Here is a 57,671-nt window from a genome sequence, read left to right as displayed (position 1 = left end):
TCAGCTTCGACGAATTCTTACGCTCCGGTGTCGAAACTGGCGAGCCGGCTTCGACACCCCATTGAAGGCTCCGATGCTATGGAGCCACGAAGAAGGGATCAGACAATGAAGACCAGCCACGCCGGGACCGCCGTGCACACTGTCCTCGACAAATTCGCAGCAGCGCACGCCGCGCGAGACGCCGATGGACTCTTCGCGCTCTACTCCGACGACATCGTGGCGTATTCGCTTGCGCCGCCACTGCAACAGGGGCCCCTTACGCCCTACGGCACTGTCGACGGCATTCGGGCCTGGTTCGCGGGATTCGACGGCCCGGTGGAGATCACGCACCTCGACCCGGTCGTGCACGAAGACGGCGACCTCGCGTTGGCCTACACCCTCACCCAGATGACAGTAACGCGCGCCGGCCAGGGCGAATCGTTCTCGACCTGGTACCGCTCAACTTTTGGCCTGCGCCGCATCGACGAGTCGTGGCGCATCACGCACCGACACGACTCGGCGCCGTTCTATATGGACGGCTCGTATCGCGCGGCCACCGACCTGCAGCCCTGAGCCCGTACATCATGGCGTAAATCTGTCGTATGATAGCGACATGCCTACGACCGCAGCCTCGGCGGCGCGCGCAGACCTCGTTGCGCTCCTCAATGCAGTCAACGACGCAACCGTGCTGCTACAGCGCTCAAAGGCGGTTCCCGACGAGGTCGCCGAGCTTATCGATAGCTTCGAGCAGACGCTGGGCGCGGCGACGCCGTTGCGACTTGAGGCCGACCCTTATCTGACGACAGCCATGTGGGCCGCGGCGTTTCGCGCTCAGAAAGCACTCCGCCATGACAGCGACGACCAGCGCCGCGACGTGCGCATTGGGCTCGAGCAATTCCGCCATGCATTGCGCGATATCGTCGAAAATCAGCCCTACAGCGACGATGTGCCAGTCCGCGATGTCTTAACCAAGACCGCCGAGGTCCTCGCCACCCCCCAGAAGACCCTGGCAGACCTGCTCGGGGTCTCGGTTCGCCAGCTCCAGCGGTGGCTCGCTCTCGACGGAACAGAGCCTGCGGCTGACGACGCCGCCCGTATCCGCGCGGTCGGCCAAGTCGTCAACCAGCTCCGTCACTCATTTACCGGCCCCGGGGCAATTGCTTGGTTCTATCGGGAGCATCCGGTGCTTGGCCGGCGGCCGGTCGAACTACTCGATGACCCGTTGAACTACCCGCGTGTGCTCGACGCGGCGAGTGCGGCTCGCGCCATGACGGTATGAGCCTGACGGTCTTTCGCCATGCTTCCTATGACTCGCCATGGTGGGCACTGCCCAGTTCGCGGGCCGGCCGTTTTCACCGCGCCATGACCGACACGGTCCAATACCTCAGTCTTCATCCGCTGGGCCCCGCCGCCGAGATGCTTCGCCACAACCTTGGTCCAGCGGGCAACCCAGATGACGTCGTGCTGAATTTGTGGTCGGCGGTGGTCGACGTGGACGACGCGACGCGCGTCGACTTCGACGACTGTGAAAGGTACGGGCTGACGCCAGACGAACTTGTGGGCGACGACTACACCCCTACTCAAGCGTTGGCCGACGTCGTTCGAAACAGCGGAGCGAGCGCACTAATCGTGCCGTCGGCCGCGCTGCCGGGGACCCACAACCTGATCTTGTTTGGGGTCCGACTCCTCAATCCCTTTCTGAGCCAACCCCTTACACCGGAAGAGATCCCGACCGGGCAACTCACCGACGGAGCGCGTGCCCCGTCGGAGGTGGCACCACACGTCCGCTGGTTCGGCGCCCCGCACAAAGCGGTGGAGCAGTGGAAGAACACTGGGGCCTATGAACCATTCGCTGATCCCATCGCGACGCGCTGGTAACACCCTTATCGCGCCATTACTCGTCGCGCTCTAGAGGAGTCAGAAGCGTTCGCCGATGAGGTGCAAACACAAAGGCCACGACTTCTCTCGAGTCGTGACCTTCAGCGCCGCAGTTCGTAGAACCGCAAATGGTGGGCGAAGGGGGACTTGAACCCCCACGTCCCGAAGGACACTGGCACCTGAAGCCAGCGCGTCTGCCATTCCGCCACTCGCCCGAAACAACCGCAGGACCATATCACTGTAGTGGCAACGCGCCCCAGCCGCTCTAGGGGGCATCCTCCTGCCCACCGCCGGACCCCGGTTCTTAAAAGGACTGTGAACAGCAGCGTTGCGATTCTCAGGATTCTCACGGTGCCGAATCACCACAGTGTCCCGATACCATGCTTGGGTGATCCGACACGCGGGCGAGTCGTTTGCTTTGCGGTTGCGATATGCCCAGATAAATGGGTGCGAGCACTGAAAGATGGGTAGCCAAAGGGGGCTGGTTCAGCGCATCGAGCGCAAACTCGAAGCGACCGTGGGAGATGCGTTTGCCCGGATGTTCGGCGGATCAATCGTGCCCGCAGAGGTGGAAGCCCTATTGCGCCGCGAAGCGGCCGACGGCGTCCGGTCGCTTCAGGGAAATCGCCCGTTGGCGCCCAACGAATACATCATTACCCTCAGTGTGCACGACTTTGAGAAGGTGGGCGCCGACCCGGATCTCACGACGCACGCTTTCGCTAGGTACTTGGCGGACTATATCCATGAACAGGGGTGGCAAACGTATGGTGATGTGGTCGTCCGGTTCGAGTCGTCGTCGAACCTGCATACCGGCCAGTTCCGCGCCCGCGGTGCTGTCAACCCCGACGTCGAGCCCCGCCCGACGGTCACCGACTCCGCCCGACCACAATCAGATCAAGCGTTTGGCGCAGAACCAGGAGTACCACCAATGAGTGACAATTCGAGCTACCGCGGGGGTCAGGGGCAGGGGCGCCCCGGCGACGAGTACTACGACGACCGCTACGGGCGTCCGCAAGACGGCCCAGAGGCCCAGGGCGGCCACGACCCCCGTGGCGGATATCCGCCCGACCAAGGCGGCTATCCGCCCCAGCAGGGATATCCGCCGCCCCGCCCCGACCAGGGCGGCTACCCCCAGGGTGGCGGTTACCAAGACCAAGGCGGATACGGGCAAGGCGGCTACCCCGGTCAGGGTGGTTACGGCGGCCAGGGCGGCTATCCGGATCAAGGCGGTTACGGCGGCCAAGGCGGCTACCCGGATCAAGGCGGTTACGGCGGTCAGGGCGGCTACCAGGACCAGGGCGGCGGTTATCCACCCGCCCCGTCGTCGTATGAGCAGCAGCCACCCAGCCACGGCGGCGGACAAGGGTATGACCAGGGCTACCGTCAGGACGCGGGGGGCTATCCGCCGCAGCAGGGCGGTGGGCAGTCCGGCTACGGCGGCGGTTACGGCGACTACGGGCGTCATCAAGACGAGGGCGGCTATGCCTCGGCCCCTCCGGCGGCCTCGCCCGAGCAGCGTCCGTCCTACCCCGACCAAGGTGGCGGGTACGACCAGGGCTACCAGCAGGGCGGCTATGGCCAGCAGGACTACGGCCAACAGGACTACGGCCAACAGGACTACGGCCAACAGAGCTACGGCCAGCAGGACTACGGCCAGCAGAGCTACGGCCAACAGGACTACGGCCAACAGGATTACGGCCAGCAGAGCTACGGCCAGCAGGACTACGGCCAGGACGCCTTCACCCACTACGCCGATGCCGCCCCCGGAGCGGGGTACGCCCCGCCGGCCGGCGACTATGGCGAGCCCGCCAGGGGCGACTACGACTACGGTCAGTCAGGCGGCGCCGGTGATTACGGCCAGCCCGCCGGCGGCTACGGCGGCTACGGGCAGGGCGGCGGCTATGGGGCTCCCGCAACGTCGGTCACCCTGCAGCTGGACGACGGCAGCGGCCGGACCTACCAGCTGCGCGAGGGTTCCAACATCGTGGGCCGCGGACAAGACGCCCAGTTCCGGCTGCCCGACACAGGCGTGTCGCGCAGGCACCTGGAGATTCGTTGGGACGGGCAGGTGGCACTGCTGTCCGACCTCAATTCCACTAATGGCACCACCGTCAACAATGCACCGGTACAGGAGTGGCAGTTGGCCGATGCCGATGTGATCCGTTTGGGCCACTCGGAGATCATCGTCCGGATTCACTGAACCCACCGGGGCTCGGCCGCCGAGCTTCGCCCCGCGTCGTCCACCGTCCAGTATCGTGACGTTGCTGAACTGCTCGGTGTCACGGATGCGGGGGGTACGGCGCCAGGACGGAAAGGACGCCAGATGCAGGGATTAGTACTGCAGCTGACGCGCGCCGGATTTTTAATGTTGTTATGGGTGTTCATCTGGTCGGTGTTGCGGATCTTGAAGACCGACATCTACGCGCCGACCGGCGCTGTCATGGTGCGTCGCGGCCTGACATTGCGCAGCACGTTGCTGCCTTCGCGCCAGCACCGACACGCCGCGCGCTACCTGGTGGTGACCGAAGGGTCGCTGGCGGGCGCGCGCATCACGCTGAGTGGGCAGCCGGTGCTGATCGGGCGGGCTGACGACTCCACCGTGGTGCTGACCGACGACTACGCCTCGACACGGCACGCCCGGCTTTCGCAACGCGGCTCGGAATGGTACGTCGAGGATCTAGGATCGACCAACGGCACCTACCTCGACAGGGCGAAGGTGACGACTGCGGTACGAGTCCCAATCGGAACGCCGGTTCGGATCGGCAAGACAGCAATCGAGTTGCGCCCGTGACACTGGTCCTGCGATACGCCGCCCGCAGTGATCGCGGCCTGGTACGCGCCAATAACGAAGACTCCGTCTACGCGGGTGCACGGCTCCTGGCCCTAGCCGACGGCATGGGCGGCCACGCCGCCGGCGAGGTGGCCTCCCAGCTGGTGATTGCCGCGCTTGCGCACCTCGACGATGACGAGCCCGGGGGCGACCTGCTGGGCAAGCTCGATACGGCTGTCCGCACCGGCAACTCCGCGATCGCCGCACAGGTCGAGATGGAGCCCGATCTCGAGGGCATGGGCACCACGCTCACTGCCATCCTGTTCGCCGGCAACCGGCTGGGGCTGGTGCACATTGGTGACTCACGTGGCTACCTATTGCGCGACGGCGAGCTGACCCAGATCACCAAGGACGACACCTTCGTCCAAACCCTGGTCGACGAAGGCCGGATCACCGCTGAGGAGGCGCACAGCCATCCGCAACGCTCGCTGATCATGCGTGCATTGACCGGTCACGAGGTCGAGCCCACCCTCACGATGCGCGAAGCGCGCGCCGGGGACCGTTACCTGCTTTGCTCGGACGGACTGTCCGACCCGGTGAGCGACGAAACCATCCTCGAGGCGCTGCAAATTCCCGACGTCGCCGAAAGCGCCTACCGCCTCATCGAATTGGCGCTGCGCGGTGGTGGCCCGGACAACGTGACCGTGGTGGTCGCCGATGTCGTGGACTACGAATACGGCCAGACTCAGCCGATTCTCGCCGGCGCGGTTTCCGGCGAAGACGAACACGCAACCTTGCCGAACACGGCGGCCGGCCGCGCCTCCGCCATCGGACCGCGCAAAGACGTCGCCAAGCGGCCTGCCCCGCCCGTCGAACCGCCGAGCCGGTCTCGATGGTCGCGGTGGCGGCTGCCGCTGATCGTGGCACTCGTCGTGCTCGTGCTGATCGCTGGTCTCGTCATCGGGTGGTCGGTCATCCAGCAGCACTACTACGTCGCCGAATACGAGGGCAAGGTGTCCCTCATGCACGGGGTTCAGCAAGCCGGGCTGGGCTTTCTGCGAGACGCCGATTCAGTAGTCTGCGTCGACGCCAACAACAAATGGCATCTGATCCCGTACGCCCAATCCGGAGGTCCACACCCCGACTGCAAGCTGGTCACCCTTCAAGATTTGAGTCAGAGCGGACGGGCATCGGTTCAAGCGCTGCCGGGAGGTTCCCGGCAAGATGCCAACAATCAGCTGAAGAAATTGTTGGACGAGAACCTGCTGAAAGTCTGCCCGCCGCGCAGCACACCTGCAGAGCCGTCGGAGCCACAGCCGAGCGGTTCGGAAACCACCCCACCCGCCACGACAAGCACCACGCCTTCTACCGTCGGCCCAGCTCCCGGCCCCCGTTCCACAAGTCCAGCGACCACTACCACGTCGTCCAGCCCCCCCTCGTCACCGGTAAGCACATCTCCGGGACCGCCGCCTAAGTTGGGCGTCGACTGCCGGAACGCGGTATGACGACGCAAGTCCAGCCTCCGGTGACGGTGACGCCTCCGTTGCCGACTCGGCGCAACGCCGAACTGCTGCTGTTGTGCTTTGCCGCCGCGATCACCGTCGCCGCGCTGCTCATCGTGGAGGCCAACCAGGAGCGGGGCCTGCACTGGGATCTGGCCGGCTACGGGCTGGCGTTTCTGACCGTATTCGGTTGCGCGCATCTGGCCATCAGGCGCTCGGCTCCCTACACCGATCCGCTACTGCTGCCCACAGTCGCTTTGCTCAACGGCCTTGGTCTGGTGATGATCCACCGGCTCGACCTCGCCGACAAGTCGACCCACGCGCACCGTCATCCCGGAGCAACTCAGCAGATGCTGTGGACCCTGGTCGGTGTGGGCGCGTTCGCTCTCGTGGTGACCTTCCTGAAAGACCACCGACAGCTCGCGCGGTACGGCTACGTGTCCGGAGTGACCGGTCTGGTGATGTTGGCGATTCCCGCGCTGCTGCCCGCATCGCTGTCCGAGCAGTACGGCGCCAAGATCTGGATCCAATTTCCAGGGTTCTCGACACAGCCGGCCGAGTTCTCCAAGATTCTGCTGCTGATCTTTTTCTCTGCCGTGCTGGTAGCCAAGCGCGGCCTGTTCACCAGTGCCGGCAAGCACGTGATGGGCATGAACCTGCCGCGCCCACGAGACGTCGCACCGCTGCTGGCAGCTTGGGTGATCTCGATCGGCGTGATGGTTTTCGAGAAGGACCTCGGCACTTCGCTGCTGCTCTATGCGTCGTTTCTGGTGGTGGTATATCTGGCCACCCAACGCTTCAGCTGGGTCGTCATCGGGTTGGTGCTATTCGCCGCGGGAAGCGTTGTGGCGTACTACGTTCGCCGTCACGTCCGGGTTCGCGTGCAGATGTGGTGGGACCCTTTCTCCGATCCCGACGGCAGTGGCTATCAGATGGTGCAGTCTCTCTTCAGCTTTGCTACGGGCGGTATTTTCGGCACCGGGCTGGGCAACGGCCAGCCCGACACCGTGCCCGCCGCGTCGACCGATTTCATCACCGCCGCATTCGGCGAAGAGCTTGGGCTGGTCGGGTTGGCCAGCCTGTTGATGCTGTACACGATCGTCATCGTGCGCGGCATGCGCACCGCGATTGCCACCCGCGACAGCTTCGGCAAGCTGCTGGCCGCCGGCCTGGCGTCGACGCTGGCCATTCAGCTGTTCATCGTGGTCGGCGGCGTCACCCGGCTCATCCCGCTGACCGGGTTGACCACTCCGTGGCTGTCCTACGGCGGTTCGTCGCTGGTGGCCAACTACGTGTTGCTGGCCATTCTGGCGCGCATCTCGCACGGCGCCCGGCGACCATTGCGCACCCGCCCGCGCACCAAGACGACACCGGTCGCAAAGGCCACCACTGAGGTGATCCAGAAGGTATGAACACCTCTCTCCGCCGGATCTCGGTGACCGTGATGGCGTTGATCGTGCTGCTGTTGCTCAACGCCACGTATACGCAGGTGTTCACCGCCGACGGACTGCGTGCCGACCCCCGCAATCAGCGAGTTCTGCTTGACGAGTATTCGCGGCAGCGGGGGCAGATCACCGCGGGTGGCCAGTTGCTGGCTTTCTCGATGGCCACCGACAACCGCTTCCGCTTCCTGCGGAAATACCCCAGCCCCGAGATGTATGCGCCGGTCACCGGCTTCTACTCGCTGCGCTACTCCAGCACCGGCCTGGAACGGGCCGAGGACGCGCTGCTGAACGGATCCGACCAGCGGCTGTTCGGGCGCCGCCTCGCCGACTTCTTCACCGGTCGCGATCCGCGCGGCGGCAACGTCGAAACCACGCTGAACCCGCGGGTCCAGAAGGCGGCTTGGGACGCCATGCAGCAGGGTTGCGGCGGTTCGCCGTGCAAGGGCGCCGTCGTCGCCCTGGAACCGTCGACGGGCAAGATTCTGGCGCTGGTGTCGGCGCCGTCCTATGACCCCAACCGGCTGGCTTCACACGATCCCGACGAGCAGGCGCGGGCCTGGCAGCAATTTCGGGACAGTCCGGAGTCACCGATGACCAATCGCGCCATCTCCGAGACGTATCCGCCCGGGTCCACGTTCAAAGTGATCACCACCGCGGCCGCCCTGCAGGCCGGCATCAAAGATGACCAGCCGTTGACCGCGGCGGCCAAGGTCCAGTTGCCGGACAGCAAGGCGATGCTGGAGAACTACGGCGGCACCCCGTGCGGCAGCGGCGAGACCGTCCCGCTGAGCAAGGCATTCGCTTTGTCCTGTAACACCGCGTTCGTAGATTTAGGCCTCACCATCGGCCCCGACGCCCTGCGCAGCACGGCGCATTCGTTCGGACTGGACACCATACCGAGCGTGATCCCGCTGCAGGTCGTACAATCAACCGTCGGGCCAATTCCCGACCGCGCGGCGCTCGCAATGTCGAGCATCGGCCAGAAGGACGTCGCGCTGACCCCGCTGCAGAACGCGGAAATCGCCGCGGCCATTGCCAATGCCGGGGTGATGATGCAGCCGTATCTGGTCGATAGCCTCAAGGGGCCAGACCTGACCAAAATCAGCACAACCGCCCCATATCGGCAGCGGCAGGCGGTGTTGCCGCAGGTCGCCGCTAAGCTAACAGAGCTGATGGTCGGCGCCGAGAAGGCCGCACAACAGAAAGGGGCCGTTCCCGGCGTGCAGATCGCTTCCAAAACCGGTACCGCAGAGCACGGCACCGACCCCCGCCATACGCCACCGCACGCGTGGTACATCGCATTCGCGCCCGCGCAGAAACCGCAGGTTGCGTTAGCCGTGGTGGTGGAGGACGGCGGCGATCGCCAGTCCGCGACCGGCGGCGCGCTCGCCGCGCCGATCGGGCGAGCCGTGATCGCAGCCGCACTGCAGGGGGGACCATGAGCCCACGAGTTGGTGTGACCCTGTCCGGCAGGTACCGCCTGCAGCGCCTGATCGCCACGGGTGGCATGGGGCAAGTCTGGGAGGCGGTGGACAGCCGGCTGGGCCGGCGCGTCGCGGTCAAGGTACTCAAGCAGGAGTTTTCTCAGGACCCCGAGTTCATCGAGCGGTTCCGCGCCGAGGCACGGACAACCGCAATGCTCAACCATCCGGGGATCGCTCAGGTCCACGACTACGGCGAGAGCCAGATGAACGGCGAGGGCCGCACCGCGTACCTGGTGATGGAGCTGGTCAACGGTGAGCCGCTGAACTCGGTGATCAAGCGCACCGGCCGGCTGTCGTTGCGGCACGCGCTGGACATGCTCGAGCAGACCGGCCGGGCCCTGCAGGTCGCGCACGCCGCCGGTCTGGTCCACCGGGACGTCAAACCGGGCAACATCATGATCACGCCTACCGGGCAGGTGAAGATCACCGACTTCGGCATCGCCAAGGCCGTCGACGCCGCGCCGGTGACCCAGACCGGCATGGTAATGGGTACCGCTCAATACATCGCACCGGAACAGGCTCTGGGCCATGAGGCAACCCCTGCCAGTGACGTCTATGCGCTGGGAGTCGTTGGCTACGAGGTGGTTTCGGGTAAGCGACCATTCACCGGTGACGGCGCGCTGACGGTGGCGATGAAGCACATCAAGGAGCCCCCACCGCCGCTGCCGACCGAGCTGCCGGCCAATGTGCGGGAACTGATCGAGATCACCCTCGTCAAGAATCCCCAGATGCGCTACCGCAGCGGGGGACCGTTCGCCGACGCCGTCGCCGCGGTACGGGCCGGACGCCGCCCGCCGCGGCCCAGCCAGTCACCGCCGCCGGGCCGGGCCTCACCGGCTGCCATCCCGTCGGCCGCGCCGGCCAGGGTCGCTTCCACCACGAGCAGTCGCACTCCGGCCACCGGCCGGTCTCGCCCGTCGACAGGCGGTCGCCGCCCACCGGCACGGCGCACCTTCTCGTCTGGGCAACGCGCGCTGCTCTGGGCCGCCGGGGTGCTCGGAGCGCTGGCGATCATCATTGCGGTGCTCATCGTGATCAATTCCCGCGGTACAAACGAGTCGCCCACCCCAACCGTCACCGACACCGGAACTCCACCGGCAGGCAACACTCCCAGCGGTTTGGCGCCTGACCATCCGCCGCTGAATTGGACGGATCGTGCAGAAGCGGGTAATTCTGGACGTCATCCGGCCGAACTCGACTGGGTTGTCCGGTTGGTGCCGCAACCCAGGCCGTCGCCGGCCCCACACGAAACGCCGCAATGACTACCCCTCAGCACCTGTCCGACCGCTATGAACTGGGCGACATCCTCGGTTTCGGGGGTATGTCCGAAGTTCATCTGGCCCGCGACCTTCGCTTGCATCGCGACGTCGCGGTAAAGGTGCTGCGCGCGGATCTGGCCCGCGACCCCAGCTTCTACCTGCGCTTCCGGCGTGAGGCGCAAAACGCCGCGGCGCTGAATCACCCGTCCATCGTGGCGGTGTACGACACCGGCGAGGCGGAAACGGCGACGGGTCCGCTGCCCTACATCGTCATGGAATACGTCGAAGGCGTCACGCTGCGCGACATCGTGCACACCGATGGTCCACTGCCGCCCCGGCGGGCGATCGAGATCATCGCCGACGCCTGCCAGGCGCTGAACTTCAGCCACCAGAACGGCATCATCCACCGCGACGTCAAGCCGGCGAACATCATGATCAGCGCGACCAACGCGGTCAAGGTGATGGACTTCGGCATCGCCCGCGCCATCGCCGACGGCGGCAACAGCGTCACCCAGACCGCGGCGGTCATCGGCACCGCTCAATACCTGTCGCCCGAACAAGCCCGCGGCGACTCCGTCGACGCGCGATCCGACGTCTATTCGCTGGGCTGCGTTCTCTACGAAATCATCACCGGCGAGCCACCTTTCACCGGCGACTCACCCGTCTCGGTGGCCTACCAGCATGTCCGCGAAGACCCCGTTCCTCCGTCGCAACGGCACGAGGGTATCTCCGCCGACCTCGACGCCGTCATTCTCAAGGCGCTGGCCAAGAACCCCGACAACCGCTATCAGACCGCCGCGGAGATGCGTGCCGACCTGGTTCGGGTGCACAACGGCGAGACACCCGAGGCTCCCAAGGTGCTCACCGACGCCGACCGCAGTTCGCTCGGTGGCGGTTTCGGGGGGCCCCGCACCGATCCGCTGCCTCGCCAGGTCTTCGACGACGACGGCGACCGCGCCGGCGGTTCGATCGGCCGCTGGGCGGCGGTGGTCGCCGTGCTGGCGGTGCTGACGATCGTTGTCGTCATCGGCTTCAACACATTCGGCGGCAGCACCCGAGACGTTCAGGTGCCCGACGTGCGCGGTCAGGTGTCCGCCGACGCGATCGCCTCGCTGCAGAACAAGGGTTTCAAGACGCGCACCCAGCAGAAGCCCGACCCGACCATCCCGGCCGACCACGTCATCGGCACCGAGCCAGGCGCCAACACATCGGTGGGTGCGGGCGACGTGATCACGATCAACGTCTCCACCGGTCCTGAGCAACGCGAAATACCCGACGTTTCCTCGATGACCTACTCCGAGGCGGTCGACAAGCTGAAGCGGGCCGGGTTCAGCAAGTTCAAGCAGGAGAGCCGCGCGTCGCCACCCGAGATGGCGGGCAAGGTCACCGCGACGAGTCCTCCGGCCAGCCAGTCGTACGCGATCACCCAAGTCATCACCATCATCGTCGGCTCCGGACCGGAGACCAAGCAGATCCCGGACGTCAAGGGCCAGACGGTTGACGAGGCGCAGAAGAATCTCGGCCTCTACGGGTTCACCAAGATCACCCAGGCCGAGGTGGACAGCCCCAAGCCGCGCGGCGAGGTGATCGGCACCAATCCGGCAGCGGGCCAGACGGCGGCCGTCGACTCGCCGCTCCAGCTGCAGATCTCCAAGGGCAACCAGTTCGTCATGCCGGATCTGAAGGGCAAGTTCTGGACTGACGCGGAGCCACTGCTAAAGGCGCTGGGCTGGACCGGGGTGCTGATCCCGGGACCCGAAGTGGACGCTGGCGGCTCTCAGCAGCACAGGGTCGTATCGCAGAGTCCGTCCGCCGGTACCGGGGTCAACTTCAACGGCAACATCACGCTGAGTTTCGGTCAGTAGCCGCAACTTCCGCCGGCAGGTGTGGCCGCACTGCGGCCAGGACCTCGCTTTCCAATCGGCGTACCAGGGTGTCGTCGCGCGCCCATCCGCAGTAGTTGAGCCAGTTGGCGAGCATCCGATGGCCCCCCTCGGTCAGGATCGACTCGGGGTGGAACTGGACGCCGTGGATCGGCAGTTCGGCGTGCCGCACACCCATGATCACGCCGCTGCGGGTGTGGGCCGTGACCTCCAGCACCGTCGGCAGCGACTCCGGCAGGATGGTCAGCGAGTGGTACCGCGTCGCGGTGAACGGATCCGGGAGCCCTTGCAACACACCGGCATTCGTATGGAAGACGCGACTGGTCTTGCCGTGCAACAACTCCGGGGCACGGTCGACGGTGGCGCCGAAGGCGACGCCGATGGCCTGATGTCCCAGGCAGACCCCGAGAAGCGGGGTCCGCGTCGCAGCGCAGGCACGGACCAGACTGATCGACACGCCGGCGCGTTCCGGGGTGCCTGGACCCGGGCTCAGCAACACGCCGTCGAACTGCTCGACGGTAGCGGTGTCGTCGGACAGCCGGGCGTCGTCGTTGCGCCACACCTGGGCCTCGACACCGAGCTGTCCGAGGTATTGCACCAGGTTGAAGACGAAACTGTCGTAATTGTCGACGACCAGGATCCGCATCAGGTCAGGTTACCGTCAGTAGCCGATGGGCCCCGCGGGCTGGGCGAAGTGCATCCGGACCGGCTCGGTGCGCCCGACGATCTGCACGTCGGGCTTGACCTCTTCGCGGTAACCGAGGCCGAACCGGACCACGTACTGCTTGTACAGGCTCACCAGCGGAGCGGCAGCGAGGGCGGCCTGCATCGCCGCCGCGTTGCCGATCGCGGTGATCGTGTAGGGCGGGCTGTACGTGCGGCCGTTGAGCAACAGGGTGTTTCCGACACAGCGCGGCATGGAGGTCGCGATGATCCGCTGGTCCTGCATCTGGATCGCCTCGGCGCCTGCGCTCCACATCGCGTTGAGGACGGCCTCGATGTCCTGCTGGTGCACCACCAGGTCGTCGGGGGACGCGTCGCGCGGAAAACGGCCGTTAGCGTCGCGCTGCGCGTCGTTGAGGGTCACCACCAGGCCCGGCCCATGGACCGGGTTCATGTCCGCGTCAGCGGCCAGTTCGGCGGACCGCCTCCGCATCGCTTTCAACGCGGCGTCCGACGACCGTCCGTGCGAAGCGTCGATCTTGCCGGCGAGCTGGTTGCGTTCGGCCTCCAGACGGCTCACTGATGACCGTGTCTCACGAACCAGGTCGACCAGGCGCGGCGCATCACTGCGACGGATTTCGGCGCCGCCGGATACCCCATGCGTGGCAGCCAGCAGCACGCCGGCCAGCAGGCACACCAACGGCACGCCGAAACGCCAGGCTGAGCGGCGCGCGACTTGCGCACCTTGCGCACCTTTCACGGACGCTCCGTTCCCTGGTTGCGGTGCCAGATGGGTTAGTCTCGTAGCCAAGCTATAGCCTGGGCGTGCCCTAGGCATGCACTAGTTATCGTTGCATCCGAGCCGCTCAATGCGTTGATCACCTAGTCCCCGAGGTAGCCCGAGGTAATCATGCCCAAATCAAAGGTCCGCAAGAAGAGCGACTTCACCGTCAGCGCGGTGAGCCGCACGCCGGTGAAAGTCAAGGTCGGACCATCGAGCGTGTGGTTCGTCGCGCTGTTTGTCGGCCTGATGCTGATCGGCCTGGTCTGGTTGATGGTGTTCCAGTTGGCTGCCGTGGGTAGCCAGGCTCCGACCGCGCTGCACTGGATGGCAGAACTCGGGCCGTGGAACTACGCCATCGCGTTCGCTTTCATGATCACCGGTCTGTTGCTCACGATGCGCTGGCACTGAGCAACCTTAGACGCGTGATGAATTCATTTGCATGCCTCTTCTTTACTGAGCCAGCAACTTTCGGGTCCTTCAATCACACGCGTGTGATTCATCCCCACTGTTGATAGCGCTTGTGGATAACTGCATCGGCAGTGGTCGGAGGGTGTAGAAACCCCATGCAGCAAACTCACTGGGAGCCTCCTGCGGCTGGAATTGCTGGTTGCGGCGTTGCGGGCGTCGTGATGGCTATCGCTTGTGTGACCGTGGTCACAGATCCGCCGGGGCGGGTTATGGCGGGCATTGCCGCACTGGGTTTGATCTTGTTTGCGGGCTTCTCATGGCGCGCGCGTCCAAAGCTGGCAATTACCACCGAAGGCCTGGCCGTGCGGGGGTGGTTCCGGACGCAACTATTGCAGCGTTCCGACATCAAGATCATCCGGATCATCGAGTTCCGCCGCCTGGCCCGCAAAATGCGGCTACTCGAGGTCGAGACGGCCAACGGAGATCTGACCGTCTTCTCCCGCTGGGACCTTGGGACCGATCCGTTGGACGTGCTCGACGCGCTCACCGCCGCCGGCTTGGCCGGCCGCCCGGAAGACCCGTAACCGGCTCTCCCTGAAGAGCTACGCGCCGCTTAGGAGATCGTGATCGACTCGATGACGACCGGCTCGGCGGGCCGGTCGTTGGCGTCGGTGGCCGTCGTCGCGATCGCGTCGACGACGCGCTGCGACTCGGGATCGGTCACCTCGCCGAAGATCGTGTGGCGCCGGTTCAGGTGGGGAGTCTGTCCGACGGTGATGAAGAACTGTGAGCCGTTGGTGCCCGGACCCGCGTTGGCCATCGCCAGCAGGTAGGGCTTGTCGAACTGCAGCTCGGGATGGAACTCGTCAGCGAACTTGTAGCCCGGGCCGCCGCGCCCCGTCCCGGTCGGATCGCCGCCCTGGATCATGAAGCCGTTGATCACCCGGTGAAAGACCGCGCCATCGTAGAACGGACCCGAGGGGCCGCCCGACGCATTCTGCGTCGAGTACTCCTTGGTTCCCTGCGCCAGGCCGACGAAGTTGGCGACGGTCTTGGGCGCGTGGTTTCCGAACAGGGCGATCTTGATGTCACCGCGGTTGGTGTGCAGGGTGGCGGTGGCGGTCTGATGAGGGCTGTTGGTCACGGGATCACAGTCTGCCATTAGGCGGGCGCGTAGCCCCACCGGGTGTCACTCGATGCGGCATGCCCGCAATGGGCCCACGAGCGGCCGCAATGGTGGCAGTCTGTGGAGTATCCAGCCAGGACTTAGACAGAGCACGGAAAGGCGGCAGATGAGCGCGAAGACGGAAGCGCGGATGACCCCTCAAGAGCGGTTGACCCGCGGCCTGACCTACTCGGCGGTGGGACCGATGGACGTCACACGAGGCCTTGCCGGGATCGGGTTGCATTCCGCGCAATCCGGCGCCTCTGCGCTTCGCCGCCGTTACCAGGAAGGCAGGCTGGCCCGGGAACTGGCTGCTGCCCAGGAATCGCTTGCTCAGGAACTGGCCGCCGCGCAAGAGGTTGTCACCAACCTGCCGCAGGCATTCCAGGAGGCGCGCCGGTCCCGACGTCACGGCAAGCGACCGTGGTTGATCGCCGGGGCCGCCGTTGCGACCCTGGCCGTCGGTGCCGTCACGTTCAGCATCGTGCGGCGCTCGATGCGTCCGGAGCCGTCGCCCCGCCCGCCGAGCGTGGACGTCCAACCGCGGCCGTAGGCCTGTCCATTTAGCTGTTGATCTATGCCAAAGCCATAACTTCATGGTGAGGAATTTCCTTTTCCGAAGTTGAATACTCGGTTTACTCACGACAAATTCATACGACTCAGCGTGAGTTATTTAGTTTTCTGGTGCGCAGTATTCAAATCTCCATATCGAACGCACATATTCGGCGTGCGGGCAGTCCATTTCGAATGGAAAAGATATGATCGACCTGAGTCTTGGCTATAAGCCGTGCTCAGGGCCGTTTCGGATGGATTCAGTCCGCTGAATGGACGGGTGCGCTGTTTATATCTTCCCTACCAACCGCTCTGGTCGTTTTGAAAGGGAAGCCAATGTCGTTCGTAATTGCATATCCAGAGAAACTGGCGGCCGCGGCCAGCAATCTGCAGTCGATCGGTGCGGCCTTCAGCGCCGGCAATGCGGCCGCGGCCGGCCCGACCACCGGAGTCGTTCCGGCCGCCGCTGACGAAGTATCCGCACTGACGGCCGCGCAGTTCGCCGCTCATGCGCACCGGTATCAGGCGCTGAGTGCTCAGGCAACGGCGATTCATCACTTGCTGGTGGCCACGCTGGCGGCCGGCGCGGCGTCCTATGCGGAAACCGAGGCCGCAAACGCCGCAGCGGTCTGAGCCGGCCGAGCGAGAAAGGGAGACAGCAGAAGTGGACTACGGGCTGTTACCGCCGGAAGTCAACTCCGGTCGAATGTACACCGGTCCAGGGCCGGGTTCGTTGTTGGCCGCCGCTGTGGGCTGGGGTGAACTCGCCGTTGAATTGCATTCGACCGCGGCCGCGTACCAGTCCGTGATTTCCTCGTTGACCAGCGGTCCGTGGCTGGGTCCGGCATCAGCGGCTCTGGTGACGGCGGTAGCTCCATACGTGGGATGGTTGCAAAGCAGCGCGGCGCGGACCGAGTCGGCTGCGGGCCAGGCGTCGGCCGCGGCGGCGGCGCACGAGACGGCCTTCGCGATGACTGTGCCTCCTCCGGTGATCGCGGCTAATCGCGCATTGCTGGCGACGTTGATCGCGACGAATTTGTTGGGGCAGAACACCCCGGCCATCGCTGCCACGGAGGCCGCTTACTTCGAAATGTGGGCTCAGGACGCGGCGGCGATGTACACGTATGCGTCGTCGTCGTCGGCAGCCGCACAATTGAGCGATTTCGACGAGCCGGCACAAGTGGCCGATCCGAACGGGTTGTCCGGGCAAGCCAGGGCGGTCGCCGCGGCCGCCGAGAATTCCACCCAGTCCGGCGCGCAAAACGCGCTGGCGAATTTGAGCCCGGATTCGATCAACGGCGCCTTGAAGAGTCTCACCGCACCCCTGACGAGCAAGACGATCGACGACTGGATCGTGAACAACACGGTGCTGGATGACTTCATCATGCTGTACACCAAGTACGTCGGTCCCTTCATGCCGACGGCGACGTCGACGGCGCAGAGTACCAACGCGATTGTTGCCGTGACGTCGTTCATGAAGGGCCTGGTTCCGGCGGCCGCGTCGGCGGCTAAGGCAGCCGAAGGCGCCGCTAATGCGTTGGGCGCAGCGGCGGCTCAAAGCGCAGGAACCGGCGCCGCGGGCATTGCGGCAAGCGTGGGGCGCGCGCTTCCGTTGGGTGTGCTGTCGGTCCCGCCGAGCTGGGCGCCCGTGACTGCCGTGACCAACCCCGGGGTAGGGGCGCTGACCAGCGCCGTCGCCCCGACCGCCGCAGAAGGGATCGGTGGCCTGCCGATGGCGCCCTTCGGACCGATATTCGCGCAAGGCGCTGGGCGCAATCTGCCGACGTACGGATTCCGTCCAGCGGTGATGGCCAAGCCACCGGCCGCAGGGTAGTGGCTGCGGGCTGCGTTAGCGGTCGGTCGCAGAAAGTTCATTCTGCGGTGAACCGCCCATGCCAAAAAGCGGAGCCAAAAAGTGGAGCCTAGGGGAATCGAACCCCTGACACCTGCCTTGCAAAGGCAGTGCTCTACCAACTGAGCTAAGGCCCCTCGTTGTCACGGGGTGAGTCATCGGGTGTGTCCGTTGCCGCCACATGCCACACCTCGACACCGCGTCGTGACCGCACTACCGCCGCCACCACAGCGAGCGCTGCCAGCAGCAATGCGAGCCTCACACAACGTCTTGACGAGCACATGGTTGTGGGCCTAGGAGGACTCGAACCTCCGACCTCTTCGTTATCAGCGAAGCGCTCTAACCGCCTGAGCTATAGGCCCGTACGCGCGTACGACCGAGCGACGAGATTACCGCAATCGTCTCCCCACTCCCAAAAGCAGCGCGACTAGTCGCGATCGGCGAGGGTTACTTCGATGCCGCCGATCAGGTCGGTGGCCAGGTTGTAGATGAACGCCGCGATCGTCGCCATCGAGGTCAACAGGACGATATTGACCAGGCCGATCAGGACTGCGCCGCCGAAGATGGTCCCGCTGGAGACCAGTTCACCGGCGCTGCCGCTGGTGTTGTTCAGCAGGTCACCGACGTTGCTGTTGAGTTTGGCCCACACGCCCATGCCGCCGAGCACCAGGTAGAGGAACGCCACCGCGATCATCCAGACGAAGAACAACGCCACCGAGAGCACCAACGACACCTTCAAGGTGCTCCACGGATCGATCCGGCGGATCTGCATGCTGGCCCGCACCGGACCCCTGGTCCGACGCGATACCTGAACCCGAGATTCCCTGGTGTCCTTGCCCTCGCGGGCTTCGCGAGCCTCCCGGACCTCCCGGGCTTCGCGGGCCTCCCGGCTTTCCGTGGTCCTCGCCCGGCCTGTGGCAGACGTCGCGGAAGTATCCGCAGCGCGGTCGGAGGCGGTTTTACGCGGCGGGGGGAGCGGCCCGGACAGATCGGGCAACTCGCTGGCGTAGGCCTCGGCCGGCGGCCCGTCGCCACGAGCCGGTGCGGCGTCGAATTCGCGGGTTTCGTTCGTCGCGTGCGCGGGTGAGCCGGTCGAGGTGCCGGATATAAAGCGGTTCAGTCGTGCGTCGATCCCGCTAGGCGGGCTCGACGACCTCGGCTCGGCTGCTTCGGATGCGGCTCGACTCGGCTTGGATGCGCGGGTGGCACCGCGCTGCCACGGTGGCGAGTCTCCGGTATCCGCGCTGCGACCGGTCGGTTCCGACGTCGCCCGGTGTGTACCGGTGCGCTCGACCGAACCATCCCCATTCGCGTTGTCGCTCTGTTTGGGGGAGCCCGACTCGTTCGGTGAGTTCACCCAGACTCCTAACCTGTGTACCCAGGCCAGCCTGGGCAGTGCAGTCGCACTATTCCTGGCCGGGCTGAAACCGAACTACCCCGGGCCGCGTCGTGGCCCGCATCGTCGTCCGGGTGCAGCTTACTTACCCGACTCCTCCGCACCGTCGGTTTCCCCGCCATTCTCGTCGCCGCTTTCTTCGGCGTTGCGTGCGATGGCTAACAGTGTGTCGCCCTCGCCCAAGTTCATCAAGCGAACGCCCTTGGTTTGCCGTCCCGCCTTGCGGACCTGGCGGGCCGCCGTCCGGATCACACCGCCCCCTGAGGTGATGGCATACAGCTCGCTGTCGTCGTCGACTATCAACGCCCCAACCAGCCTGCCACGCCGACGGTCGTACATGACAGTCAGCACGCCCTTGCCACCGCGGCCCTGCACCGGGTACTCCTCGATCCCGGTCCGTTTGGCGTACCCGCCAGACGTCGCGACCAGCAGGTAGGTGCCCTCACGGACGACGTTCAGCGACAGCAGCCGGTCGTCGGTGTTGAAGCGCATGCCCTGCACACCGGAAGTGGCGCGGCCCATCGGCCGCAGCGCCTCGTCGGTGGCCGAAAACCTGATCGATTGGCCGTTGGCCGACACCAGCAGCAAGTCATCGTCGGCCGAGCACAGCACCGCCCCGACCAGTTCGTCTTCGCCGCGCAGGTTGATCGCCACGATTCCGCCCGAGCGGTTGGAGTCGAAGTCGGTCAGCTTGGACTTCTTGACCAGGCCGTTCTGGGTGGCCAGCACCAGGTAGGGGGCATCCTCGTAGCTCTTGATCTGGATGACCTGGGCGATGCGCTCCTCGGGCTGGAAGGCCAGCAGGTTGGCGACGTGCTGGCCCCGCGCCGTGCGGGACGCCTCCGGCAGCTCGTAGGCCTTGGCCCGGTACACCCGGCCCTGGGTGGTGAAGAACAGGATCCAGTCGTGAGTCGAGCAGACGAAGAAGTGCCGGACGATGTCGTCCTGCTTCAGGCCGGCACCCTGAACTCCCTTTCCGCCGCGCTTCTGACTGCGGTACAGGTCGGTCTTGGTGCGTTTGGCGTATCCGGTCTCGGTGATGGTGACGACGACGTCCTCGCGGGCGATCAGGTCCTCGTCGCTGACCTCGCCGTCTGCCGCGATGATCCGGGTACGACGGGCGTCCCCGTGCTTTTCGACGATCTCGCCGAGTTCGTCGCGCACGATGCCGCGCTGACGCTCGGGTTTGGCCAGGATGTCTTCCAGGTCGGCGATCTCGGCTTCGATCTTGGCCAGGTCGTCGACGATGCGCTGGCGTTCCAGTGCGGCCAGCCGTCGCAGCTGCATGTCCAGGATGGCCTGGGCCTGGATTTCGTCGATGTCGAGCAGTTCGATCAGTCCGGCCCGGGCGATGTCGACGGTTTCCGACGCCCGGATCAGCGCGATGACTTCGTCCAGCGCGTCGAGCGCTTTGACCAGCCCGCGCAGAATGTGGGCCCGTTCGTTGGCCTTGCGCAGCCGGTAGGTGGTGCGCCGGACGATGACGTCGAGTTGATGTTCGACGTAGTAGCGGATCATCTGATCCAGGCGCAGCGTGCGCGGCACCCCGTCGACGATCGACAGCATGTTGGCGCCGAAGCTGGTCTGCAGCTGGGTGTGCTTGTAGAGGTTGTTGAGCACGACCTTGGCGACGGCATCGCGCTTGATCTCGACGACGATGCGCAGGCCTACCCGGTCGCTGGACTGATCTTCGATGTTGGAGATGCCGGCCAGCTTGCCGTCGCGCACCTGCTCGGCGATCGAGGTGATGAAGTTGTCGTGGTTGACCTGATAGGGCAGCTCGGTGATGACCAGCGAGGTCCGGCCGCGCGAATCTTCTTCTACCTCAACAACTCCGCGCATCCGAATGGAACCGCGGCCGGTCTTGTACGCGTCGTGGATGCCCTGGGATCCGACGATCAGCCCAGAGGTGGGGAAGTCGGGGCCTTTGACCCGATCCATGACGGCGGCCAGCGTCGCCTCTTCGTCGGCGTCGTAGTTGTCCAGCGCCCAGAAAACGGCCTCGGCCAGCTCGCGCAGGTTGTGCGGCGGGATGTTGGTCGCCATGCCCACCGCAATGCCGCCCGAGCCGTTGGCCAGCAGGTTGGGGAAGCGGCTGGGCAGTACCGTGGGCTCCTGCACTCGCCCGTCGTAGTTCGGGATGAAATCGACTGTCTCCTCGTCGATTTCACGCAGCATCTCCATTGCCAACGGAGTCAGGCGTGCCTCTGTGTTGTGGCTGACGAATCCGTTGGTCAGAAATGCGTGGTCTTCGGTGTCGACGCGCAGGCTGTATACCGACTGCACGCCGGCTTCGGTGACCGAGGCGACGCGTGCGTAGTAGAACCGGCCGTCGGTGAGGTCTGTGGCGATGGCGCGGACATCGGGATCGGCGATGTGCGAAAGGATTTCGTCGCCGCGGATACGCCAACGCTGAATGCGGTCGATATTATGGCGGTTGAGCCAATCCTTATCGACCCAGCGGCTACCACTGTGCTTGCGGATAAAGCGCGCGAGGCCCGGAACGTGATCGCTGTCCATTCCGGCACACGGCGGCATGGATGACAGGATGCCGACGAGCTTTTGCTGCTTAGCGCCACCGAAACCGATTTGTGTCGCAAATAATTCGGCTTGGGCGCGATTGGTGATGACCACCTTATACTCGCCGACGGCATGCCGGTACCGGCGGGACACCACACCGAATTCCAACAGCATCTGCTGCACGTCTCGAGCCAGCCGCTGACTAAGAGTCGAGTAGGAGATTTGAATGGTGTTCCGCGGCAGGGCAGAGCAGGATCCATCGCCCTCGAAGAGTGCCTGTAAGAACACGCGCTTGATGGCGGCAGGGGAGTGCCACAGCCACTCTGGCACGTACTTGTCCGCCGATCGTTGCCCGCACACGTTGCCAAGCCGTGTCTTCCGGAGTTCGGCGAGGTTGTGGATATCAAGCTCGTGCAATATCGACCCGGAGGCGATCGTCCGCGAGGACACGTAACGCCGCCCACCGACGACCGCGTCGTACGCACCGACGACCATGTCGAAGTAGTCGCGGTCGAGGTTGTTAAATCCGGCGCGCGTCTCGGATACGTAGCCCTCGCTGATGAATGCTCCCAACAAGAGCGCTTCCATCACGTCGTGCCAGTCCGCCGGCCCGAACTCCACCGGCGGGGTGCGCTGCAACACGACATGGTCATCGGGCCGGACCTCTTCGATCAGCTTCCACAACAGCGTCGGGACACCACCGACATCGATAAGGCAGAGCAACGGGTGGTTCGCGGTGCCGGTGACTTCATAACCTTCGGCCGTGCGCACCGTATAGGTCTGATGATCGCCCGAATGAAACAACCGATCGGCTACGACCGGATTGCCATGGCGGTCCAGGATCTTGAGGTCGACCGGGTTATCCGAATTGGGCGTCGCACCCGCGACCACATCGCCAATCCGAACTGATTGCCCAAACGGCAACCGCACCAATGCATCCCCGGAGAGGCAATAGCGCATCGCCGCTGGTGGGTCGTTGCCCGGCGAGCCGAAGTTGCCTTGGCCATCGACCAACGGATAACGCAGCGACCACGGTTGCGCCATCCGCACCAGGGTGTCGTAGATCGACGCATCGCCGTGCGGGTGGTAGTTGCCCATCGTCTCGGCCACCGAACGCGCCGACTTCGCGTGGCTGCGGTCCGGCCGGAACCCGGAGTCGTACATGGCGTACAGCACCCGGCGGTGCACTGGCTTGAGTCCGTCGCGCACCTCGGGCAGCGCGCGGCCCACGATCACGCTCATCGCGTAATCGATGTAGCTGCGCTGCATCTCCTGCTGGATGTCGACCGGTTCTATCCGATCGACGGGTTCGTCCCCCGGTGGCAGCGTGGTGTCAGTCATCTATTCCTCAGTCGCTTGGTCGAACGCGGCCTGGTTACACGTCCAGGAAACGAACATCCTTGGCATTGCGTGTGATAAAGCTGCGGCGGGCGTCAACGTCCTCGCCCATCAGAATGGAGAACAACTCGTCGGCGGCGGCGGCGTCGTCGAGGGTCACTTGACGCAGCACCCGCACCGAAGGGTCCATCGTCGTTTCCCACAACTCTTTAGCGTCCATCTCACCCAGACCCTTATAGCGCTGGATGCCGTCTTCCTTGTTGATCTTCTTGCCGGCCTTCAGTCCGGCCTCCAGCAGACCGTCGCGTTCACGGTCGGAGTAGGCGAACTCCGGATCGGAGCGCTGCCACTTCAACTTGTACAGCGGCGGCTGCGCCAGGAACACGTGTCCGTTCTCGATGAGCGGCCGCATGAAGCGAAACAGCAAGGTCAACAACAAAGTTGAAATGTGCTGGCCGTCGACATCGGCGTCGGCCATCAGCACGATCTTGTGGTAGCGCAACTTGGTGATGTCGAACTCGTCGTGAATCCCGGTGCCCAACGCGGTGATGATGGCCTGGACTTCGGTGTTCTTCAGCACTCTGTCGATGCGGGCCTTCTCGACGTTGATGATCTTGCCGCGCAGCGGCAGGATCGCCTGGAACATCGAGTCGCGGCCACTCTTGGCCGAGCCGCCAGCCGAATCGCCTTCCACCACATACAGTTCGGACTTTCGCGGGTCGGTCGAACGGCAGTCGGCCAGCTTACCGGGTAGTCCACCAAGATCGGTAGCGCTCTTGCGGCGCACCAACTCTCGTGCCTTGCGCGCCGCGATGCGGGCCTGAGCCGACGACACCGCCTTGTTCACAACGGTTTTCGCTTCGGTCGGGTTGGCTTCGAACCAGTGCGTGAGCTGTTCGTTGCAGACCTTCTGCACGAACGACTTGACCTCGGTGTTACCCAGCTTGGTCTTGGTCTGACCCTCGAACTGCGGTTCGCTCACCTTCACCGAAATCACCGCGGCCAAACCCTCGCGGATGTCGTCGCCGGTGAGGTTGGGATCTTTGTCTTTGAGTAGCTTCTTGTCCTTGGCGTACTTGTTCACCACCGACGTGAGCGCGCTGCGGAAACCCTCTTCGTGGGTACCGCCCTCGTGGGTGTTGATGGTGTTGGCGAAGGTGTGCACCGATTCCGAATATCCGCCGTTCCACTGCATCGCGATTTCGACTTCGTGGCCGTCGCCCTTTCCCTCGAAGGCGACGACACTCTGCTGGATAGGGCTCTTGGTGCGGTTGATGTGCTTGACGAAGTCCATCAAGCCGCCGGGGTAGTGGAACGTGCGGTGCTTAACCTTATGCGGCGCAGTCTCTTCGGCGGCCTTCTCCTCGGCCGACTTGGGTGCCTCGGCGGTATCGCTGACGACCTCCTCGACAACCTCGTCCTGCTCTACCCGTTCGTCGGTCAGATTGATCGTCAGACCCTTGTTGAGAAACGCCATCTCCTGGAGCCGACGCGCCACGGTCTCGAAGTCGTACTCGATGGTTTCGAAGATTTCCGGATCGGCCCAAAACCTGATGGTGGTCCCGGTTTTTTTGGTCGCCTCACCCTGTTTGAGGGTTCCGGGCACAGCGTGGTCATAGAACTGCGACCACTCGTGCCCGTCGCGTTTGATATCGACTTCCAGCCGGGTCGACAGCGCGTTGACCACTGACACACCGACACCGTGCAAACCACCGCTGACGTTGTAGCCGCTGTTCTCACCGCCGAACTTGCCGCCGGCGTGCAGCTGGGTCATCACCACGTCAACGGTGGGGGCGCCAGTTGCGTGCATGGCGACCGGAATGCCCCGTCCGTTGTCGATGACCTCGACGCTGCCGTCATCGAGCAGGCGCACGTCGACCTGACTGGCATAGCCGGCCATCGCCTCGTCGACCGAGTTGTCGACCACCTCCCAGATGAGATGGTGCAAACCACGCTCGCCGGTGGACCCGATATACATGCCCGGACGTTTGCGGACGGCCTCAAGACCCTCGAGGACGGTGATTTGTTCGGCGCCGTAGTTGGCTTGGGGCTTCTTCCTCTGGGCAGCCACGGTCGGAATGTTCTCCTTGGGGTTGCATGCGAGCGGTTCAGTCACCGCAGCGGTCGCATTCGTCCACTCTACCGTGAGCGACCGTCAGCACCGATTTTCTGGGCGCGTTTCCACCTATCTGATTGCGCCGTGCGCTTGACATCTCCGTTCAGGTCGCGTCCCGACGTTTGCCGAGGGAATCCGTTTCGTTCTGGCGGCTCTGAGCCCGCTATGGTATGACGTCGCGGCGCGCCCCAAGGTTCCTACCCGTAGGTGTCGCGCGGGCCCCGCCCGGCGATGTGCCGTGGCCCCTTTCGCCACGACGGTGCAGCCGGCCCGGTGATGCGTAACGACGTCACTACACCGTTGCCGACCGCCGCGGCGATCTTGGCCAACAGCTGGGCCTGGATCATCCGCAACTGGGTCGCCCACGCCGTCGATTCAGCCGCCACGCTGAGCACGCCATCGTTCAGGCCGGTCGGCGTGGCGTGGTCGGCGATCTGCTGACCGACCACCGACCGCCACTGACCCAGAACCGTGCCCTCGGCCACCTGCGCGGACCAGCCGCGTTTTTTCGCCAGGTCACGGGTCAACCTGCCCAGCGGCTGCGGGTCACGCGAATCGGGCCCCGGGCCCGACCAGCTGCGCCGCTGGCCTGCGACGCGGCGTGGTGTGAGCGACGACGCGCGGCCCCGTCCAGAGTCCTTGCCCTGCGCGCGGGCCGCCGCCCGTGCTTCTTCGAGGGTCCGGCGCACCAAGTCGATACCCGCCAGCTCGCTTGGCTGTTCCGCAGGCTGCGATCCCTCGCCAAGCACATCGCCTAACACATCGTCGCGATCGGTCACGATTACACCACCGACATCCGTCCGGAATCATCGTCACGCATCTCGATCGGCACCCGTCTAGCATCCCAATCGGCCGGCAGGTCCTCCAGCACCGCCGCGGTTACCAGCACCTGCTCCGCGGACTCGGCCACCGCGCCCAGCGCACGGCGGCGGGCGGTGTCGAGTTCAGCGAAGACGTCATCGAGCAAGAGCACCGGGTCACCGCCGTCGGCGCGCAACAACTCGTATGCGGCCAATCGCAACGCCACCGCGAACGACCACGATTCCCCATGGCTGGCAAAGCCTTTGGCGGGTTGATTGCCGAGCCGCAACTCCAAGTCGTCACGATGCGGCCCGACCAGACACATGCCGCGTTCCAATTCAGCGGGACGACGTGCCGACAACCCGGCCAGCAACGCCGCCTCGAGATAATCCCGTTCGGCCTCCGGGTCGGTCCCGATATCCAGGCTGGCGCGGTAGCCGATCGAGGCGGATCGCGACCCCGGTGCCAACAGCTGGTAGGCCTTCTCCACCTGCGGCGCCAGCTGGTTGGTCAACGCGATGCGAGCAGCCATCAATTCAGCGCCGTGCTCGGCCAACCGGCTGTCCCAGACGTCAAGGGTGTCCAAGGCACTTTGATCGCCGCGATGGCGTGCCCCGGACAACGATTTCAACAGGGCCGTGCGCTGCCGCAAGACCTTGTCGTAATCGGCGCGCACCCCGGCGATCGCCGGGCGCCGCTGCGTCGCAAGCTCGTCCAGATAGCGCCGCCGCTCCGAGGGATCGCCGCGCACCAACGCCAAATCTTCCGGAGCAAACAGCACTGCCCGCAAAACCCCGATCACCTCGCGGGTACTGCGCACCGGCGAGCGGTTCAATCGCGCCTTGTTGGCCCGCCCGGCGGCGATCTCCAGGTCGACCGCGCATTCGCGGCCCTCGTTCACCACGATCGTCGACACCACCGCCCGGTCCGCGCCGGCCCGGATCAACGGCACGTCGGTCCCGACCCGATGCGAGCCAAGCGTAGCCGAATACCACAGTGCTTCAACCAGATTCGTCTTACCAAAACCGTTCGGACCGACGAACACCGTCCGGCCCGGATGCAGTTCGAGGTCGGCGTGCGCCCAGGACCGGAAGTCGCGCAGTCCTAAATGCCGGACGTACACCTAACCCGGCAACCGGACCGGCATCAACAGGTAGACGTAATCCGTTGGCAGCGCGGCGAAGGGGCCGTTACCGGTCGGGTGGTCTTCTTCGGAGGCCGGACGCAGCAAAGCGGGCTTGCCAGGCGTGGTGAAACCGAACGACACCCGTTCGGAATGCACCGATCCGAGCCCGTCGGTCAGATACGTCGGGTTGAACGCGATCGTCAGCGGTTCTCCGGCAAAGTCCACGGCAAGATCTTCTTCGGCACGGCCCACGTCGTCGGCTCCCGCCGACAGCCGCAACATGCCATCGCCGAATTCCATGCGGACCTGCGCACCGCGATCCGCCACCAATGCCACCAGCTTGATGGCCTCGGTCAACTCGGCGACGTCGATAGTGGCCACCGCGGTGTGCTCGGCCGGCAACAGCTGCCGGAACTTCGGGAATTCCGCATCCAGCAGCCGGGTGGTGCTGCGCTTACCGTTGCCGCTGATGCCAAGCAGGCCGTCCTTGCCCACTCCCGTGCCAGCGCCCAACGACAGCCGAACTTCCGAACCGTCCATGCCCGACTTGGCCGCTTCTGCGAACGTCCTCGCCGGCACCAGCACCGAGGCCTCGATGTCAGGCGACAACGCCGACCAAGTCAGTTCACGCACCGCCAGACGGAACCTATCGGTGGCGGCCAACACCACCGTGTCCCCCGAAATTTCCACCCGAATGCCGGTCAACATGGGCAACGTGTCGTCGCGGCCGGCCGCAATGGCAACCTGGTTGATCGCCTCGGCGAACAAATCCGCAGGTAAGGTACCGGTCTCGTCGGGCAGCGTGGGCAGCGTGGGGTAATCCTCGACCGCCATCGTGGGCAGGGAGAACTTGGCACTGCCGCAGGTCAAGGACAGCCGATTGCCGTCGACGTAACAGTCGACGGGTTTGTCCGGCAACGCCCGGGCGATGTCGGACAACAACTTGCCGGATACCAAAACGCTTCCAGGAGAAGCGATTTCAGCTGCAACCTGCGCCTCGGCGGACACCTCGTAGTCGAATCCCGAGATTGTCAGACCGTCTTCCGAGCCGGTCAGCAGCACGCCGGAGAGCACCGGCACCGCGGGCCTGGTGGGCAGATTCTTTGCCACCCAGGACACGGCGTCGGCGAAGGACTCTCGGACCAAACGAAATTTCAAGTCGGTGAGGTTGGCTCTCGTCGTCGCCGCGTCCATAGCGTCCCTTCACCATGAGTTCGAGTTGAGTGACTAGCCAAACCGCAAAGTTCTCGGTAAGCAGTCGAAGAACAACCGTAAAGCTTCTGGCCCCAACTTGAAAGCTAAACGGCAAGGGTGACAACCGGGCAACCAAGGCCCGTGTGAGAGCCGTTCAGCCGCGCGTCCCCAGGCCTGTTCTTCAAAGAAGAAATGACGAAGAGATTGAAGTAACAGTATTAAGGGCTGTGCATGCTGTGGACAGTTGGGTCTTCGCGCAGCTAGGGGAGTGGCGGGGTTGTGGATGACGGCCTCGGCGGCTGTGCGGTTCATGTTGGGCCGCTGGGGACGAGGTCCGGATGTGCACGGGCCTGCGAGTGGTTACGGGTTGTTTACCGCGTGTGTGCACAGCCTCGTACACAGCGCATTGATGTGACTGGTGTGACGGGGGAGCGAGAAGTTTTTTGAAAAAAATGCTGCGGGTGAGGGTCCGAATCAGCGCTTGGAGCGCTGACGAATGCGGGTGGTGAGCTCTTTGACGTGATCGAACACCTCGCGCCGCTGCGCCATCTCGGACAGAATCTTGCGCTGGGCGTACATGACCGTGGTGTGGTCTCGCCCGAACGCCTGGCCGATCTTGGGCAGCGACAGGTCGGTGAGCTCGCGGCACAGGTACATCGCGATCTGCCGTGACTGAGCCAATGCGCGGGTCTTACCCGGCCCGCGCAGCTCCTCGACCGTGGTATCGAAGTATTCGGCGGTGGCGGCCATGATGGTCGCCGCGCTGATCTGCATGGTGCTGGCGTCGGCGATCAAATCTCGAAGAACGATCTCGGCCAGCGCTTTGTCGATCGGAGTCTTGTTCAGCGAGGCGAACGCGGTGACCCGAATGAGGGCTCCCTCGAGCTCGCGGATGTTGCGTTCGATGCTGCTGGCGATCAGTTCAAGGACGTCGTCGGGGACCGCGAGCCGTTCCATCTGTGCTTTCTTGCGCAGGATGGCGATGCGTGTTTCCAGCTCCGGGGGCTGCACGTCGGTGATCAGCCCCCACTCGAAGCGGGTCCGCAGCCGGTCTTCGAGGGTGGCGAGCTGTTTGGGTGGGCGGTCGGAGGAGATGACGATCTGTTTGTTGGCGTTGTGCAACGTGTTGAAGGTGTGGAAGAACTCTTCCTGAATACCTTCCTTGCCCTCGATGAACTGGATGTCATCGACGAGCAGCACGTCGACGTCGCGGTAGCTGCGCTTGAACGCGACCTTGCGGTCGTCACGCAGCGAGTTGATGAAGTCGTTGGTGAACTCTTCGGTAGAGACGTATTTGACCCGCATGCCGGGGAAGAGCCGTTGTGCGTAGTTGCCGGCGGCGTGCAACAGGTGCGTCTTGCCCAGGCCCGACTCGCCCCAGATGAACAGCGGGTTGTAGGCACGCGCCGGTGCTTCGGCGATCGCCAGCGCGGCCGCGTGAGCGAACCGGTTGGAGGCGCCGATGACGAACGTCTCGAAGGTGTAGCGGCGGTTGAGGCTGGTTCCGCTGCCGTTGCCGGATTCGGCGGGACGCTTGGTGAAGTAGGTCGGCCAGCTCTGGTGGCTGCTGCCGAGCGTCTCACCGTTTTCGTAGGCTTCGTCGCTGTCCAGGTCGTTGTCGAGGCCGGCGTCGGTGCCGAACTCGTCGACTGGTGGGAAGACCTCGGCGGAGGAGAAGGCGGTGTCGTCGACGTCGTTCTCACCGGCCGGCGCGATGCGCACGCCCAATTGGATCTGCTGTCCCAGCCGGCGGCTCAGCGCGTCGGTGATCGGCGTGCGCAGGTGACGTTCGATCTCGTTTTGCACGAAACTGCTGGGCACCGACAGAAGAGCAAAGCCCTCCACGATGGTCAGTGGCTGGACGAGGTTGAGCCAGGCTCTTTGCTGGGGAGTCAGCGGTGGGACAAACGCTGCGCCGTTACTGGTGCCGTCGTCCGGATCTGACTCGCCGTTGAGCTCGGAAACGACCGCGTTCCACACCTTCGTGAAACCCGAACCGGGATCATCGGTCAACGACGCATCTCCCTGGTTCTCGCAAATTTAGGGTCGAGTACAACCGCTTTTGGTGACCGGAACAACTGTCCACATGCTTATCCACAGCTGTGGACAGGAGGATCATAAACTAGCCGCTGCCTCGCGGCGACGGCTTACGAACTCCGTTCTGGGGACAACCCGTGCGGGTCGTCTAGGCGCTCGTCGTTCTGCCATCCTTGCTTGGTTGTCGACCGCCGCTCCAGTCCGAGACCGAAGCTAACAGTTTTCTGTTCGGCTGCCAACAGTTTCGCGCCATTACGGCAAGGTTCATTTCGATTGTGTTCGCCGGGCGTGGGTTGGGTTGGCTGCCAATGCAGGTCGTGCGTTGGGGGAGGCCAGGTTTGACCCGGCGAACACACGTCAGTACCCTCAAAAAGTCGCCCGAAAGTCGGCGATACGGCTGCGACCCAGACTGACACCGAAATGACAGCTTGGGGACCGCGCCGGCCAGTAGCAAGACAAGCCCCAACCGATCCCGGGCGCCCTGCGGACCAACACAGTTGCAAAGTGCGTGCGGCCGGATGGCTCGGATACTCGAGCCAGCTACAACGAGGAGAACGCCGTGGCCAAGGGCAAGCGGACCTTCCAGCCCAACAACCGGCGCCGAGCCCGCGTGCATGGTTTCCGTCTGCGGATGCGCACCCGCGCCGGGCGTTCGATCGTGTCCAGCCGCCGGCGCAAGGGCCGGCGCGCGCTGTCTGCCTGATCGCAACACCGGGTCCGTGGGCGGTGCTTCCCGCACATAACCGCATGAGGCGGTCAACCGAGTTCGACGAGACGGTGAAATACGGGATGCGCACCGTGCAGCCCGACGTCATCGTGCACGTTCGACGCTGCAGTGGTCAGCACGCGGGCAAAGGCCCGCGGGTGGGACTGATCATCGCCAAGCCGGTGGGTTCGGCCGTAGAGCGGCACCGAGTGGCACGCCGACTGCGACATGTCGCGCAAACCATGTTGGACGACCTCCATCCATCCGACCAGGTGGTCATCCGGGCGCTGCCGAGCAGTCGGCACGTGTCCTCGGCGTGGCTGGAACAACAATTGCGAGCCGGCTTGCGGCGTGCGTTCGAGCTGGCGGGAGCCTCCCGGTGAGGGGCTTTTTTAGGGGGATGGCCGGGCCCGCGGCGCGCGGCCTGATTTACCTGATTCAGCTTTACCGGCACATGATTTCGCCGTTGCGGCCGGCATCGTGCCGCTTTGTTCCGACCTGTAGCCAGTACGCCGTCGATGCGCTGAGCGAGTACGGCGTGATTCGGGGGAGTTGGCTGGCCGCGGCCAGACTCGCCAAGTGCGGACCGTGGCATCGGGGTGGATGGGATCCGATACCAGAGCGCGGCGAATGCGATGCGCACCGCGCAAACCTCAGGAGTGAGTCTTTTGTCGTTTGATCCTTTCAGCCTCGACTTCGTCTACTACCCCGTGTCGGGGATCATGTGGCTTTGGTACAAGCTGTTCGCCGCGGTGCTGGGTCCGTCGAACTTCTTCGCGTGGGCGCTGTCGGTGATGTTCCTGGTGTTCTCGTTGCGTGCACTGCTGTACAAGCCCTTCGTGCGTCAGATCCGCACCACACGCCAGATGCAAGAACTGCAGCCGCAGATCAAGGCGCTGCAAAAGAAGTACGGCAAGGACCGTCAGCGCATGGCGCTGGAAATGCAGAAGCTGCAGCGCGAACACGGGTTCAATCCGATCCTGGGCTGCCTGCCGATGCTGGCGCAGATCCCGGTATTCCTGGGGCTGTACCACGTGCTGATGTCGTTCAACCGGACACAGTCCGGCATCGGCCGGATGGGCCTGTCCGTCGATCAGAACCGCAGCCTGGGCAACTACGTGTTCAGCGCGAAGGACGTGGGGCACTTCCTGGACGCGAACCTGTTCGGGGCGCCGATCGGCGCGGCGATCAGACAGACGACCGGGCTGGACGCGTTCAGCCATTTCGACCGGGGCGCGTTGATCGCGGTCAGCCTGCCGGTGATGATCCTGGCCGGCATAGCGACGTACTTCAACAGCCGGGCGTCGGTGGCGCGACAGAGCCCGGAGGCGGCCGCCAACCCGCAGACCGCAATGATGAACAAGCTTGCGCTGTACCTCTTTCCGCTCGGTGTATTGGTTGGGCCGATCTTCTTCCCGATGCCATTGGCGATCATCTTGTACTGGGTCTCGAACAACATCTGGACGTTCGGCCAGCAGCACTACGTGTTCGGCATCATCGAAAAAGAGGACGAGGCCAAGAAGCAGGAAGCCATCGCGCGCCGGGCAGCCAACGCACCGCCGCCGGGGGCCAAGCCGAAACGCCCAGCCAAAACGTCGCCGGCGACGGTCGACGGACAAACCACCGTTGCCGACGAGAAAGCCGAGTCCGACTCGGAGACCCCTGACGGGCAAGTGGCCGAGGCGTCCAGAGCCCCCGCGGCCCCCGCGAAGAAGCCGAGCCCAACCGCACGGAACAACAGCCCGGGCAACCGAACGCCGCGTCCAGGCGCGCGACCGAAAAAGCGCAAACGCTGACCTGGGCCCGACAAGACAGACGAGAGGCAAGGGAGACAAAGCCATGACCGACGCCGACACCACCGAGCGCGACGTTGATACCGACCTGGCGGCCGAGGAGGTTGCCGGGGAGGTTGCGGATGACGCGACGACGGCAGTAACCCCTGACACCCCAGTCGACGAAGCCGACGCCGACGAGGGCGAGGCCGACGACCTGGAGGAGCGCTTGGTCGCCGAAGGGGAGATCGCCGGCGACTACTTGGAAGAGTTGTTGGATCTGCTCGACTTCGACGGCGACATCGACTTGGACGTCGAGGGTAGCCGTGCGGTGGTGAGCATCGACGGCAGCGACGACCTGAACAAATTGGTCGGCCGGACCGGCGAGGTGCTCGACGCCCTGCAGGAACTTACCCGCTTGGCGGTGCACCAGAAGACGGGCGTTCGTAGCCGGTTGATGCTCGACATCGCGAGCTGGCGGCGTCGGCGCCGCGACGAATTGGCCGCGCTGGGTGACAAGGTGGCGCGGCGGGTGCTGGACACCGGTGAGCGCGAAGAGCTCTCTCCGATGACGCCGTTCGAACGAAAGATCGTCCACGACGCCGTGGCGGCGGTGGCCGGCGTCCGTAGCGAAAGCGAAGGCGCGGAGCCGTCCCGGCGGGTTGTCGTCCTGCGCGACTGACCGCGACTGGATTACGCTCTCCCCGCGGCTGCAGCAGAAGCCTCCGGAAGGGCCAGCCGGAAGCCCCCCAGAAGAATAAAGGAATGTTTCACGTGAAACATGGCGGCTCTTGCGAGCGGGCGACGACGGCGATGGCCGGCGCTGCGCCCGACGCGGCGGCCGAGGTGTTCGGGGCGAAACTCGACCTCGCGCGGCGCTACGCAGACATCCTTGCGAGCGACGGGGTCGTACGCGGATTGCTCGGACCGCATGAGGTGGGCCGGCTGTGGGAGCGTCACCTCCTCAACAGCGTCGCGATCGCGGAGCTTCTCGAGCCCGGCGACCGGGTAGTGGACATCGGCAGCGGGTCCGGCTTGCCGGGGTTGCCCCTGGCGATCGCGCGTCCGGACGTCGAGATGGTTCTCCTCGAACCGCTGCTGCGCCGTAGTGAGTTCCTGCACGAGGTGGTCGCCGAACTCGGGTTGCCAGTCGAAGTGGTGCGCGGCCGCGCCGAGGAGCGTTGGGTGCGCGACCGCATCGGAGGCAGGGACGTCGCGGTATCCCGTGCGGTGGCGGCGCTGGACAAGTTGACGAAGTGGAGTATGGCGTTGCTACGACAGGAGGGCACGATGCTCGCGATCAAGGGAGAACGCGCTCACGACGAAGTCCAGGAGCACCGGCGTGTGATGTCGGCGGCAGGAGCGGTGGATGTCAGGGTGGTGACATGTGGCGTGAACTATTTGGCTCCGCCCGCAACCGTGGTGTCGGCGCGACGCGGGAAACAAACGCGGCCGGCGCGAACGGCGAACAGGTCATCACAATGACGTCCCCACGGGTGCCGACAGCGACGACACACGAAGTGCCGCACGAAGCCGCACCGGCCGCACAGGGCCCGACCCCGGGCGTGGCCGCGAATGTTTCACGTGAAACATCGACCGAACACGACACCCCGATCGGAGCCGCCGCGGAGCGCGCGATGCGGGTGCTGCACACCGTGCACGAGCCGCTGCAGCGGCCACCGCACCGGCGGGTGTTCACCATCGCCAATCAAAAGGGTGGCGTGGGCAAGACGACGACCGCGGTCAACCTCGCCGCCGCACTGGCCGTGCAGGGACTCAAGACCCTCGTCATCGACCTGGACCCGCAGGGCAACGCGAGCACGGCGCTCGGCATCACCGACCGGCAATCGGGCACGCCCTCGTCGTACGAGGTCCTCCTCGGCGAAGTCCCGCTACAGACCGCGCTGCGGCGCAGCCCGCACAGCGAGCGGCTGTTCTGCGTGCCGGCCACCATCGACCTCGCGGGAGCCGAAATCGAATTGGTCAGCATGGTGGCGCGGGAGAATCGGTTGCGCACCGCCCTGGCCCAACTCGACAAGCTGGACTTCGACTACGCCTTCGTCGACTGCCCGCCGTCGCTCGGGCTGTTGACGATCAATGCCCTGGTCGCCGCGCCCGAGGTGATGATCCCGATCCAGTGCGAGTACTACGCGTTGGAGGGAGTGTCACAGCTTATGCGCAATATTGAGATGGTGAAGGCCCATCTCAACCCGCAACTCGAGGTGACCACCGTCATCCTGACCATGTATGACGGCCGGACCAAGCTCGCCGATCAGGTGGCCGCGGAGGTGCGCCGCTACTTCGGAAGCAAGGTGTTGCGCACCGTCATCCCGCGTAGCGTCAAGGTCTCGGAAGCCCCGGGCTACAGCATGACGATCATCGATTACGATCCCGGTTCACGCGGGGCGATGAGCTACCTGGACGCAAGCCGGGAACTCGCCGAGCGCGATCGACCACCATCCGCGAAGGGACGACCATGACGCAGCCGTCACGCAGGAAAGGCGGCCTGGGCCGTGGGCTGGCTTCGCTAATTCCCACCGGGCCCACCGATTCCGAGGGCCGGCCGACGCTCGGCCCAAGGATGGGCTCCGCGGCAGCCGATGTCGTCATTGGGGGGCCGTCGCCGGAGGCCGCGGCAATCGGTGCGGTCTACCGGGAGATCGCACCGGGTGACATCGAGGCCAATCCCCGCCAGCCCCGGCAGGTGTTCGACGACGACGCGCTAGCCGAGCTGGTTCACTCCATCCGCGAGTTCGGCCTATTGCAGCCGATCGTGGTGCGGGCGGTCAGCGGGTCGCAGAGCGGCGCGCGCTACCAGATCGTGATGGGGGAGCGGCGCTGGCGGGCGGCTCAGCAAGCCGGCCTGGCCACCATCCCGGCCATTGTGCGGGAGACGGGCGATGACAATCTGCTGCGCGACGCCCTGCTGGAGAACATCCACCGGGTCCAGCTGAACCCCTTGGAAGAGGCGGCGGCCTACCAGCAGCTGCTCGACGAATTCGGGGTCACCCACGACGAACTGGCGGCTCGCATCGGTAGGTCGCGTCCGCTGATCACCAACATGATCCGGTTGCTCAAGCTGCCCATCCCGGTGCAGCGCCGAGTGGCGGCGAACGTGCTGTCCGCCGGTCACGCCCGGGCGCTGCTGTCCTTGGAGGCCGGCCCCGACGCTCAGGAGGAACTGGCCGGCCGGATCGTCGCCGAGGGATTGTCGGTGCGGGCCACCGAGGAGGCCGTCACGGTCGCTAATCACGAGGCCAACCGAGGTGGAACGGCCAAGCCCGCGCATCCGCGGCGCAAGCCGATTCAGATGCCGGGCCTGCAAGATGTTGCTGAACGACTGTCGAACGCCTTCGACACCCGCGTGACCGTCACCCTCGGCAAACGCAAGGGGAAGATTGTGGTGGAGTTCGCTTCGGTGGACGATCTGCAACGCATCATCGACATGATGACCGCATCCAAGGTGTGACCGGGCATACCCTGTAATTACGTCACTGTGACACTGAGTCGGTTTTGCCTCCCGTGGCAGGCGCGTCAGAAGCCGCTATCCAACCGAGACCCGGTGTGCATCAAGCCATTTCGTCATCCCGGTAGCGGCGTTGGCGCGCCAGGGGATAGGTGCGGAGATCGTTCGGGTGGGGGATCGCGCGTGGCGGCGATAAAACTGGCCCGATGCCGAGAAACTCTCCTATCCTGGAGAGGTTGCCGGTGCAGCCCGGCCTGGGGGCAGCCGGGCCGCAGTACCGCACGGAGGCCAGGAGACTAGTGTCTGCTCGAATCACACCGCTGCTGCTCGAAGCCTTCGAGCAGCTTCCCAAGCACGCACGCCGCTGTGTCTTCTGGGAGGTAGACCCCGCGACCCTCGGTAACCACGACCACCTCGCCGATCCCGAATTCGAGAAAGAGGCGTGGTTGTCGATGGTGATGCTGGAATGGGGTTCATGCGGCCAGGTTGCGACGGCCGTCCCCGACGAGCGCAGCAAGGCCGAGCCGCCCTGCTTGGGGTATGTCCTCTACGCTCCGCCGGGGGCGGTACCGCGGGCACACCGGTTTCCCACCGCGCCGGTGTCCGCGGATGCGGTGTTGCTGACGTCGATGGGTATCGAGCCCGGGCCGGCCGCCGACGACCTGCCGCGCAGCCTGATCGCCCGCGTGATCGACGAGCTGGTCCGGCGCGGAGTTCGCGCGCTGGAGGCTTTCGGCCGCACGTCGGCGGCCTCCGAATTGCAGGACCCGCGCGCGGTGGGTGCCGACGTGCGGCCGGTGCTGGAGGCGCTGGGCGACTGTTCGGTGGACCACTGCATCATCGATGCGGACTTTCTGCAGGACATGGGTTTCGTTGTGGTTGCACCACACCCGTACTTTCCGCGGCTGCGGCTGGAGCTCGACAAGGGTTTGGGATGGAAGGCCGAAGTCGAGGCCGCGCTGGAGCGCCTGCTGGCGAATGCTCAACTGCAACAACCGGTCGGGGCGGGGTCGACGGCCACCACGGGCTGTTTCAAGGTTAGCGCTTTGCGCAGCTGAACACACCAGTCACTCCCGTCACCGGAGAAGAGACTTGTGTCTTGTTGTCCACCTCCAAGCGACAATTGGCTTGCCGCGCAACGGTTATCGCTCGGAGGTGGACGAAATTGCACACGCCCGACATGCTGTGACGGATGGGACTCATGCGGAAACGCATGGCCAACCAAGCGGCCACGCTCCGGAACGTTACGAACCGCTCCGACTGGCCCGTTCCCGTTCCACCGACAATTCGTGAGCCAGCAATTCGGCGAAAGTGAATGTGCCAGTGGGGCGATCGTTCTTGCCCAACAGATACAGGCGTTTCACCGCGGCGAGAATACCTTCGGCGATGGCGTCGCGGGTCTGCGTCGAGACCAGCATCCCGCGATCGCGGGGGTTGGTGATATAGCCGATGTCGACCTGAACGGTCGGCATCCGGGTCAGCCTCAGCAGGTCCCACGTCCGGCCATGGGTGCGGCAGTCCCGTAAACCGGTGCGGGCCACCACTTCTCGTTGAATGAAGTCGGCGAGGTTGCGGCCGATGGTGGAGACCGAACCGTGCGAGTTGCCGAAGTGAAACGAGGCCACGCCGTTGGCCGAGGGGCTGCCCTGGGATTCGCAGCGCAGGCTGATCATGAGGTCGGCGCCGACGTTGTTGGCGGTGGCCGCCCGCTCGGCGTCGGACGGGCTGCGATTCGTCGGCCGGGACAGAAATGTCTCCATACCGATGGCGGTCATCCGGCCCTCAAGGCGACTGGCCAAGTCCCACAACACATCTGATTCGCTGATGGGGCCGTCCGGACTTTGGGTGATCAGGCCGTGGTCGGCGCCCCCGCGGCCCGGATCGATAATGATCCGCTTACCAGACAGTTTCGGGCCGGATCGCCGCACCAGCTCCTCCTCGCGGATGGCGTGCGGCGAACCACCGGTGACCCGCGAACTCAGAAAGTATAAGGAGCGCAACGTTTCCGGGCCACAGATACCGTCGGCGGCGAGCCCGTACTCACGTTGGTAGGACATCAGCTCGTTGTGGGTCTGCAGCCCGAAGTAGCCGTCCACCAGACCGGTGTAGAAACCGAGGTCTTGCAGCCGGGCCTGCAGCGTGGCCACGTCGTCGCCGTAGAGCGGCGCACCAAACTGGTGATACAGAGTGCGGGCGCCGAGCCGGTAGGAGGCCTCCTTCAGCGCCCGGTAGGTGGCCTCGCCGACGATGCCGTCCACGAGTAGTCCGCGATGCTGCTGGAAGGCACGTACCGCCTGGTCGAGCTCGGCGTCGAACACGTCGAACGCGACATGCCTGCCGGTGGTCAGATCCTCGTCGGTGTTGTCCAGCATTCCCAGCGCGGCGAGCGCAGCCCGAATCTCGGTAACAGCGGCGCTACGGTCGCCAGCGCGCAGCGCGTCGCCGGCTTCGCGGCGCGGACTCGACATACCAAGGGCCCTCCGGGACGACCTGATCTCGCTAACCAATGCACAACTGTTAGCCGGTATTGTCGCAGATCCTTGCGGATTTTCGGAAAACCCCAGGCTAACCGAGCGTGTGGTGCGGCGAATCAGACTCAGCGATTCTCGATGGCGGCGACCCGTCCCCCAGCTTCGCGGGGGTACCCCAACGCCCGGCCTCGCCGCGCTCGCGATCGCCGCGATTCTCGATGGCGGCGACCCGTCCCCCAGCTTCGCGGGGGTACCCCCAGCGCCCGGCGCCGCCGCGCTTGCGATCGCCGCTGTATCGAATGGCGGCGCCCCGTCCCCCAGCTTCGCGGGGGTACCCCCAGCGCCCGGCGCCGCCGCGCTCGCGATCGCCGCTACGAGAGCCCGGGAACCGCCTCGGAAAGCTCGCGCAGCAGCGCTCCCTTACCCTTGGCGCCGACGATCCGTTTCACCGGCTGGCCGTCCTTGAACAGGATCAGCGTGGGGATGGAGACAACCTGAAAATCGCGAGCCGTTTCCGGGTTGGCGTCCACGTCGAGCTTGGCGACAGTGAGCTGATCTGCGTGCTCGGTCCCGATTTCCTCGAGCACCGGCGCCACCATTTTGCACGGTCCACACCAGGTTGCCCAAAAGTCAACCAGCACAGGCTTATTGCTGGACAACACATCCGTCGAGAAAGATGCATCGGACACTTCGACTGTGGCAGCGGCCTTTTCGGTGTCGGTGATCTTGTCGCTCATCGTTGTGCTCCAATCAAATCGGTAGTGTCAGCGGTTCCGGCCGTTTCGCCGCCGGCGGCCGAATCTGCGTGCTCGGCCAGCCAACGCTCGGCGTCGATGGCCGCAGCACAGCCACTGCCCGCCGCGGTGACCGCCTGCCGGTAGGTGCGGTCCACCAGGTCTCCGGCCGCGAACACGCCCTCCAGCGAGGTGCTCGTGGTGCGCCCTTTCGCCAGTACGTAACCGTCCGGGTCGACGTCGACGGCATCGCGCACCAATTCCGAACGTGGCTCGTGGCCGATCGCGACGAACACCCCGGTCACCGGCAGCGTGGTTTCTTTGCCGCTGATCGTGTCGCGCACCCGCAGTCCGGTCACCGTCGTGTCGCCTTCGACGGCGACCACGGTGTGGTGGGTGAGGAACTTGATCTTGTCGTTGCTGCGGGCGCGATTGAGCATGATCTTGGAGGCCCGGAACTCGTCGCGGCGGTGCACCAGGGTGACGCTGCGGGCGAAGCGGGTCAAGAAGGTCGCCTCCTCCATTGCCGAGTCACCGCCGCCGATGACGGCGATGTCCTGGTCGCGGAAGAAGAACCCGTCGCAGGTGGCACACGAGCTCACGCCCCGGCCCAGCAGCTCCTGCTCGCCGGGCACGTGCAGGTAGCGCGCCGCGGCGCCCATGGCCAGGATCACGGCGCGGGCGCGATGGGTTTCCCCCTCGGCGGTGACGACGGACTTGACCGGTCCGTCCAGCGACACCGACTCCACGTCTTCCATCCGCAGGTCCGCGCCGAACCGCATCGCCTGCTCGCGCATCTCGTCCATCAGCTCCGGGCCGGTGATGCCGTCGCGGAAGCCGGGATAGTTCTCCACGTCGGTGGTGGTCATCAGCGCGCCACCGAACGAGGTGCCTTCGAAAACCAGCGGCGCCAGCTGGGCGCGCGCGGCGTAGAGAGCCGCGGTGTATCCGGCGGGGCCCGAACCGATAACGATTACTTCGTGGACAGTGTCATCTGCAGATGCGGTCATGCGAGCCTTTCGGGGTACCAGAGCTGACAAGAGCTCTCAAGAGCTCCCAAGAGCTAAGCCTATGAACGCCAGCGTAGGCGTGGCTGTTCCCGAGCAGTTCGCACCACGCCCTGAACGGCGCCCCGAGCCCCTACGATCGGGGAATCTGGGTGCTGGCCATCAGGCCGGTGTCAACAGCGCTGCAGTTCAGGGCCACCGCAAAGACGGCCAGGTCCTGGGGCGTGTCGCCGGGCAGCACCAGCAGCACCGCGGGACGCGCGTTCACCTCGACGGGCCGTGCGCCCAGGACCGAGGTGGTCGGCGGATAGCCCAGGCCGCGCAGGCATGACGCACGTTTCGACGGGTCCTCGAGAGCGCCGTGCGTGCCGTAGTCGGGGCTCCGACTGAGCAGCTCGAGGATCTGCGGCTGCGACAGCGGGATCGCGGCCGTTGGGCCCGCGGCTGACCCTGGCACGGTGAGGTGCTCGGCGGTGGCCGGCGAGCTCGCCATTGGCGAGGGCGCGTTCAGCAGCGCCGATGTACCCACACCGATCGCGGCGGCCAGCGCGCACAAACCGGCGATGCCCGCGACCAGGCGGCCCGGACGGATTGGGGGACGGGCGAAATGACTGGCACCGGAGTCGGTGCCTGCGGCGCCGAGGTCGGTACGCACCCGGTTCAAGGCCCGCAAGATGCCTTCGGCCTCCGGATCCGCTCGGACCCGTCTGCGCACCCGAGCGGCGGCTTCGTCGTCCAGCAGCCCGGCCTGCAGGTCGGCGAGCAGATCAACGGTCAGCGGCGGGTCCGGGTCGCCTGTGCCGTGCTCCGCCGGATCGTTATCGGGTTCACCCATCCGCCCCAGTGTCCGTCATGCACAGTTCGATGGCCATGCACAGGGGGCGCCCCCATCACTGGCAGGGTCCCGGCGAGCGGTCCGGCGTGGCGCTGACGCCGGTGTTGAGGTAGCCGAGCAGCCCCGCGAGCCGGGCGCGGCCGCGGGCGCATCGGCTCTTGACGGTGCCCTCGGCGACGCCCAGCAGCCGGGCGGTGTCGGCGATCGAATAGCCCTCCATATCGACGGCCACCACCGCTGCGCGCTGCTCGACCGGGAGCCGCATCAGGGCCCGATGCACAACAATTGCCGTCTCGACCTGCGCCGTGCGATCGGCTACCGGATGGACGTCCTGCAACGGACTGGTCGGGTGGGCTTTGGCGCGCCGCAGCCGGTCCAGGCTGGCGTTGACCACGATGCGGTGCAGCCAACTGCGCACGGCGGCGTCATTCCGGAACGAACCCGCGCCGCGATGGGCGGAAAGCATGGCGTCCTGCAGCGCGTCTTCGGCGTCTTCGGGGGAGCGGCTGGTCAGGCGGGCGAGCCGGTGCAGCTGCCGTCTATGGCGGTGGAACAACTCGTCGAAGGCGTAGCGGTCGCCGGCGACGTGGGCGGCCAGCAATTCGCCATCGGTGCGGTCCCGCTTGATGTTTCGCCCGAAGCCCACGAGCCGGGACAGTAGCCAAACGGGTATCGGGCGGCACTTCACCCGAAACCCTGTTAGGACGCGGCTTGCACCGTGATTTCGGAGATGCTGGCCTGGCTCTTGCCGTTCATGGTGCCCAGCGTGGAGATCCACACCAGCAGGTTGGAGGTTGGGGAGGAGGACTTGACGGAGATGGTGTTGCGGCCTGGCTTGAGCGCCGTGGCCGACGTCAGCAAGGTGGTGTCCTCAAGCTTTGACGGATTCGGTGAGTTGGCGGAGCGGATCTCGACCTTGGTGCCGGTGCTGGCGACGTCGATGGTGACCGCTCCGACGACCGTCGGCTTCGGCAGCTGCAATATCAGCCCGACGCCGTTCTTGAAGCCGGGGAAGGGGACCGGGTCGCTGTAGACGTCGGTTTCCCAGGACGTGCTCGAGTTGCCGTCGATCGCGTTGCCGGCCGCGCCCGGGGAGTCGGCTTCGCCGCCGGGGGAGAAGACGGTGGCTTTGGTGGGTTTGACGACGCTGCCGGCAGGCGCGTTGCTGGCCGAAGCCGATGCGGTCGACGAGGTCTGCGTGTTCAGGCCGAGCTCGTCCTTGTTGAAGCCGCCGACGTTGCCGAAGATCTTGCTTACCACCGACGCCAGCACCAGCAGAGCCACCACGATGATGGTCAGGCCGGCGCCGACACCGATCAGCAGGTTGCGGCGCCGATTACCCAACAGCCCGGCGTCGCGAACCGTCGGCGCGCGCCGCGTCACGGTGGCCGGCGGCTCGTCGATCGGGCCGGAATCCTCGATCGGACCGAGCACCTCGGTGCGGTCGGCCACCGCGGTCGCCTGCTGCAGTAAGTTCAAAAGCGTTGACGCGCTGCGGATCCCGCCGTCTTCTTGAACCGACCGGACGGCCACCGCCGAAATCTGGAACGGGATATTGGGTTCGATGACAGTCGGCTCGAGCGGGTTGCCCGAGGCATCCCGCTTGGCCGGTGCCAACCCGCTGCGCACCCCGGACTCCCGCAGCGGCCACCTGTTGACCAGCAGGGCATACAGCGCCGCGCCGATTCCGCGGATGTCGTTCTGCGGGCTGGCGTCTGGCATGGTCGCCGGGTATGCCAGCACGACGTCGCCTTCGATGCTGACCCGCACCCGGGTGGGGTGGTCGATCGACAGCGCGACGCCGGCGCGGTGGGCCGCCGCGGCGGCCGCGGCCAGCGACTGCATCGCCCGTACGGCGCCGACAGGTGACGGAGCGGTGTCGGCGACCTCCTGCAGCGAACCGCCGCGAATCCACTCCGAGACCACCAGGCCACCGGCGCCGGTGTGGACGACGTCGAGCACCCGGGCGACCCCGGGGGTATCGATCCGGCTGAGCCGCAGCGTGCGGGCCAGGATCTCCTGCAGCACCTCGGGGGGCAGTGCCCCGTCCGGATCGACGAAGGTCAGCGCCACCTGCCGGTCCAGGGCGGTGTCCAACGCCTGCCAGAACTGCAAGGGCGGTGCTCCGCCGTGGAAGACCAGCAGTCGGTAGCGGCCGCCGGAGATGCGTGCGCCGGGAACCAGGTGGAGATCGTCGGGGGACACCGACGATTCGGGGCCGCGCTCGCGGGGAGCGTCGAATGACAGCGCCGAACGCGTGCGATCGGCTGAGAGATCGCCGTTCGGCTGGTCGGACGGGCGTGGCGCCGACATAGGGCCCGAACCGGGCTCGGCGTCGTCACGGGTGTCGGGAATGTCGGGCTGGAAGTCGTCGGCGACCGGTCGCGGCAGTTCGTGGGCGTTCGCGGAGTCGGATGCGAAAGCGGACTCGGTGCTCTCCAATGGGTGGTCGCTCACCTCCGGTCCTTTCGCTATCCCGGGTTTGGCGACCCGCTCGGGAGGTCTGCGCCGGATGAGCTCCTGGACCGCATTTGCCCCCGGCGGGGTCGAATTCCTCTGCTCAGGGTACGTGACCGGGCCGCCGCGAGACGATTTCACCGCTGCCGGGGCTTTTCGGGGTGGTGCGGCTCGGCGTATCCGCCCCCGTACGGCGCCCAGCGCCGCGCGCGCCTCCGGAACCTGCCCGCCCAGCATCACCGCGGCCATGATCGGCAGCATGATCGTGGCCAGCGCCAACAGCCGCAACAACGACCCCGCGCCGCCGAAGTGAGCCGTCAGCTCGCCCAGCCGCAGCAGCCGGTCGGCCACATGGGCGAGCAGGCCGGCGAGCAACGACGCAGCCGTCGTCACCAGGATGGTCCGCGCCTCCGTGGCGCCGACAAGGTGGCCGCCGCGTGGCAGCAGGGAACGTCGCAGCAGGTAGTAGCCGAGGATCGCACCGGCCAGGAACCCCAGGCCGTTGGCCAGTCCCAGGTAGCCGGCGACCAGCTTGGGGTCGCTGGTGACGTGCGGCGCGAGCACCGAGCCCGCGATCTTGACGCTGGTGATGACGAGGATGATCACGATCGGCGTCCAGGGCTGCTCGCGGGCGTAGAACACCCGCAGCTCGAGCAACACCAGTCCGTAAGGGATCAACGTGAACGCGGACAGCGAGATCGCCGCGCCCAGGTAACCGGCGTCCACGCCGCCGAAATGGCCATATGCGAACAAGGCGCTGCCCATCGCCGGCCCGCCGACGGTCATGAACGCCACGATGGGAATCAGCGTGATCAGGGTCAGGCGGGCGGCCAGTGAGAAGTCGGCGAGGACGGCCGGGGTGTCGTCGGCGGCGGCGTTGCGGCTCAGCCGCGGCATCACCACGGTCAGCACGGTGACCCCGATCATGCCGAACGGCAGCATCAACACCAGCCAGGTGTAGTTGTAGATCGCCGGCCCGGAGGCCGCCGCGGTGCTGGCGATCTGGTTGCCGATCACCAGGCCCAGCTGACTGATCAGCACATAGAGCACCATCGCGGCGGCCATCGCCCCAAAACGCTTGAGCCGCTCGTCGATTCCCCACAGCGGCCGCAGGCTGATGTGCTGGCGGCCGATCGCCACCAGCAACACCCCGGCCTGCGCGAACACCCCCAGGCTGCTGCCGACGGCGAGCACCAGCAGCTTGGTGTTGCCCATTCGGACCGGGTCGACGGACAGTTCGCCGGGCACCAGCAGGTACACCACCAGGCTGGCGATCGCTACCACGTTGTTGACCACCGGCGCCCACGCCGGCGGCCCAAACACGTTGCGGGTGTTCAGAATTGCCATGAACACCGAGGTGAGGCCGTAGGCGAGGACCTGGGGCAGCACCAGGTAGGCGAACGCTGTGGTCAGCGGCTGGTTGACCTGTGGGTCGCGCCCCAGCATCAGCCGCACCAGCAGCGGCGCGGCCAGCACCGACAGCACGGTGGCGATTAACAGGAGTGTGGTCGTCAGCGTGACGAGCCGCCGCACGAACGCCGCGCCGCCGTCGGGGTCGCCTTGCTCGGCGCGGGCCAGCACCGGAACGAAGATCGCGGTGAACGTCGCCTCCAGTACCAGCGCGGCGACCAGGTTCGGGAGCTGGTTGGCCACCGAGAAGGCGCTGGACAGCGCGGCGCCCAGGATCGCGGCGAGCAGCACGATGCGGGCAAAGCCGGTGATCCGGCTGATCAACGTCGCGAATGCCATTCCCCACGACCGCGATACCAGCGCAGCGTCGGACAGTTCGGGGCGCCGCGCGGCCGGCTCCGGTGCGGGCAAGGGCGGCGGAGTTGCGACCTTGGCGGGCGCCCTACGTGAGGGGCTGCGATGAGGTGGTCGCTGTCGGTGCGATGGTCGCTGGGGCCGGGGGGCGGGTTTCATACCCGGTGCTCTTCATCGACCCGATCACCGGCCTGGCGCTCGGTCCGGCGTGTCAGCTCGTCGTCCCCGTGATGGCCCGGCGGATCGGGACGGTCCAGGTCGGCGCGGTCGGGCTGACCACGGAAGCGATGCCACAGCCGCCGTCCGGCCAGCGTCACCAGCACTGCCGCCGCGGTCAGCGTGATCGCGAACAGCACCTTGCCATAGGCGTTGGAATGCACCGAAAACCGCACCGGCTCGCCCAGCCGCATGCCGTCGGGCGTATGCAGTGACACGTCGATGGCCACCCGCTGGGTGAAGCGCACCTCGATCGGCACTCGCAGCGGCAGGTAGCCGGGCGGCAGTTCGATCTGGCCGACGTCGGTGACGCTCATCCCCGGCGGCGTGTCGACCTGCAGTCGCACCCGGATGGGCACGGCCAGGTTGTTGTGCAGTGCCAGCGGAAGGGGGCTGTGCTCGGTGGCCAGTGTGTAGGAGCCGCCTGGGTTGACGATCGTCACCGCACCGAAGAGGTCGTTGATCGTGTTGCCGACGACCGCCAGCCGCTGCTGGGCCATCCCATTGCGGGTGTCGGGCGACTCGGACTGACTTAGCGCGCGCAGCATGTCCTCGCGCAGCGGTGCGGTGTACTGGACGCCGGTCAGGCCCGTGCGCTCGTCCGTCATCAACGCCGAGGTCAGCCCCCACAGCCTGCCAACCTGGCCGGCGATCTGGGCGGTGACGTCGTCGCTGAACCGTCCGCGCGGCGAAGCGTTGGCGGGAGGTTCGGTTGAGCCGATGCCGATTTGGGCTGCGGCGTCGGCGATTACCGCGGTGAGCGGTCGCGCCACCGCCAGGCCGGAGTGGATGGTGGTGGTCAGTGCGGTCAGAATGAGCTGCGCGTCGTCGCCCTGCAGGTTCCACGACGCCGGCGGCACCAGCAGCTGGGTGCGTGGCGCCGCGGCGCGGTCCAGGCTGCGCCAGAAGATGGAGCCCAGCGCGTCCTGGCGGCGCGCGGTCGCCGAATCATGCGTGAGCCGCACCGACAACGATGAGTCCAAATAAGTAGGTGCGATGGGGCTGTTGCCCGCTCCGGCCAGTGCGGCGCCGACGGCCGGGTCGAACGGCGCGACCACCACCTGCGACGACAACCGCCGGGGTACGGTGTCGGCCGCGTGCGAGCCGCGTCCGGCGTCTTGGGCGGAGAAGTCCGCCGCCGCGATTGCGACCGTGCTGTCGTTGGCGTTGAGCAGGTCGACCGCGCGCCGGGTCAACGGCCCGTCGGGGACCACGGTGGCCCCGCGGGTGGAGGTGACGTCGAGGATGCGGTCGACGATGTCGCCGGTGCTGCGCGTAGCGATCGCGCTCAGCCCGCGGTCGTTGACGCGCTGCAGGGCATCCAGGTCGGCTTGCGCATACGGCAGCGGCGTCACGCAGGTGCGGTGTGCCAGCGCGCGTAGCCGGTTCAGCCAACTGGTCGCGGCGGCCTGACCGGTGCCGGGATGGGTGCCCGGTTGTGGGGCGGCGTTGCCGGCCGATTTGGCCACGACGTAGCCGCCGGTCATCGCGTTGACTGTGACCAACAGATCGGGGTCGACGGCCAGGCACAGCGCTCGCCCGACCGCGCCGTCGGGGTCGACGTCGCGGTTGGTGGCCGCCTCGGCCGCGGACAGCAGAATGTCGAGTCGGCCGCCGGTGGCCAGGGAGGTGGCCAAGTCGTCGTCGACGAGGCGGACCGGCACGGTGCCGCCGGGCGCGCCGGGTGCCAGCCGGGGGCGGTCGGCCAGCGGCCACAGCATGGTGACCCACACCGGTTTGGAGGTGTCGGGTGCGACGACGCCGCTTAGGTCGTCGGCCTTGTCCGGAGGAACGCCGACCACCGGCAGCAGGAATCGGGCATTGTCGAGCCGGGCCGGCGCGCCGTAGTCGGGTGTCCCATTGGCGTTGACCAGCAGTGGGAAGACGCCGGGCTGGTCGATGTCCAACGACGGCTTGGTCAGCGAGCGCAGCGGCGCGGTGAGCGTGAAGCCGGCCTCTTGGCCGCGCCGCAAGTCGGGGGCGATCGTGACGAAATCCCCGGCCGGCTGGTACTGGTCGGTGCCGCCGTCGAGGGAGGTACGCAGCCCGGCTGACGACGCGACCGCCGCCGCGTGCTCCAGCCGGACCATGACCTCGTGGACCGGGCGGTCACCGACATTGGTGACGATTCCGGTGACGGTGACGAGGGGATCGCTCGTGGTGGTGACCACGTCGGGGGTCACCTGATCGATGCGGACGTGGATGAACGGCGTCGCGCTGGGTTCGCCCGCGGCCGCGCGCGGCGCGGAGGACGGCCCGGTGCACACCATCGCAAGACCGGCAACTATGCCGATGACCGCGGCGAGGCGCGGCAAGCCGGCCCACCAGGTTCGCGGCGCAGTCACGGCCCCGGCTCGCGGCCGTTCCTCGGGCCCGCTGTGCGTTCGTCGGAATGGCGGGTTCGTGAATGCGTCTGTGGCCGTCGTCGAGGTGAGCTGGGGGGGAGTGGCGGAAGCGCGGCCGGGCCGTCGTTCTGCAGCTTGTCGATCAGCTCGTCGGCCACCTCGGCCAGGCGGCGTTCGTCGGCGTAGGCCAGCCGCGACGGCAGCTCGCGTATCGGCACCCAGGCCACTTCGGCGACCTCGAGGTCCTCGTCGCACAGCTCGCCGCCGGAGAACTTCATTAAATAGTGGTGCACGGTCTTGTGCACTCGACGGCCGTCGGTGACGAACCAGTAGTCGATGCGGCCCAGAGCGGCAAGCACGCTGCCGCGGATTCCGGTCTCCTCGGCGACCTCACGGATGGCGGTCTGCTCGGCGGTCTCGCCCATCTCGATGTGGCCCTTGGGCAGCGACCACAGCATCCGACCGCGCCGGTCGATGCGGCCGATGAGGGCTGCTACTTGTGATTCGCGGGGTCCTTCGATGCCGTCGATGACGAGTCCGCCGGCGGATGTTTCGTGCACAGTGCGCAGCCGCTCCGGCGCGCGGCGCGATGAACGAGACCTCCGTGGCTTCGTTGTCGCTGCATCACCGGTCGGCTGGTTTTCCACGTTTTTCTGGGCGGAACCTGCAGCGCCACGACCGCGGCGCCGGCCCCGGCGCCGACGTGGTTTCGCCTGTTCGCCGTCCGACACTCAAGCGATAGTAGCTGGCACGGGCTAGTCTTCCGGACATACTCGCCGGGTGCGGCTGTGCGACGGACGGAGAGCCCAGTCCCATGCGCCACTTCAGCCCCGCCGTGGGAGTGCCAACCTGTTTTCGAAAGCAGTAGCGCATGCGATATCGGTTTCTGAGGACGACGCGATAGCGGTGCCGATGGCGCAGTCTGGCGAAATCCGTCGCTCTCCTCAGCGGCCCATCCCGGCCTGCGTCGGCGCCCGACTACGCTGATCGAACGTGCCCGAAGCCGTCCAGGATGCCGAACTGCTGACCAAAGCCGCGGTCGCGCTGAATCAGCATTCCTCCGTGCTGCGCGAGCTGGGTTCGGCGTTCGACGCTGCGGGACACGAGCTGTTTCTGGTCGGCGGTTCGGTCCGCGACGCCTTGTTGGGCAGGTTGAACTCTCCGGACCTGGACTTCACCACCGACGCGCGTCCCGAGCAGGTGCAAGAAGCCGTCCGAGGGTGGGCCGATGCGCTGTGGGACACCGGGATCGCATACGGCACGGTCGGTGTCGGCAAGGATGACTACCGCCTGGAGATCACCACGTTTCGGGCCGATCAGTACGACCAGGTGTCGCGCAATCCGGAGGTCCGTTTCGGCGATCGCCTGGAAGACGACTTGGTGCGCCGCGATTTCACGGCCAACGCGATGGCCGTGCGGGTCACGGGCAGCGGGCCGGGTGAGTTCCTCGATCCGCTGGGCGGTTTGGCCGCGCTGCGGGCCCGGGTGTTGGACACCCCCGCGGCGCCCTCGGTGTCCTTCGGCGACGACCCGCTGCGGATGCTGCGCGCCGCGCGGTTCGTCTCCCAACTGGGCTTCACCGTCGCGCCGCGGGTGCTGGCGGCGATCGAAGAAATGGCCCCGCAACTGGCCCGCATCAGTGCCGAACGGGTAGCCGCCGAGCTGGACAAGCTGCTGCTGGGCGACGACCCGGTGGCCGGTATCGACCTGCTGGTGCAGACCGGCATGGGTGAGGTGGTGCTTCCCGAGATCGGCGGCATGCGGATGGCCATCGACGAACACCACCAGCACAAGGACGTCTATCAGCATTCGTTGACCGTGCTGCGCCAAGCGATCGGGCTGGAAGGCCCACCCCCGGAAGGCGGCCCGGACCTGGTGCTGCGTTGGGCCGCGCTGCTGCACGACATCGGCAAACCGGCTACCCGGCGGCATGAGCCGGACGGCGGCGTGAGCTTCCACCACCACGAGGTGGTCGGAGCCAAGATGGCCCGCAAACGGATGCGGGCGCTGAAGTACTCCAAGCAGATGGTCGACGAGGTATCGCAGCTGGTCTATCTGCATCTGCGGTTCCACGGGTACGGCGACGGGAAGTGGACCGACTCGGCGGTGCGCCGCTACGTGACCGACGCGGGGCCACTGCTGCCGCGGCTGCACAAGCTGGTGCGTGCCGACTGCACTACCCGCAACAAACGTCGGGCCGCACGGCTGCAGGCCGCCTATGACCGGTTGGAGGCCCGCATCGCCGAGCTTGCCGCCAAGGAGGATCTGGCCCGGGTGCGGCCCGATCTGGACGGCAACCAGATCATGGAGCTGCTGGGCATCCCGGCGGGCCCGCAAGTCGGCGAAGCGTGGCGCTATCTCAAAGAGTTGCGGCTGGACCGAGGGCCGCTGACCAACGAGGAAGCGACCGCGGAGCTGTTGGCCTGGTGGAAATCGCGGGGTGATGTGCGCTGACGCCGTTAGCGGGGAACCTTCGCGGCGATGGCATTGAGAATTTCGACGCCCTGATTGTCGAGCCCGACTTGGCAGGCCAATACGTCGATGACGACATTGCTGCGCGCGGTCAGCGCATGCTGGCAGACCGCCATCTGGTGTTCCTGCGCGAAGTGCGTCAACGACACGGTGCCGCCGGCGTTGTTCAGAATGCCGAACGTCCAATGAGTCGCTTCCGTCGCGCCCCCGGGGTTGGGGTTTTCGGTGATCGTCTTGCCGGCGCAGCCAGCCCATTGGGTGGCCTGGTCGGTGACGAACTTGTGGGCGGTGTTCGCGTCCGGCAGGGTCACGATCGCCTGGATGACGGAGACGAGTTCGTTGTCGAGATTGTTCAGCACCTGGATGGTTGAGCCGGTCGGTGTGGTGCCCGCGTATGAGATGGCCAGACCGGGTTGCCAGGCACCCAGGCAGTCGGGCTGGGCGAAGTCCCCCGGGGTGCGACTCAGGGTATTGATCGACTTTTCCAGCGTGACGTCGGTGACACCCATGATGGCCGCGACCTGGTCGTGCGGCAGCAACAGCTGCGGTATCGCCGAGGGGGGCACCGCTCCGGCCGATGGATTGGCGGTAGTCGACGGCGCCGGCTTCCGTGGATGCGAATGGCCGGTCCAATACACGACGGCAACGCCCGTGCCGGCGGCGACCGCGAGGACTGCCAGTATTGTGGCGATGCGCCGGCCCCGCCGGCGCTTGCGCGGCGCGGGCGGAATAAATCCTTGCGGCGGATAGATGCCCGGTGGCGGGGGTGCGCCGACCCCCCCGGGGGGACCGCCGAAGGGCGGGACCGGCTGCGCACCACTGGGCGTGGTCGGCGGGAGATACGGGCTGACCCGAGCGCTAGGTACGGGTTGCCACAAAGCCGTCGTCGGCACGGTGGCGTCGCTGAGGGCATCGGCCGCGGCCACGGCCAGGTCACGCGAACTGGCGAACCGATGCGCGGGGTCCTTCGCCAAGGCTCTGGCGATGACGTCGTCCATGCGCGCCGACAACCCGGTGGTCCGCTGGGTGACCCTGGGCGGTGGCGCCGCGAGGTGAGCGGCGACCACCGCACCCGGCCCGCCGTTGCCCGCCGGGAACGGCGGCTCCCCGGTCAGCAGCCGAAACAGTGTGCAGCCCAACGAGTAAAGGTCGGCCCGGTGGTCGAAGGGCTGCCCGGCGAGCACTTCGGGGGCGGCATAGGACACGGTCGCCACGAACGAACCGGTTGCCGTCAGCCCCACGTCACCGAGTGCGCGTGCGATTCCGAAGTCGCCCAGCAGCACCCGCTCGTCGGGCCCGACGGGCCCGGACAGCATGAAGTTGGCCGGCTTGACATCGCGGTGCACCACCCCGCGCTGGTGGGCGTAGTCGAGCGCCTTGCCGACCTCGCCGATGATGTGCACCGCGCGGGCGGGGGTCATCGTTCCCGCCCGCAACGCGGCGTCGGCGTCGCTGCCGTCGACGAAGCGCATGGCGATCCACAACTGTCCCTCGAATTCGCCGCGCCGGTACACCAACACGATGTTGGGGTGATCCAGGGCCGCCGCAACGTCGGCCTCCCGGACGAACCGTGCCCGAAAGTCGTTGTCTCGCGACAGTTCTGGGCTGAGCACCTTGAGCGCGTCGCTGCGTGACAGCTCAGGGTTGCGCACCAGATATACAGTGCCCATACCGCCGGCACCCAGCACACGCTCGATTCTGTAACCGGCGAAAACCGAACCTGTACTTAACATTTCGGCAGCCGTCCAATGCCATACCCGCGTGTTCTCACTTAGGCACCCTGGCGGCGATGGCATTCAGGATGCCGACGCCCGGCGCGGTGGTGTTGATGCGGCAGCCCATGACGTCGACGACGACGTTGTTGCGGGCAGTCAGCGCGCGCTGGCACATCATGTAGCGCTGGGTTTCGGGGACATGTGTGATGGACAACGTGCCGCCGGTATTGGTCATCGGACCGAAGACCCAGCGCATCGGCTGGTTGGGGTCCACCTGATCGGTGATGGTTCGGCCCGCGCACGCCGCGAACTGCGGCACCTGGTCGGCGAGGGCCTTCTGCGCAAGGTCCGTAGTGGGGAAAGCCATGACCGTCTGGATGGCCGTGGCGGCGTCCTTGGAAAACAGCTGCGATCGCACTCCCATGGGCTTGCCGACGCGGAACGCCCGGTCGAATCCCGGCAGCCAGGCGGCCGCGCAATCGGGGTCACTGATCTTGACGGGATCGGGCAACAGGTAGTCCACCGCATTGGTCAACTGCATATCGGGGATGGCCATGATTGCACTGATCTGGTCCGGGGACAGCAGCAGCCGTGCCAACCCGGTCACGGGTACCGGGCCCGCCGGCGCGGCGCTGGTCGACGGCGCCGGCTGGCTACTCGACGGTGGTGGGGCTGCAGTCGGGTGTTGCGGATTAGCGGGTCTGTTCAGGACCACGGCCGTGATCGCGGCCGCGGCGACGACGGCGAGGACCGCGGCTGCCGCGGCGATCCGCCGGCCCCGACGCCGCCTGGGTGGGGGCGGATACACGCCCCGCGGGTAGTAGCCGGGCGGAAATCCGTAGCCCGGCGGGGGATAGGCCGGTGGTTGCGCTGGCTGAACCGGCGGCGGGTAATAGCCCTGCGGCGCGGTCGCGGCGACCGTGGGAGGAGGCGCCTGGACCGACGGGCTCGGCGGCGCCCCGACCGGCGACATCGGACCGGAATGCCAGACGGCTGTCGTCGACACCGCGGCGTCGCCGAGTGCGTCGGCGGCCGCCGCGGCCAGCTCGCGGGCCGAACCGAAGCGGGACGCGGGGTCTTTGGCCATCGCGGTCGCGATGACGTCGTCCATCCGCGCTGGTAGTCCCGGCACCCGGTCGCTGACTTTCGGCGGCGGCGTCTGCAGGTGGGCCGCTATCACCGCGGCCGGCCCGTCTACGCCCGCGAACGGCGCCTGACCCGTCAGCAACCGAAAAAGGCTGCAGCCCAACGAATAGATGTCGGCCCGGTGATCGAAGCGTTGTCCGGCCAGCACCTCCGGGGCGGCGTAGGACATGGTCGCCACGAACGAGCCGGTGGCGGTCAGTCCTGCATCGCCGAGTGCGCGCGCGATCCCGAAGTCGCCCAGCATGACTCGCTCGTCGGGCCCGATCGGGCCGGACAGTAGGAAGTTCGCCGGCTTGACATCGCGGTGCACCACACCGAGCTCATGGGCGTAATCGAGCGCCTTGGCGACGTGTCCGATGATGTGCACTGCGCGCACCGGGTTCATCGTTCCCGCCCGCAACGCCGCGTCGGCGTCACAGCCGTCGACGAACTGCATCGCGATCCACAACTGGCTGTCGAACTCACCGCGCCGGTAGACCGCCACGATGTTGGGGTGATTCAGTGCGGCGGCCACATCGGCCTCTCGGACAAAGCGCGCCCGGAAGTCGTCATCGCGCGACAACTCCGGGCCGAGCACTTTCAACGCATTGTTGCGGGGCAGGTCCGGGTCACGGACCAGATACACCGTGCCCATCCCGCCGGCGCCGAGCATCCGCTCAACTCGATAGTCGGCAAACACCGAGCCCACACTCAACATCCCGGCGCCCGGCCGCGACCCGGGCCTAGTTCCGAAGCCGGCCATTGGCCCGTCGGTGGGGCTCATTTCCGGTGCGATGCTCAATTCTGATCCGAAACTTCATTGGCACCAAGTAGACCAGCACGCCGCGGTCGTCGCGCGGGGAACCCCCGGGCGCCGCGCACCATCTAAGAACACATGGAGTACTGCATCGGCGGTGACGACGGCACCGCGTCCATCTGGAATCGTCCGTTCGATCTCGACCTCGACGACGACGGCCGCCTCGACGCGATCGGTCTGGATGTCGACGGTGACGGCAGGCACGATGACGCGCTGGCGGATTTCGACGGTGACGGTGTGGCTGATCACGCGGTCGTCGACCTCGACAACGACGGCATCCCGGAAAGTTACTTCACCGATGACGGGTCCGGGACGTGGTCGGTGGCGGTGGACCGGAGTGGCCAACTGCGCTGGTTCGGGCTCGACGGCGCCGAACACACCGGTGGTCCGCTGGTCGACTTCGACGGCACGGGCCAACTCGACGCCCGGCTAATCGACGCCGACGGTGATGGTGTGGCCGACCGGGTGCTGTGCGCCGGCGAAAACGGCGTGACCGGTTACGTCGACACCGACGGCGACGGCCGCTGGAACGTCCGGCTGACTGACAGCAACGGCGACGGCCTCGCCGACGGCGCCAGCAACCTGTAAGCGCCGCATCGGCAGATGGAGGAAAGGAGGTTGGCGGCAGGCCCCAATTGGCTACAGCACGTTTCTCACCAGCGGTTTCTATAGTGGGATGCCGCTTGGGGGTTTATCGTTCCGGCTAAGAGTTGCTGACCAATGGTAGGGAGGCGGCCTTGGAAGGCGGGACGCCGTTCGGGCGCTACCGATTGCTGGATCTGCTTGGTCGCGGCGGTATGGGCGAGGTGTGGCGGGCGTTCGACACGGTCACCGAGCGGGTCGTTGCCTTGAAGGTGCTGCCTACCGAGTTCGCTGACGACGCCCTATTCCAGGAACGTTTCCGTCGGGAGGCCAAATCCGCCGCAGCGCTCGACGAGCCGCATGTGGTGCCGATCTATGACTTCGGCGAGATCGACGGACGGCTCTTCGTGACGATGAGGTTGATCAAGGGCCGCGACCTGCAGAGCATCCTCAGCGAAGGCCGGCTCGACGCGGTGCGCGCGGCAAGAATCATCGATCAAGTCGCCTCGGCGCTGCACGCTGCACACCAGGTCAATCTGGTGCACCGAGACGTCAAGCCGTCCAACATCTTGGTCTGCGACGACGACTTCTCCTATCTGATCGACTTCGGCATTGCCCGCGCCGCCGGCCAAAGCAGCCTGACGGGCACCGCCAATGTCATCGGCACCTGGGCATACTTGGCCCCCGAACGGATCACCCGCGACCAAACCGACGCGCGCGCCGACATTTACGCCCTGGCTTGTGTGCTGTACGAGTGCCTGACCGGCAGCCAACCCTTCCCTGGAAACAGCCTGGAACAACAAATGGGCGGACACCTCAGCATGCCGCCGCCGCGCCCGTCCGAACGGAGCCCCGCGCCCGCGCAGCTGGATGCCGTTATCGCCAAGGGGATGGCCAAGAACCCCGACGACCGATACGCCACTACCCGCGAACTGGCCCGAGCCGCTTCGGCCGCCGCCACTGTCCCGGTGACCCGACCCGATCCACCGGCCCCGGCCACCCCAGGACCGGTCACGTACACCCAGCCGAATTGGCAACCGCAATACGTCGCGAACCCTCCCGTGTCGCCGGTCAGCGGGCCATCACCTACTGAGCGCACCCAGCACCGGCAGGTGCCATTTGTCCCGCCCCCATCGGGTCCGCAGCCGGCATCCATGTCGCCGCAGTTCAGTGGTCCGTCACCCGCCGGTCCCAACCAGTACCGACCGATGTTCTACGGCCCGCCCCCACCCGGCCCCAAGGCATCCCCCAAAGGCCGGGGCATTGCCCTGGTGAGCGTCGGGGTGGCGGCGGTCGTCGTGGCAGTCGTCGTAGGGATCGCCTTGTCCGGCGACGATGGCGCGAAGCCACACGCGGGCCCTGGTGGCACCCCGCCTGGCAACACCGGTCCCTTCACCGGGAACTTCACCGCAGACCTGGGCCCGGCGACCTTGTCGAATGGGGCCCCTTCGCAAGACGGTGACGTGGCGGCATTCTCGGAGACGTGGCGCCTGCGGTCGGCATGCAACGACGCCAGCTGCGTCGCCGCGGCGTCCACTGGCGGGCGGTATCCCGGGAAGGACGTGGTCTTCGACAAAGTCGGTGAGGGCTGGCTCGCCGTCACCAGTTCACGAAAACGGTGCAACAACCGCGATAACGACGAGGCGTGGAACGTGATTTCGGTGCAACCGCAGGCCGACGGGACTATGTCGGGAGAATTCACTCAAGTGATGACCAACGGGTGTTTCCTCAAGCGGACCGTAACCTTCACCAGAACCGGAGACACCGACGTCTCCCTGCTACCCGACCCAGCAAGCCTGCCGCGGCGCGTGGTGTCGCCGGCAGAAGCACTCCACGGCCACTACGACAGCGGGGTCATCTATGCCAACGGTTACGTACCGGCACCCGAGCATTTAGTCGTCCGAACCGACTGCCTACGCACTGGCGATCGATGCGTGAGCGCCTTTATCGATGCGACGAACGACACCGACCAAGTGTTCGTCTTTGAAAACGGAGCCTGGACCCGGAATACGGAGTTCGATTCCAATTGCTCATTGGGCGGCATTTCTCACGCTAAGAGCACCGCCTCGTTGCCGCTTCCACAACCGGCCCAGAACCCGATCCAGTCACTCGCCGGGCACGGTTACGCCGACCTGGCGCCCGGGTCGAAATGCCACAGTCAGGCTTACGACGAGAGCTTCACCCGCACCGGCGAGTAGTGCTGATGGCGGCGACCCGCTTCGCCCGGCTGCGCCGACCCGCACCGGCCGCTAACCCCCCGTGATGTTCCGTTTGACACGTGGTACATCCTGGTGTCCACTAACAGCCGCCTGCGCGGGCGTGAAGTGACAGCCTGCACCGGCCGGTTTACTTTTACGCAGAACCCGGCCCCGGGCGCTTAGCAAATCGAGGAGAAACACATGGCAGACGGCGGTACAACGAAGGCGTTTACTGAATTGCTGCGGACCACTCAGCAGCACGTCGAGTCCGCGCTGCAGACCGCAACAGCAATCGCAAACGAGTACCTGCACGGCCATGAGGACGTCGTGAACGTCTCGTCATGGAGCGGCCAGGCCAGCACAGCCTCGCTGGCGACAGCGGCTCAAATCCACCACGACCTCACGCAGACCATCACCGGCGGTCAGCGGCTGGCTCAAGGCCTCGGCAAGACCGCAGTGCTCTTCGAGCACCACGAAGACGACGCCGCGCACGGCATGCAGAGCCTGTTCGGAGCAGTAACGACCTAGGACCAGCCCCGGAATCCGATTCACGAACTTCATCCTTAAGGAGTAGGGACATGAGTGAGATCACGTACAACTACGCGGCCATCGGCGCTTTCTCGTCCGATACGGCTCAGCGAGCAGCTCATCTGATGGAGATCCATCAAGACATCCTTCAGCGGACCCAGGCCCTGGCCGACTATTTCTTGGGTAAGGGCGCGACGGCCTACTTCGACGCGCAGCGGCAGATGCTGGACGGGCTGGAGAACCTTGCCCAGCACATCACCCAGCACCATCAGGTGGTGAACGGCGCGATGGAAAGCGCCCAAGTCACCG

The 57,671-nt window shown here is 66.0% G+C and carries 49 protein-coding genes and 3 tRNA genes; 29 read left to right on the top strand and 23 right to left on the bottom strand.

Annotated features, from left to right (window positions below; all coding sequences use genetic code 11):
- Positions 1-105: 105 nt before the first annotated feature.
- Genes AC5Y21_RS19830 through AC5Y21_RS19820 form a run of 3 tightly spaced genes read left to right on the top strand, consistent with a single transcriptional unit; the run spans position 106 to position 1,857 of the window.
- A complete protein-coding gene (locus AC5Y21_RS19830) occupies positions 106-552 on the top strand; it encodes a YybH family protein (RefSeq protein ID WP_499914905.1) in 447 nt (148 codons plus the stop codon).
- Positions 553-592: 40 nt separating this feature from the next.
- Positions 593-1,258, top strand: coding sequence for a hypothetical protein (locus AC5Y21_RS19825; protein ID WP_499914904.1), 666 nt, complete (start codon positions 593-595; stop codon positions 1,256-1,258).
- Positions 1,255-1,857, top strand: a complete 603-nt coding sequence (locus AC5Y21_RS19820; protein ID WP_499914903.1) for an RES family NAD+ phosphorylase — start codon at positions 1,255-1,257, stop codon at positions 1,855-1,857. Before AC5Y21_RS19825 ends, AC5Y21_RS19820 begins: the two co-directional genes overlap by 4 nt.
- A gap of 129 nt (positions 1,858-1,986) precedes the next feature.
- Here AC5Y21_RS19820 and AC5Y21_RS19815 read toward each other — a convergent pair.
- Positions 1,987-2,072: transfer RNA gene (locus AC5Y21_RS19815), tRNA-Leu, on the bottom strand.
- Between the two features lie 248 nt (positions 2,073-2,320).
- Between AC5Y21_RS19815 and AC5Y21_RS19810 the strand changes: the two genes are divergently transcribed.
- The 7 genes from AC5Y21_RS19810 to pknB all read left to right on the top strand — a co-directional run bounded on the left by AC5Y21_RS19810 (position 2,321) and on the right by pknB (position 12,182).
- Positions 2,321-4,057 (top strand): FHA domain-containing protein, encoded by a 1,737-nt coding sequence (locus AC5Y21_RS19810; RefSeq protein WP_499914902.1) that lies wholly within the window; start codon positions 2,321-2,323, stop codon positions 4,055-4,057.
- A gap of 123 nt (positions 4,058-4,180) precedes the next feature.
- Positions 4,181-4,648 carry an FHA domain-containing protein FhaB/FipA gene (locus AC5Y21_RS19805; protein ID WP_499914901.1) on the top strand — a complete coding sequence of 156 codons (468 nt, stop codon included), beginning with the start codon at positions 4,181-4,183 and terminating at the stop codon, positions 4,646-4,648.
- Positions 4,645-6,132: a PP2C family protein-serine/threonine phosphatase gene (locus AC5Y21_RS19800; protein ID WP_499914900.1), complete on the top strand. Its 1,488-nt coding sequence runs from the start codon at positions 4,645-4,647 to the stop codon at positions 6,130-6,132. The genes AC5Y21_RS19805 and AC5Y21_RS19800 overlap by 4 nt, the downstream gene beginning before the upstream one ends.
- Positions 6,129-7,541 (top strand): FtsW/RodA/SpoVE family cell cycle protein, encoded by a 1,413-nt coding sequence (locus tag AC5Y21_RS19795; protein WP_499914899.1) that lies wholly within the window; start codon positions 6,129-6,131, stop codon positions 7,539-7,541. The genes AC5Y21_RS19800 and AC5Y21_RS19795 overlap by 4 nt, the downstream gene beginning before the upstream one ends.
- Complete coding sequence (pbpA, locus tag AC5Y21_RS19790) at positions 7,538-9,016, top strand: D,D-transpeptidase PbpA (protein WP_499914898.1); 1,479 nt, start codon at positions 7,538-7,540, stop codon at positions 9,014-9,016. The genes AC5Y21_RS19795 and pbpA overlap by 4 nt, the downstream gene beginning before the upstream one ends.
- Entirely contained in the window at positions 9,013-10,320 is a 1,308-nt protein-coding gene (locus AC5Y21_RS19785; RefSeq protein WP_499914897.1) for a serine/threonine-protein kinase, read from the top strand. Before pbpA ends, AC5Y21_RS19785 begins: the two co-directional genes overlap by 4 nt.
- Positions 10,317-12,182 carry a Stk1 family PASTA domain-containing Ser/Thr kinase gene (gene pknB, locus AC5Y21_RS19780; RefSeq protein WP_499914896.1) on the top strand — a complete coding sequence of 622 codons (1,866 nt, stop codon included), beginning with the start codon at positions 10,317-10,319 and terminating at the stop codon, positions 12,180-12,182. The genes AC5Y21_RS19785 and pknB overlap by 4 nt, the downstream gene beginning before the upstream one ends.
- Here the strand turns inward: pknB and AC5Y21_RS19775 are convergent.
- Positions 12,160-12,846 (bottom strand): aminodeoxychorismate/anthranilate synthase component II, encoded by a 687-nt coding sequence (locus AC5Y21_RS19775; protein ID WP_499914895.1) that lies wholly within the window; start codon positions 12,844-12,846, stop codon positions 12,160-12,162. The genes pknB and AC5Y21_RS19775 overlap by 23 nt on opposite strands.
- 15 nt (positions 12,847-12,861) lie before the next feature.
- On the bottom strand, positions 12,862-13,623 hold the full coding sequence (locus AC5Y21_RS19770; RefSeq protein WP_499914894.1) for a DUF881 domain-containing protein: 762 nt from the start codon (positions 13,621-13,623) through the stop codon (positions 12,862-12,864).
- A 150-nt stretch (positions 13,624-13,773) separates the two neighbouring features.
- Here AC5Y21_RS19770 and crgA point away from each other — a divergent pair, with 150 nt between their 5' ends.
- Positions 13,774-14,055: a cell division protein CrgA gene (crgA, locus tag AC5Y21_RS19765; protein WP_499914893.1), complete on the top strand. Its 282-nt coding sequence runs from the start codon at positions 13,774-13,776 to the stop codon at positions 14,053-14,055.
- A gap of 155 nt (positions 14,056-14,210) precedes the next feature.
- Positions 14,211-14,639 (top strand): PH domain-containing protein, encoded by a 429-nt coding sequence (locus tag AC5Y21_RS19760; RefSeq protein WP_499914892.1) that lies wholly within the window; start codon positions 14,211-14,213, stop codon positions 14,637-14,639.
- Between the two features lie 29 nt (positions 14,640-14,668).
- Here AC5Y21_RS19760 and AC5Y21_RS19755 read toward each other — a convergent pair whose 3' ends face one another.
- Positions 14,669-15,217 carry a peptidylprolyl isomerase gene (locus AC5Y21_RS19755; RefSeq protein ID WP_499914891.1) on the bottom strand — a complete coding sequence of 183 codons (549 nt, stop codon included), beginning with the start codon at positions 15,215-15,217 and terminating at the stop codon, positions 14,669-14,671.
- A gap of 130 nt (positions 15,218-15,347) precedes the next feature.
- Here AC5Y21_RS19755 and cwsA point away from each other — a divergent pair, with 130 nt between their 5' ends.
- The 3 genes from cwsA to AC5Y21_RS19740 all read left to right on the top strand — a co-directional run bounded on the left by cwsA (position 15,348) and on the right by AC5Y21_RS19740 (position 17,606).
- Positions 15,348-15,773 carry a cell wall synthesis protein CwsA gene (gene cwsA, locus AC5Y21_RS19750; protein ID WP_499914890.1) on the top strand — a complete coding sequence of 142 codons (426 nt, stop codon included), beginning with the start codon at positions 15,348-15,350 and terminating at the stop codon, positions 15,771-15,773.
- A gap of 335 nt (positions 15,774-16,108) precedes the next feature.
- Complete coding sequence (locus tag AC5Y21_RS19745; protein ID WP_499914889.1) at positions 16,109-16,405, top strand: PE family protein; 297 nt, start codon at positions 16,109-16,111, stop codon at positions 16,403-16,405.
- Between the two features lie 31 nt (positions 16,406-16,436).
- The gene (locus tag AC5Y21_RS19740; protein ID WP_499914888.1) at positions 16,437-17,606 is read left to right on the top strand and encodes a PPE family protein; all 1,170 of its coding nucleotides are present in this window, start codon (positions 16,437-16,439) and stop codon (positions 17,604-17,606) included.
- A gap of 82 nt (positions 17,607-17,688) precedes the next feature.
- Here AC5Y21_RS19740 and AC5Y21_RS19735 read toward each other — a convergent pair.
- The 9 genes from AC5Y21_RS19735 to dnaA form a co-directional block, all read right to left on the bottom strand.
- A tRNA-Ala gene (locus AC5Y21_RS19735) sits at positions 17,689-17,761 on the bottom strand.
- A 151-nt stretch (positions 17,762-17,912) separates the two neighbouring features.
- Positions 17,913-17,986: transfer RNA gene (locus AC5Y21_RS19730), tRNA-Ile, on the bottom strand.
- Between the two features lie 65 nt (positions 17,987-18,051).
- Positions 18,052-18,981 (bottom strand): DUF3566 domain-containing protein, encoded by a 930-nt coding sequence (locus tag AC5Y21_RS19725; RefSeq protein WP_499914887.1) that lies wholly within the window; start codon positions 18,979-18,981, stop codon positions 18,052-18,054.
- A 120-nt stretch (positions 18,982-19,101) separates the two neighbouring features.
- Positions 19,102-22,881 carry an intein-containing DNA gyrase subunit A gene (gyrA, locus tag AC5Y21_RS19720; protein WP_499914886.1) on the bottom strand — a complete coding sequence of 1,260 codons (3,780 nt, stop codon included), beginning with the start codon at positions 22,879-22,881 and terminating at the stop codon, positions 19,102-19,104.
- 34 nt (positions 22,882-22,915) lie between these two features.
- On the bottom strand, positions 22,916-24,949 hold the full coding sequence (gyrB, locus tag AC5Y21_RS19715; protein WP_499914885.1) for a DNA topoisomerase (ATP-hydrolyzing) subunit B: 2,034 nt from the start codon (positions 24,947-24,949) through the stop codon (positions 22,916-22,918).
- 242 nt (positions 24,950-25,191) lie between these two features.
- The gene (locus AC5Y21_RS19710; protein ID WP_499914928.1) at positions 25,192-25,743 is read right to left on the bottom strand and encodes a DUF721 family protein; all 552 of its coding nucleotides are present in this window, start codon (positions 25,741-25,743) and stop codon (positions 25,192-25,194) included.
- Positions 25,744-25,775: 32 nt separating this feature from the next.
- Positions 25,776-26,918, bottom strand: a complete 1,143-nt coding sequence (recF, locus tag AC5Y21_RS19705) for a DNA replication/repair protein RecF (protein ID WP_499914884.1) — start codon at positions 26,916-26,918, stop codon at positions 25,776-25,778.
- A complete protein-coding gene (dnaN, locus tag AC5Y21_RS19700; RefSeq protein ID WP_499914883.1) occupies positions 26,919-28,115 on the bottom strand; it encodes a DNA polymerase III subunit beta in 1,197 nt (398 codons plus the stop codon).
- 474 nt (positions 28,116-28,589) lie between these two features.
- Positions 28,590-30,128: a chromosomal replication initiator protein DnaA gene (gene dnaA / locus AC5Y21_RS19695; RefSeq protein WP_499914882.1), complete on the bottom strand. Its 1,539-nt coding sequence runs from the start codon at positions 30,126-30,128 to the stop codon at positions 28,590-28,592.
- Between the two features lie 583 nt (positions 30,129-30,711).
- Between dnaA and rpmH the strand changes: the two genes are divergently transcribed.
- From rpmH to AC5Y21_RS19650, 9 genes are all read left to right on the top strand, one after another.
- A complete protein-coding gene (gene rpmH / locus AC5Y21_RS19690) occupies positions 30,712-30,855 on the top strand; it encodes a 50S ribosomal protein L34 (RefSeq protein ID WP_073880743.1) in 144 nt (47 codons plus the stop codon).
- Positions 30,856-30,878: 23 nt separating this feature from the next.
- Complete coding sequence (gene rnpA, locus AC5Y21_RS19685) at positions 30,879-31,241, top strand: ribonuclease P protein component (RefSeq protein ID WP_499914881.1); 363 nt, start codon at positions 30,879-30,881, stop codon at positions 31,239-31,241.
- Between the two features lie 17 nt (positions 31,242-31,258).
- Positions 31,259-31,537: a membrane protein insertion efficiency factor YidD gene (gene yidD / locus AC5Y21_RS19680; RefSeq protein ID WP_499914880.1), complete on the top strand. Its 279-nt coding sequence runs from the start codon at positions 31,259-31,261 to the stop codon at positions 31,535-31,537.
- On the top strand, positions 31,518-32,654 hold the full coding sequence (gene yidC / locus AC5Y21_RS19675) for a membrane protein insertase YidC (protein ID WP_499914879.1): 1,137 nt from the start codon (positions 31,518-31,520) through the stop codon (positions 32,652-32,654). The genes yidD and yidC overlap by 20 nt, the downstream gene beginning before the upstream one ends.
- A 43-nt stretch (positions 32,655-32,697) precedes the next feature.
- Positions 32,698-33,312, top strand: a complete 615-nt coding sequence (locus AC5Y21_RS19670) for a Jag family protein (RefSeq protein ID WP_499914878.1) — start codon at positions 32,698-32,700, stop codon at positions 33,310-33,312.
- Between the two features lie 131 nt (positions 33,313-33,443).
- Positions 33,444-34,115 carry a 16S rRNA (guanine(527)-N(7))-methyltransferase RsmG gene (rsmG, locus tag AC5Y21_RS19665; RefSeq protein WP_499914927.1) on the top strand — a complete coding sequence of 224 codons (672 nt, stop codon included), beginning with the start codon at positions 33,444-33,446 and terminating at the stop codon, positions 34,113-34,115.
- A complete protein-coding gene (locus tag AC5Y21_RS19660) occupies positions 34,112-35,110 on the top strand; it encodes a ParA family protein (RefSeq protein WP_499914877.1) in 999 nt (332 codons plus the stop codon). The genes rsmG and AC5Y21_RS19660 overlap by 4 nt, the downstream gene beginning before the upstream one ends.
- Positions 35,107-36,099 (top strand): ParB/RepB/Spo0J family partition protein, encoded by a 993-nt coding sequence (locus AC5Y21_RS19655; protein ID WP_499914876.1) that lies wholly within the window; start codon positions 35,107-35,109, stop codon positions 36,097-36,099. The genes AC5Y21_RS19660 and AC5Y21_RS19655 overlap by 4 nt, the downstream gene beginning before the upstream one ends.
- Positions 36,100-36,395: 296 nt before the next feature.
- A complete protein-coding gene (locus AC5Y21_RS19650) occupies positions 36,396-37,154 on the top strand; it encodes an acetyltransferase (RefSeq protein ID WP_499914875.1) in 759 nt (252 codons plus the stop codon).
- Between the two features lie 186 nt (positions 37,155-37,340).
- Here AC5Y21_RS19650 and AC5Y21_RS19645 read toward each other — a convergent pair whose 3' ends face one another.
- The 8 genes from AC5Y21_RS19645 to AC5Y21_RS19610 form a co-directional block, all read right to left on the bottom strand.
- On the bottom strand, positions 37,341-38,564 hold the full coding sequence (locus tag AC5Y21_RS19645; RefSeq protein WP_499914874.1) for an N-acetylmuramoyl-L-alanine amidase: 1,224 nt from the start codon (positions 38,562-38,564) through the stop codon (positions 37,341-37,343).
- Positions 38,565-38,938: 374 nt separating this feature from the next.
- The gene (trxA, locus tag AC5Y21_RS19640) at positions 38,939-39,292 is read right to left on the bottom strand and encodes a thioredoxin (RefSeq protein WP_499914926.1); all 354 of its coding nucleotides are present in this window, start codon (positions 39,290-39,292) and stop codon (positions 38,939-38,941) included.
- An 8-nt stretch (positions 39,293-39,300) separates the two neighbouring features.
- The gene (gene trxB, locus AC5Y21_RS19635) at positions 39,301-40,311 is read right to left on the bottom strand and encodes a thioredoxin-disulfide reductase (protein WP_499914873.1); all 1,011 of its coding nucleotides are present in this window, start codon (positions 40,309-40,311) and stop codon (positions 39,301-39,303) included.
- Between the two features lie 130 nt (positions 40,312-40,441).
- A complete protein-coding gene (locus tag AC5Y21_RS19630; RefSeq protein ID WP_499914872.1) occupies positions 40,442-41,143 on the bottom strand; it encodes an RsmA family anti-sigma factor in 702 nt (233 codons plus the stop codon).
- Positions 41,144-41,198: 55 nt separating this feature from the next.
- A complete protein-coding gene (sigM, locus tag AC5Y21_RS19625; RefSeq protein ID WP_499914871.1) occupies positions 41,199-41,789 on the bottom strand; it encodes an RNA polymerase sigma factor SigM in 591 nt (196 codons plus the stop codon).
- 53 nt (positions 41,790-41,842) lie between these two features.
- Positions 41,843-45,349 carry a lipid II flippase MurJ gene (locus AC5Y21_RS19620; protein ID WP_499914925.1) on the bottom strand — a complete coding sequence of 1,169 codons (3,507 nt, stop codon included), beginning with the start codon at positions 45,347-45,349 and terminating at the stop codon, positions 41,843-41,845.
- A 170-nt stretch (positions 45,350-45,519) separates the two neighbouring features.
- Positions 45,520-47,925 (bottom strand): hypothetical protein, encoded by a 2,406-nt coding sequence (locus AC5Y21_RS19615; RefSeq protein ID WP_499914870.1) that lies wholly within the window; start codon positions 47,923-47,925, stop codon positions 45,520-45,522.
- Positions 47,922-48,656, bottom strand: a complete 735-nt coding sequence (locus tag AC5Y21_RS19610) for an NUDIX hydrolase (protein ID WP_499914869.1) — start codon at positions 48,654-48,656, stop codon at positions 47,922-47,924. Before AC5Y21_RS19610 ends, AC5Y21_RS19615 begins: the two co-directional genes overlap by 4 nt.
- Positions 48,657-48,918: 262 nt before the next feature.
- Here AC5Y21_RS19610 and AC5Y21_RS19605 point away from each other — a divergent pair, with 262 nt between their 5' ends.
- Positions 48,919-50,379 carry a CCA tRNA nucleotidyltransferase gene (locus tag AC5Y21_RS19605; protein ID WP_499914868.1) on the top strand — a complete coding sequence of 487 codons (1,461 nt, stop codon included), beginning with the start codon at positions 48,919-48,921 and terminating at the stop codon, positions 50,377-50,379.
- A 5-nt stretch (positions 50,380-50,384) separates the two neighbouring features.
- Here AC5Y21_RS19605 and AC5Y21_RS19600 read toward each other — a convergent pair whose 3' ends face one another.
- Both AC5Y21_RS19600 and AC5Y21_RS19595 read right to left on the bottom strand, forming a co-directional pair.
- Complete coding sequence (locus tag AC5Y21_RS19600; protein ID WP_499914867.1) at positions 50,385-52,130, bottom strand: serine/threonine-protein kinase PknH/PknJ; 1,746 nt, start codon at positions 52,128-52,130, stop codon at positions 50,385-50,387.
- Positions 52,131-52,164: 34 nt separating this feature from the next.
- Positions 52,165-54,021 carry a serine/threonine-protein kinase PknH/PknJ gene (locus tag AC5Y21_RS19595; protein WP_499914865.1) on the bottom strand — a complete coding sequence of 619 codons (1,857 nt, stop codon included), beginning with the start codon at positions 54,019-54,021 and terminating at the stop codon, positions 52,165-52,167.
- A 111-nt stretch (positions 54,022-54,132) separates the two neighbouring features.
- Between AC5Y21_RS19595 and AC5Y21_RS19590 the strand changes: the two genes are divergently transcribed.
- The 4 genes from AC5Y21_RS19590 to AC5Y21_RS19575 form a co-directional block, all read left to right on the top strand.
- The gene (locus tag AC5Y21_RS19590; RefSeq protein ID WP_499914863.1) at positions 54,133-54,642 is read left to right on the top strand and encodes a pullulanase; all 510 of its coding nucleotides are present in this window, start codon (positions 54,133-54,135) and stop codon (positions 54,640-54,642) included.
- A 149-nt stretch (positions 54,643-54,791) separates the two neighbouring features.
- Complete coding sequence (locus AC5Y21_RS19585) at positions 54,792-56,834, top strand: serine/threonine-protein kinase (protein ID WP_499914860.1); 2,043 nt, start codon at positions 54,792-54,794, stop codon at positions 56,832-56,834.
- A gap of 201 nt (positions 56,835-57,035) precedes the next feature.
- Positions 57,036-57,362, top strand: a complete 327-nt coding sequence (locus tag AC5Y21_RS19580; protein ID WP_499914858.1) for a WXG100 family type VII secretion target — start codon at positions 57,036-57,038, stop codon at positions 57,360-57,362.
- 50 nt (positions 57,363-57,412) lie between these two features.
- The coding region (locus tag AC5Y21_RS19575; RefSeq protein WP_499914855.1) for a WXG100 family type VII secretion target at positions 57,413-57,671 on the top strand (259 nt) is incomplete at its 3' end.

Source organism: Mycobacterium sp. NGS41 (assembly GCF_059812725.1).
The sequence above is the reverse complement of the archived record's forward strand: the minus strand, read 5'-3'. Positions and strand labels throughout refer to the sequence as shown.

What these genes read in the sequence shown, in the direction of transcription:
- AC5Y21_RS19830 (WP_499914905.1), top strand. Translation starts at nt 106, where the DNA reads ATGAAGACCAGCCACGCCGGGACCGCCGTGCACACTGTCCTCGACAAA.
- AC5Y21_RS19825 (WP_499914904.1), top strand. Translation starts at nt 593, where the DNA reads ATGCCTACGACCGCAGCCTCGGCGGCGCGCGCAGACCTCGTTGCGCTC.
- AC5Y21_RS19820 (WP_499914903.1), top strand. Translation starts at nt 1,255, where the DNA reads ATGAGCCTGACGGTCTTTCGCCATGCTTCCTATGACTCGCCATGGTGG.
- AC5Y21_RS19810 (WP_499914902.1), top strand. Translation starts at nt 2,321, where the DNA reads ATGGGTAGCCAAAGGGGGCTGGTTCAGCGCATCGAGCGCAAACTCGAA.
- AC5Y21_RS19805 (WP_499914901.1), top strand. Translation starts at nt 4,181, where the DNA reads ATGCAGGGATTAGTACTGCAGCTGACGCGCGCCGGATTTTTAATGTTG.
- AC5Y21_RS19795 (WP_499914899.1), top strand. Translation starts at nt 6,129, where the DNA reads ATGACGACGCAAGTCCAGCCTCCGGTGACGGTGACGCCTCCGTTGCCG.
- pbpA (WP_499914898.1), top strand. Translation starts at nt 7,538, where the DNA reads ATGAACACCTCTCTCCGCCGGATCTCGGTGACCGTGATGGCGTTGATC.
- AC5Y21_RS19785 (WP_499914897.1), top strand. Translation starts at nt 9,013, where the DNA reads ATGAGCCCACGAGTTGGTGTGACCCTGTCCGGCAGGTACCGCCTGCAG.
- pknB (WP_499914896.1), top strand. Translation starts at nt 10,317, where the DNA reads ATGACTACCCCTCAGCACCTGTCCGACCGCTATGAACTGGGCGACATC.
- AC5Y21_RS19775 (WP_499914895.1), bottom strand. Translation starts at nt 12,846, where the DNA reads ATGCGGATCCTGGTCGTCGACAATTACGACAGTTTCGTCTTCAACCTG.
- crgA (WP_499914893.1), top strand. Translation starts at nt 13,774, where the DNA reads ATGCCCAAATCAAAGGTCCGCAAGAAGAGCGACTTCACCGTCAGCGCG.
- AC5Y21_RS19760 (WP_499914892.1), top strand. Translation starts at nt 14,211, where the DNA reads ATGCAGCAAACTCACTGGGAGCCTCCTGCGGCTGGAATTGCTGGTTGC.
- AC5Y21_RS19755 (WP_499914891.1), bottom strand. Translation starts at nt 15,217, where the DNA reads ATGGCAGACTGTGATCCCGTGACCAACAGCCCTCATCAGACCGCCACC.
- cwsA (WP_499914890.1), top strand. Translation starts at nt 15,348, where the DNA reads ATGAGCGCGAAGACGGAAGCGCGGATGACCCCTCAAGAGCGGTTGACC.
- AC5Y21_RS19745 (WP_499914889.1), top strand. Translation starts at nt 16,109, where the DNA reads ATGTCGTTCGTAATTGCATATCCAGAGAAACTGGCGGCCGCGGCCAGC.
- gyrA (WP_499914886.1), bottom strand. Translation starts at nt 22,881, where the DNA reads ATGACTGACACCACGCTGCCACCGGGGGACGAACCCGTCGATCGGATA.
- dnaN (WP_499914883.1), bottom strand. Translation starts at nt 28,115, where the DNA reads ATGGACGCGGCGACGACGAGAGCCAACCTCACCGACTTGAAATTTCGT.
- yidD (WP_499914880.1), top strand. Translation starts at nt 31,259, where the DNA reads ATGGCCGGGCCCGCGGCGCGCGGCCTGATTTACCTGATTCAGCTTTAC.
- AC5Y21_RS19670 (WP_499914878.1), top strand. Translation starts at nt 32,698, where the DNA reads ATGACCGACGCCGACACCACCGAGCGCGACGTTGATACCGACCTGGCG.
- rsmG (WP_499914927.1), top strand. Translation starts at nt 33,444, where the DNA reads ATGGCCGGCGCTGCGCCCGACGCGGCGGCCGAGGTGTTCGGGGCGAAA.
- AC5Y21_RS19660 (WP_499914877.1), top strand. Translation starts at nt 34,112, where the DNA reads ATGACGTCCCCACGGGTGCCGACAGCGACGACACACGAAGTGCCGCAC.
- AC5Y21_RS19655 (WP_499914876.1), top strand. Translation starts at nt 35,107, where the DNA reads ATGACGCAGCCGTCACGCAGGAAAGGCGGCCTGGGCCGTGGGCTGGCT.
- AC5Y21_RS19645 (WP_499914874.1), bottom strand. Translation starts at nt 38,564, where the DNA reads ATGTCGAGTCCGCGCCGCGAAGCCGGCGACGCGCTGCGCGCTGGCGAC.
- trxB (WP_499914873.1), bottom strand. Translation starts at nt 40,311, where the DNA reads ATGACCGCATCTGCAGATGACACTGTCCACGAAGTAATCGTTATCGGT.
- AC5Y21_RS19630 (WP_499914872.1), bottom strand. Translation starts at nt 41,143, where the DNA reads ATGGGTGAACCCGATAACGATCCGGCGGAGCACGGCACAGGCGACCCG.
- AC5Y21_RS19620 (WP_499914925.1), bottom strand. Translation starts at nt 45,349, where the DNA reads ATGGCATTCGCGACGTTGATCAGCCGGATCACCGGCTTTGCCCGCATC.
- AC5Y21_RS19600 (WP_499914867.1), bottom strand. Translation starts at nt 52,130, where the DNA reads ATGTTAAGTACAGGTTCGGTTTTCGCCGGTTACAGAATCGAGCGTGTG.
- AC5Y21_RS19595 (WP_499914865.1), bottom strand. Translation starts at nt 54,021, where the DNA reads ATGAGCCCCACCGACGGGCCAATGGCCGGCTTCGGAACTAGGCCCGGG.
- AC5Y21_RS19590 (WP_499914863.1), top strand. Translation starts at nt 54,133, where the DNA reads ATGGAGTACTGCATCGGCGGTGACGACGGCACCGCGTCCATCTGGAAT.
- AC5Y21_RS19580 (WP_499914858.1), top strand. Translation starts at nt 57,036, where the DNA reads ATGGCAGACGGCGGTACAACGAAGGCGTTTACTGAATTGCTGCGGACC.